53 protein-coding genes and 2 pseudogenes (1 of these 55 cut by a window edge) are annotated in these 56541 nt (G+C 63.7%); 35 read left to right on the top strand and 20 right to left on the bottom strand.

Annotated elements, in window-relative coordinates:
* Window positions 1-296: 296 nt before the first annotated feature.
* The 6 genes from folM to DXK50_RS07905 all read left to right on the top strand — a co-directional run bounded on the left by folM (window position 297) and on the right by DXK50_RS07905 (window position 3417).
* The gene (gene folM, locus DXK50_RS07880; RefSeq protein ID WP_212629914.1) at window positions 297-1007 is read left to right on the top strand and encodes a dihydromonapterin reductase; all 711 of its coding nucleotides are present in this window, start codon (window positions 297-299) and stop codon (window positions 1005-1007) included.
* Between the two features lie 22 nt (window positions 1008-1029).
* On the top strand, window positions 1030-1590 hold the full coding sequence (gene folE, locus DXK50_RS07885) for a GTP cyclohydrolase I FolE (RefSeq protein ID WP_024309110.1): 561 nt from the start codon (window positions 1030-1032) through the stop codon (window positions 1588-1590).
* On the top strand, window positions 1590-1961 hold the full coding sequence (gene folX / locus DXK50_RS07890) for a dihydroneopterin triphosphate 2'-epimerase (protein ID WP_037003250.1): 372 nt from the start codon (window positions 1590-1592) through the stop codon (window positions 1959-1961). The genes folE and folX overlap by 1 nt, the downstream gene beginning before the upstream one ends.
* A 76-nt stretch (window positions 1962-2037) precedes the next feature.
* The gene (locus DXK50_RS07895; RefSeq protein WP_161865158.1) at window positions 2038-2331 is read left to right on the top strand and encodes a DUF1244 domain-containing protein; all 294 of its coding nucleotides are present in this window, start codon (window positions 2038-2040) and stop codon (window positions 2329-2331) included.
* Window positions 2328-2669 carry a HopJ type III effector protein gene (locus DXK50_RS07900; protein ID WP_212629915.1) on the top strand — a complete coding sequence of 114 codons (342 nt, stop codon included), beginning with the start codon at window positions 2328-2330 and terminating at the stop codon, window positions 2667-2669. The genes DXK50_RS07895 and DXK50_RS07900 overlap by 4 nt, the downstream gene beginning before the upstream one ends.
* 160 nt (window positions 2670-2829) lie before the next feature.
* A complete protein-coding gene (locus tag DXK50_RS07905) occupies window positions 2830-3417 on the top strand; it encodes a putative glycolipid-binding domain-containing protein (RefSeq protein WP_212629916.1) in 588 nt (195 codons plus the stop codon).
* Window positions 3418-3425: 8 nt separating this feature from the next.
* Here the strand turns inward: DXK50_RS07905 and DXK50_RS07910 are convergent, their stop codons facing one another.
* Window positions 3426-3755 (bottom strand): AzlD domain-containing protein, encoded by a 330-nt coding sequence (locus DXK50_RS07910; protein ID WP_161865161.1) that lies wholly within the window; start codon window positions 3753-3755, stop codon window positions 3426-3428.
* Window positions 3755-4465 carry an AzlC family ABC transporter permease gene (locus DXK50_RS07915; protein ID WP_212629917.1) on the bottom strand — a complete coding sequence of 237 codons (711 nt, stop codon included), beginning with the start codon at window positions 4463-4465 and terminating at the stop codon, window positions 3755-3757. The genes DXK50_RS07910 and DXK50_RS07915 overlap by 1 nt, the downstream gene beginning before the upstream one ends.
* A 514-nt stretch (window positions 4466-4979) precedes the next feature.
* On the opposite strand from DXK50_RS07915, the gene DXK50_RS07920 reads away from it, so the two are divergent.
* Window positions 4980-6635, top strand: a complete 1656-nt coding sequence (locus DXK50_RS07920) for a methyl-accepting chemotaxis protein (protein ID WP_212629918.1) — start codon at window positions 4980-4982, stop codon at window positions 6633-6635.
* 397 nt (window positions 6636-7032) lie between these two features.
* Here DXK50_RS07920 and DXK50_RS25440 read toward each other — a convergent pair whose 3' ends face one another.
* Both DXK50_RS25440 and DXK50_RS25445 read right to left on the bottom strand, forming a co-directional pair.
* Window positions 7033-7818: a methyl-accepting chemotaxis protein gene (locus DXK50_RS25440; RefSeq protein WP_461818598.1), complete on the bottom strand. Its 786-nt coding sequence runs from the start codon at window positions 7816-7818 to the stop codon at window positions 7033-7035.
* Between the two features lie 69 nt (window positions 7819-7887).
* Window positions 7888-9003 (bottom strand): annotated as a pseudogene (locus tag DXK50_RS25445) (cache domain-containing sensor histidine kinase); the annotation flags it as partial.
* Window positions 9004-9556: 553 nt separating this feature from the next.
* Between DXK50_RS25445 and DXK50_RS25450 the strand changes: the two are divergent.
* Both DXK50_RS25450 and DXK50_RS25455 read left to right on the top strand, forming a co-directional pair.
* Window positions 9557-10540: pseudogene (locus tag DXK50_RS25450) on the top strand (nitrate- and nitrite sensing domain-containing protein); the annotation flags it as partial.
* Window positions 10535-11401, top strand: a complete 867-nt coding sequence (locus tag DXK50_RS25455) for a methyl-accepting chemotaxis protein (RefSeq protein WP_438810711.1) — start codon at window positions 10535-10537, stop codon at window positions 11399-11401. The pseudogene DXK50_RS25450 and the gene DXK50_RS25455, both read left to right, overlap by 6 nt.
* 199 nt (window positions 11402-11600) lie before the next feature.
* Here DXK50_RS25455 and DXK50_RS07935 read toward each other — a convergent pair whose 3' ends face one another.
* Genes DXK50_RS07935 through DXK50_RS07955 form a run of 5 tightly spaced genes read right to left on the bottom strand, consistent with a single transcriptional unit; the run spans window position 11601 to window position 17593 of the window.
* On the bottom strand, window positions 11601-12377 hold the full coding sequence (locus DXK50_RS07935) for an ABC transporter ATP-binding protein (RefSeq protein ID WP_212629921.1): 777 nt from the start codon (window positions 12375-12377) through the stop codon (window positions 11601-11603).
* The gene (locus tag DXK50_RS07940) at window positions 12374-13447 is read right to left on the bottom strand and encodes a FecCD family ABC transporter permease (RefSeq protein WP_212629922.1); all 1074 of its coding nucleotides are present in this window, start codon (window positions 13445-13447) and stop codon (window positions 12374-12376) included. Before DXK50_RS07940 ends, DXK50_RS07935 begins: the two co-directional genes overlap by 4 nt.
* Entirely contained in the window at window positions 13444-14547 is a 1104-nt protein-coding gene (locus DXK50_RS07945) for an ABC transporter substrate-binding protein (RefSeq protein ID WP_212629923.1), read from the bottom strand. The genes DXK50_RS07940 and DXK50_RS07945 overlap by 4 nt, the downstream gene beginning before the upstream one ends.
* Window positions 14548-14567: 20 nt before the next feature.
* The gene (locus DXK50_RS07950; RefSeq protein WP_212629924.1) at window positions 14568-15248 is read right to left on the bottom strand and encodes a Fe2+-dependent dioxygenase; all 681 of its coding nucleotides are present in this window, start codon (window positions 15246-15248) and stop codon (window positions 14568-14570) included.
* Window positions 15248-17593: a TonB-dependent receptor gene (locus tag DXK50_RS07955; protein ID WP_212629925.1), complete on the bottom strand. Its 2346-nt coding sequence runs from the start codon at window positions 17591-17593 to the stop codon at window positions 15248-15250. The genes DXK50_RS07950 and DXK50_RS07955 overlap by 1 nt, the downstream gene beginning before the upstream one ends.
* 178 nt (window positions 17594-17771) lie before the next feature.
* Between DXK50_RS07955 and DXK50_RS07960 the strand changes: the two genes are divergently transcribed.
* The 6 genes from DXK50_RS07960 to DXK50_RS07985 all read left to right on the top strand — a co-directional run bounded on the left by DXK50_RS07960 (window position 17772) and on the right by DXK50_RS07985 (window position 24104).
* Complete coding sequence (locus DXK50_RS07960; RefSeq protein WP_161865171.1) at window positions 17772-18494, top strand: response regulator; 723 nt, start codon at window positions 17772-17774, stop codon at window positions 18492-18494.
* Window positions 18491-19870 (top strand): ATP-binding protein, encoded by a 1380-nt coding sequence (locus tag DXK50_RS07965; protein WP_212629926.1) that lies wholly within the window; start codon window positions 18491-18493, stop codon window positions 19868-19870. Before DXK50_RS07960 ends, DXK50_RS07965 begins: the two co-directional genes overlap by 4 nt.
* A gap of 73 nt (window positions 19871-19943) precedes the next feature.
* Entirely contained in the window at window positions 19944-20363 is a 420-nt protein-coding gene (locus tag DXK50_RS07970) for a hypothetical protein (protein WP_212629927.1), read from the top strand.
* A gap of 146 nt (window positions 20364-20509) precedes the next feature.
* On the top strand, window positions 20510-21922 hold the full coding sequence (locus DXK50_RS07975) for a di-heme oxidoreductase family protein (RefSeq protein WP_161865173.1): 1413 nt from the start codon (window positions 20510-20512) through the stop codon (window positions 21920-21922).
* Between the two features lie 10 nt (window positions 21923-21932).
* Entirely contained in the window at window positions 21933-22997 is a 1065-nt protein-coding gene (locus DXK50_RS07980) for an imelysin family protein (RefSeq protein ID WP_161865174.1), read from the top strand.
* 3 nt (window positions 22998-23000) lie between these two features.
* Complete coding sequence (locus DXK50_RS07985; protein WP_212629928.1) at window positions 23001-24104, top strand: DUF1513 domain-containing protein; 1104 nt, start codon at window positions 23001-23003, stop codon at window positions 24102-24104.
* Window positions 24105-24111: 7 nt separating this feature from the next.
* Here DXK50_RS07985 and DXK50_RS07990 read toward each other — a convergent pair whose 3' ends face one another.
* A complete protein-coding gene (locus tag DXK50_RS07990; protein WP_212629929.1) occupies window positions 24112-25137 on the bottom strand; it encodes a LacI family DNA-binding transcriptional regulator in 1026 nt (341 codons plus the stop codon).
* Window positions 25138-25510: 373 nt separating this feature from the next.
* Between DXK50_RS07990 and DXK50_RS07995 the strand changes: the two genes are divergently transcribed.
* The 6 genes from DXK50_RS07995 to DXK50_RS08020 all read left to right on the top strand — a co-directional run bounded on the left by DXK50_RS07995 (window position 25511) and on the right by DXK50_RS08020 (window position 31184).
* Complete coding sequence (locus DXK50_RS07995) at window positions 25511-26338, top strand: NAD-dependent epimerase/dehydratase family protein (RefSeq protein WP_212629930.1); 828 nt, start codon at window positions 25511-25513, stop codon at window positions 26336-26338.
* Window positions 26339-26389: 51 nt separating this feature from the next.
* Window positions 26390-27265 carry a glucurono-1,5-lactonase gene (locus DXK50_RS08000; protein WP_161865178.1) on the top strand — a complete coding sequence of 292 codons (876 nt, stop codon included), beginning with the start codon at window positions 26390-26392 and terminating at the stop codon, window positions 27263-27265.
* 76 nt (window positions 27266-27341) lie between these two features.
* Window positions 27342-28316 (top strand): TRAP transporter substrate-binding protein, encoded by a 975-nt coding sequence (locus tag DXK50_RS08005; RefSeq protein ID WP_212629931.1) that lies wholly within the window; start codon window positions 27342-27344, stop codon window positions 28314-28316.
* A gap of 59 nt (window positions 28317-28375) precedes the next feature.
* The gene (locus tag DXK50_RS08010; RefSeq protein WP_161865180.1) at window positions 28376-28903 is read left to right on the top strand and encodes a TRAP transporter small permease; all 528 of its coding nucleotides are present in this window, start codon (window positions 28376-28378) and stop codon (window positions 28901-28903) included.
* Complete coding sequence (locus tag DXK50_RS08015; RefSeq protein WP_212629932.1) at window positions 28903-30183, top strand: TRAP transporter large permease; 1281 nt, start codon at window positions 28903-28905, stop codon at window positions 30181-30183. The genes DXK50_RS08010 and DXK50_RS08015 overlap by 1 nt, the downstream gene beginning before the upstream one ends.
* Before the next feature lie 95 nt (window positions 30184-30278).
* Window positions 30279-31184 carry an EamA family transporter gene (locus tag DXK50_RS08020; RefSeq protein WP_212629933.1) on the top strand — a complete coding sequence of 302 codons (906 nt, stop codon included), beginning with the start codon at window positions 30279-30281 and terminating at the stop codon, window positions 31182-31184.
* Between the two features lie 110 nt (window positions 31185-31294).
* On the opposite strand, the gene DXK50_RS08025 is transcribed toward DXK50_RS08020, so the two are convergent.
* Window positions 31295-32050 carry a FadR/GntR family transcriptional regulator gene (locus tag DXK50_RS08025; RefSeq protein ID WP_161865183.1) on the bottom strand — a complete coding sequence of 252 codons (756 nt, stop codon included), beginning with the start codon at window positions 32048-32050 and terminating at the stop codon, window positions 31295-31297.
* A gap of 99 nt (window positions 32051-32149) precedes the next feature.
* Here DXK50_RS08025 and DXK50_RS08030 point away from each other — a divergent pair, with 99 nt between their 5' ends.
* Together DXK50_RS08030 and DXK50_RS08035 are read left to right on the top strand one after the other, a co-directional pair.
* Window positions 32150-33025 (top strand): aldose 1-epimerase, encoded by an 876-nt coding sequence (locus DXK50_RS08030; protein WP_212629934.1) that lies wholly within the window; start codon window positions 32150-32152, stop codon window positions 33023-33025.
* A 240-nt stretch (window positions 33026-33265) separates the two neighbouring features.
* Complete coding sequence (locus DXK50_RS08035) at window positions 33266-33487, top strand: hypothetical protein (protein WP_161865185.1); 222 nt, start codon at window positions 33266-33268, stop codon at window positions 33485-33487.
* Window positions 33488-33577: 90 nt separating this feature from the next.
* Here DXK50_RS08035 and DXK50_RS08040 read toward each other — a convergent pair whose 3' ends face one another.
* The 4 genes from DXK50_RS08040 to purU all read right to left on the bottom strand — a co-directional run bounded on the left by DXK50_RS08040 (window position 33578) and on the right by purU (window position 36794).
* Window positions 33578-35062 (bottom strand): helicase HerA-like domain-containing protein, encoded by a 1485-nt coding sequence (locus tag DXK50_RS08040; RefSeq protein ID WP_212629935.1) that lies wholly within the window; start codon window positions 35060-35062, stop codon window positions 33578-33580.
* 224 nt (window positions 35063-35286) lie between these two features.
* Complete coding sequence (locus DXK50_RS08045; RefSeq protein ID WP_178101796.1) at window positions 35287-35460, bottom strand: hypothetical protein; 174 nt, start codon at window positions 35458-35460, stop codon at window positions 35287-35289.
* An 11-nt stretch (window positions 35461-35471) separates the two neighbouring features.
* Window positions 35472-35897, bottom strand: a complete 426-nt coding sequence (locus tag DXK50_RS08050) for a CBS domain-containing protein (protein ID WP_161865187.1) — start codon at window positions 35895-35897, stop codon at window positions 35472-35474.
* 45 nt (window positions 35898-35942) lie between these two features.
* The gene (gene purU / locus DXK50_RS08055; RefSeq protein ID WP_024309164.1) at window positions 35943-36794 is read right to left on the bottom strand and encodes a formyltetrahydrofolate deformylase; all 852 of its coding nucleotides are present in this window, start codon (window positions 36792-36794) and stop codon (window positions 35943-35945) included.
* A 294-nt stretch (window positions 36795-37088) separates the two neighbouring features.
* On the opposite strand from purU, the gene mvaT reads away from it, so the two are divergent.
* Entirely contained in the window at window positions 37089-37463 is a 375-nt protein-coding gene (mvaT, locus tag DXK50_RS08060; RefSeq protein WP_212629936.1) for a histone-like nucleoid-structuring protein MvaT, read from the top strand.
* Window positions 37464-37704: 241 nt separating this feature from the next.
* Here mvaT and sbcB read toward each other — a convergent pair whose 3' ends face one another.
* On the bottom strand, window positions 37705-39150 hold the full coding sequence (gene sbcB, locus DXK50_RS08065; RefSeq protein ID WP_212629937.1) for an exodeoxyribonuclease I: 1446 nt from the start codon (window positions 39148-39150) through the stop codon (window positions 37705-37707).
* Between the two features lie 181 nt (window positions 39151-39331).
* Here sbcB and DXK50_RS08070 point away from each other — a divergent pair, with 181 nt between their 5' ends.
* From DXK50_RS08070 to DXK50_RS08110, 9 genes are all read left to right on the top strand, one after another.
* On the top strand, window positions 39332-40090 hold the full coding sequence (locus DXK50_RS08070) for a hypothetical protein (protein ID WP_212629938.1): 759 nt from the start codon (window positions 39332-39334) through the stop codon (window positions 40088-40090).
* Window positions 40091-40179: 89 nt separating this feature from the next.
* Window positions 40180-40905, top strand: a complete 726-nt coding sequence (locus DXK50_RS08075) for an RDD family protein (RefSeq protein ID WP_212629939.1) — start codon at window positions 40180-40182, stop codon at window positions 40903-40905.
* Window positions 40902-41882: a stage II sporulation protein M gene (locus DXK50_RS08080; protein ID WP_024309168.1), complete on the top strand. Its 981-nt coding sequence runs from the start codon at window positions 40902-40904 to the stop codon at window positions 41880-41882. Before DXK50_RS08075 ends, DXK50_RS08080 begins: the two co-directional genes overlap by 4 nt.
* Window positions 41869-43455, top strand: coding sequence for a DUF4129 domain-containing protein (locus DXK50_RS08085; RefSeq protein ID WP_212629940.1), 1587 nt, complete (start codon window positions 41869-41871; stop codon window positions 43453-43455). The genes DXK50_RS08080 and DXK50_RS08085 overlap by 14 nt, the downstream gene beginning before the upstream one ends.
* Window positions 43452-44642 carry a DUF4350 domain-containing protein gene (locus tag DXK50_RS08090; RefSeq protein ID WP_212629941.1) on the top strand — a complete coding sequence of 397 codons (1191 nt, stop codon included), beginning with the start codon at window positions 43452-43454 and terminating at the stop codon, window positions 44640-44642. Before DXK50_RS08085 ends, DXK50_RS08090 begins: the two co-directional genes overlap by 4 nt.
* Window positions 44639-45673 (top strand): AAA family ATPase, encoded by a 1035-nt coding sequence (locus DXK50_RS08095; RefSeq protein WP_024309171.1) that lies wholly within the window; start codon window positions 44639-44641, stop codon window positions 45671-45673. Before DXK50_RS08090 ends, DXK50_RS08095 begins: the two co-directional genes overlap by 4 nt.
* On the top strand, window positions 45670-47001 hold the full coding sequence (locus tag DXK50_RS08100) for a DUF58 domain-containing protein (RefSeq protein WP_212629942.1): 1332 nt from the start codon (window positions 45670-45672) through the stop codon (window positions 46999-47001). Before DXK50_RS08095 ends, DXK50_RS08100 begins: the two co-directional genes overlap by 4 nt.
* 257 nt (window positions 47002-47258) lie before the next feature.
* Window positions 47259-47840 (top strand): superoxide dismutase, encoded by a 582-nt coding sequence (locus DXK50_RS08105; protein WP_003462535.1) that lies wholly within the window; start codon window positions 47259-47261, stop codon window positions 47838-47840.
* Window positions 47841-48257: 417 nt separating this feature from the next.
* A complete protein-coding gene (locus DXK50_RS08110) occupies window positions 48258-50312 on the top strand; it encodes a putative bifunctional diguanylate cyclase/phosphodiesterase (RefSeq protein ID WP_212629943.1) in 2055 nt (684 codons plus the stop codon).
* A 60-nt stretch (window positions 50313-50372) separates the two neighbouring features.
* Here DXK50_RS08110 and DXK50_RS08115 read toward each other — a convergent pair whose 3' ends face one another.
* Window positions 50373-51278 carry a GIDE domain-containing protein gene (locus DXK50_RS08115; RefSeq protein WP_212629944.1) on the bottom strand — a complete coding sequence of 302 codons (906 nt, stop codon included), beginning with the start codon at window positions 51276-51278 and terminating at the stop codon, window positions 50373-50375.
* A 9-nt stretch (window positions 51279-51287) separates the two neighbouring features.
* Window positions 51288-51860 carry a LemA family protein gene (locus tag DXK50_RS08120; RefSeq protein WP_212629945.1) on the bottom strand — a complete coding sequence of 191 codons (573 nt, stop codon included), beginning with the start codon at window positions 51858-51860 and terminating at the stop codon, window positions 51288-51290.
* Between the two features lie 187 nt (window positions 51861-52047).
* On the opposite strand from DXK50_RS08120, the gene DXK50_RS08125 reads away from it, so the two are divergent.
* Entirely contained in the window at window positions 52048-53385 is a 1338-nt protein-coding gene (locus DXK50_RS08125) for an imelysin family protein (protein WP_212629946.1), read from the top strand.
* Between the two features lie 75 nt (window positions 53386-53460).
* Here DXK50_RS08125 and DXK50_RS08130 read toward each other — a convergent pair whose 3' ends face one another.
* Together DXK50_RS08130 and DXK50_RS08135 are read right to left on the bottom strand one after the other, a co-directional pair.
* Window positions 53461-54288: a helix-turn-helix transcriptional regulator gene (locus DXK50_RS08130; RefSeq protein WP_212629947.1), complete on the bottom strand. Its 828-nt coding sequence runs from the start codon at window positions 54286-54288 to the stop codon at window positions 53461-53463.
* Between the two features lie 5 nt (window positions 54289-54293).
* Window positions 54294-54863 (bottom strand): GNAT family N-acetyltransferase, encoded by a 570-nt coding sequence (locus DXK50_RS08135; RefSeq protein ID WP_161865201.1) that lies wholly within the window; start codon window positions 54861-54863, stop codon window positions 54294-54296.
* Between the two features lie 202 nt (window positions 54864-55065).
* Here DXK50_RS08135 and DXK50_RS08140 point away from each other — a divergent pair, with 202 nt between their 5' ends.
* Window positions 55066-56541 carry the beginning of a hybrid sensor histidine kinase/response regulator gene (locus DXK50_RS08140; RefSeq protein ID WP_212629948.1) on the top strand. It continues 2013 nt past the right edge of the window, so the window shows 1476 of its 3489 coding nt (coding positions 1-1476); its start codon is at window positions 55066-55068; its stop codon lies beyond the right edge, outside the window.

A 56541-nucleotide genomic window follows, 5' to 3' on the forward strand; every position in this document is an offset into this window, starting at 1 on the left:
CCAGCCTCGTGCTGGCCGTTTTCGTTATACAAGCCAGAAATACCTGTACAAAAACAAATAGACGTACAGGTAAAGTACAAAAAGAATTCGCTGCGCAGCTTCGATAAAAAGCCTTATAAGTCAGTCAAATAGGCAAATAAACTTTATCTGATAGCAAATCCACATGACACGCATGGTTGTACAACCTGCGACTCTGGTATAGCTTTATTCACGGTCTGGTGAGTGCCGCTTGCCACTGGTCAGGTATCCCGAGGCGGTACGAACCAGGCCTTCATTTTCATCTGCACGAGTCGCACATGAGCGCTGCCAGCTATCCCATCCTGATCACCGGCGCCGGCCAGAGAGTCGGCCTGTACTGCGCCGAGCGCCTGCTCGACGAGGGGCAGTCGGTGATCGTCAGCTACCGCCAGCAGCGCGACAGCATCGAGCGACTGCGCGAGCGCGGCGCTATCACGGTGCAGGCCGACTTCAGCGACGAGGCCGGCATCCTCGCCTTCATCGAACAGGTCAAGGCCAAGTGCAGCGGCCTTCGCGCGATCGTGCACAACGCCTCGCAATGGCTGGCCGAAGCACCGGGCGAAGAAGCCACAGCCTTCCGCCAACTGTTCAGCGTGCACATGCTCGCCCCTTACCTGATCAACCTGCACTGCAGTGATCTGCTGCTGCAGTCGGAGCTCGCCGACATCGTTCATGTCAGCGACGACGTGGTGCGCAAGGGCACCGCCAATCGCCCGGCCTACTGCGCCACCAAGGCGGGACTGGAGAGCCTGACGCTGTCTTTTGCCGCGCGCCTGGCGCCGCGCATCAAGGTCAACGCCATCGCGCCGGCGCTCTTGATGTTCAACGAAGGCGATGACGAGGCCTACCGAGCCAAGGCTTTGGCCAAGTCGGCGCTGGGCAAGGAACCCGGCCCGCAAGCCTTCTACCAGAGCCTGCGCTATCTGCTGGACAACCCCTACGTAACCGGAACCACCCTTACCCTCAACGGCGGCCGCCACCTCAAGTGAAGCGCCTGCTCAGGACACTGCCATGAGCCATCCTCTTTCCCAGCAATACCGCGAGATTCTCGTAGGCCTCGGTGAAAACCCCGAGCGCGAGGGCCTGCTCGACACGCCCAAACGCGCGGCCAAGGCCATGCAGTACCTCTGCCATGGCTACCAGCAATCGCTGGAGGAAATTGTCAACGGTGCGCTGTTCGAGTCCGATAACGACGAGATGGTGATCGTCAAGGACATCGAGTTGTACTCGCTGTGCGAACACCACCTGCTGCCCTTCATCGGCAAGGCGCATGTCGCCTACATCCCCACCGGCAAGGTGCTCGGGCTGTCGAAGGTGGCGCGCATCGTCGACATGTATGCGCGCCGCCTGCAGATCCAGGAAAATCTCACCAAGCAGATCGCCGATGCGATACAGCGTGTGACCAACGCCGCTGGCGTGGCCGTGGTGATCGAGGCCAAGCACATGTGCATGATGATGCGCGGCGTGGAGAAGCAGAATTCGGTGATGAGCAGCTCGGTGATGCTTGGCGCGTTCCGCGAGTCCTGCAACACTCGCCACGAATTCCTGCAACTGATCGGACGGAACAACTAATGCCGCGACTGGAACCCGGAATGGCGCGCATCCGCGTCAAGGACCTGCGCCTGCGCACCTACATCGGCATCAAGGAAGAGGAGATCAACAACAAGCAGGACGTGCTGATCAACCTGACCATTCTCTACCCGGCGGTCGATGCCGTGCAGGTCAACGACATCGAACATGCCCTGAACTACCGCACCATCACCAAGGCGATCATCGCCCACGTCGAAGGCAACCGCTTTGCCCTGCTCGAACGCCTGACTCAGGAAATTCTCGATCTGGTCATGACTCACCAGGCTGTGCGTTACGCCGAAGTCGAAGTGGACAAGCCGCACGCCCTGCGTTTCGCCGAGTCGGTATCGATCACCCTCGCTGGTCATCGCTGACGGCTGTCATCGGGCGGCCTTGTCGCTCCCCGGCGACGCTCTTATCATCGCCGCCATCATCCCCGGAGAGCCCACCATGACCGAGCAAGAACGCCTCGAACTGGAAGCTGCAGCCTTTCGCGCCCTGGTCCAGCACCTGCGCACCCGTCCCGACGTGCAGAACATCGACCTGATGAACCTGGCCGGTTTCTGCCGCAACTGCCTGTCGAAATGGTACAAGGCAGCCGCCGACGACCTCGGCGTCGAAGTCAGCGCCGACCAGGCCCGCGAGACCGTTTACGGCATGCCTTATGCCGACTGGAAGGCCAAGTATCAGAAAGAAGCGTCGGCCGAACAGAAAGCCGCCTTTGCAAAAGGAAAGCATGAATGACCGCTCTGAACGAACTGCGTAGCCGCCTGCAGCAGGACGATTACGCCTTCAGCGAAACCCTGGCATTCGTTGCCCAGCACTATGATTATCAGCCCAGCGCCTTCCGCAATGGCGACGTTGAAAACGCTGCGGGGCAGAACGAAGGCTCCTGCAAGACCCTGGGGCTGGCGCTGCTGGAAGGCTTGAGCAAGGACGAAGCGCTGCGCGCCTTTGGCGAACACTACCGCAGCGTACTGGCAACGCCGCAAGGCACTGATCACGGCAACATTCGTGCGCTGATGGCCCATGGCCTGGAAGGCGTGAAATTCGAGTTGCAACCCCTCAAGCGCAAAGCCTGAACCTGTAGCGCAAAAACTTGCGCAATTGTCGGCAATAGCTGACAGACATCACACTGACATCGCTTTATGCTGCGCGCCGACAACTCATTGAACACGAGGGAACGTGTTCTGCGCGCAGCCGCCCTTCCCTCCTGTTTGGCATCCGGCATGGAGTCGAGCGATGCAGCAGACCTTGGTATGGAAACCCAGGCACACCCCCGGCGTGGAAACGCTCCGCCTGAATCAGGATGCCCATGGCATTCACGCCACCAGCCACCTCATGCAGGTCATCAAGGGCGCCAGCATCGCTGCCAACTACCTGATCGACTGCGACGCACGCTGGCGCTTCCGCCGCCTCTGGCTCAAGGTCGACAACCACGGCCAACGCAAGCTTTCCCTGGAGCGAGACCTGCGCGGCAACTGGCTGCTCAATGGCGAGCCTCGCCCCGAGTTACAGCAATGCCAGCACATCATGCTCTCGGCCTCCCCGTTCACCCACACCCCGCTGCTGCAGCGCAGCGCACTGGAAACCGGGCAAAGCGACGAAATGCAGGTCGCCTTCATCGACCTGCTCAACTTAAGGGTTGAGCCGCGCCGGCAACGCTATCAATGCATGCGGCGCCGCCTCGGGGAAAGCCTCTACCGCAGCCAGGGCGAAGGCCAGGCGCTGGAGGAATTGAGCGTCGACGACCAGGCGCTGCTGCTCAAGGCCAACGAACATTATTTGCGCCTGAACCAGCGTGAGCCGAAAGTCAGCACGCTGGTCTGACAAGCGCCCTAGATCGGCAACTGGCCGAACGCCCAGCGCAACAGGAAGAACACCAGCAGCCCTCCGCCAATGGTCGCCAGAAGATGCCGGGTGAACGTCGCGATGGCGATGGCGGCGAGGCCCGCCAGCAGATAGGCGTTGTTCCAGCTCAGCGCCCAGTGTTGCCCGTCCGGCAACAGCATGCCGGGCACCACGATGGCCGTGAGCACGGCCGTTGGTACATAGTGCAGTCCCTGCCTGACCAGAGGAGGAAACCGCAGGTCAGGGAAGGCGAACAGGCTGTAGCGGGTGGCGAAGGTGATCACCAGCATGCCCAGAATCAGCAACCAGATATCCATCAGACCAACTCCTCCTGTAGTGCCGGCTTGCGGCGCTCCAGCCAAACACCCACCACGATGCCGCTGGCTGCAGCGGCCATCAGGCCGAGCTTGTAAGGCAAGGCATGGCAGGCCAGCGCCACGGCGCTGGCGACCAGGGCTGCGGCCACCTGTGGCTGGTTGCGCAACATGGGTACGACGATGCCGATGAAAGTCGCCAGCATGGCGAAGTCCAACCCCCACTCGCCGATGTTCGGCACCGCCTGGCCGAATAGCACCCCCACCAGCGTGCAAAGTTGCCAGTTGCAGTACATGGCCAAAGCCGCGCCGAGAAAATACCAGTGGCGATAGGTGCCCTGGTCACTACGGGCATAGCGCTGCACCACCACCGCGTAGGCCTCGTCGGTCAGAACGAAGGCCAGAGGCATACGCCAGCGCTTGGGCAGGTGCCGCACATGAGGCTGCATGCTGGCGCTGTACAGGGCATGACGCAGATTGACCACGAAGGTGGTCAGCAACACCACAGCGACGCCGGCACCGCCGGCCAGCAGACTGATGGCGATGAACTGTGCGGAACCGGCGAATACCAGGGCGGACATGCCCAGGGTTTGCCAGGGATCGAGCCCGGCAGCGCCAGCCAGGCTGCCGAAGATGATGCCGAATGGAGCGGCGCCGAGCAGCATTGGCAGCATATCGCTGGCGCCCTGTGTGAACTCGTGATGACGGGACATGGAACCTCCTTGGGCTGCCGAGCTTAACCGGGCCACCGAAGCAGGTCTTGAACGTTCTTGCGCAACGGAACGAGGCGGCAGCAAACCGCCGCGAGGCAGAGACAGCTTCGACGAACTCCACCCCACCGAACCTGCAACGACAGACATCATTTTGCCACTACTAAAGTAGCGAAGCGCCGCGCCGATATCTGTCCTAGACTCGCTCATAATGACGGTCGCTCCACTGACAGTGGGCTTCCTGAGTGAAGCGCAGGCCGGGTTGCGCAAAAGCGCCAATACACCGGCCCCTCTCTGCTATGAACAAGGACACATGACCTCACTCGCGACAGGTGAGGCCAGTGTTGAAGGACCATGCCAGCCATTCTCCGGCCGGCGCATGGAGCGTCATGCCAGCTGACATCCCGCCGAGGAACTGCAGCTGGTGCAGGATGCACCTTACAGGCCGCGGCCATTGCTCTTGCGTGCACTCGAGCGATTCCGCTTATGCCGTTTCACGTTCATAGCAGGTGTGCTTATGTCCTCAAATGCTGCTCGTTTTTCCACCCGTAGCCTGCTTTATGCAAGCTACGCCTGCCTACTTGCTCTGATGCTGCTGATTGCCGGCGTCTCTCTCTACAACCTTGCTAGCTCTGATCGCGAATTCTCCACCTATATCAACGGTGTAGAAGCACGCGCCCGCCTGGCCAGTACAGTCAGCGAAGCAGTGAAAGACAGGGCCATCGTCCTGCGCAATCTGGCGCTCAACAGCGCCCCTGCGGAGCGGGCGCAACAACGCGCGTTCATCGCTGCCCACGAAAAAGACGTAGTCGACAGCATCGCAGCGCTGCGTCAGGCAATGAGCACGCATAGCGACGTCTCGGCCACGGGCCGTGAAATGCTGGCGCGTATCGAGCAGGTGGAATCGCGCTACAGCCCGGTCGCTCATACCATCGCCGAACACCTGTTCGCCGGTAACGACGCCGAAGCCATGCGCATGGTCAAGGAGCAGTGCACGCCCCTGCTCGAGGAGCTGACCAAGACCATCGACGAGTATCTGATCCATACCACGGACGTCGCCAACCAGCGGGTACTCGCCAACGAGGCGCACTACCTTAAGCAGCGCAACATGCTGATCACCATCACCGTGTTCAGTTTCGTCATCGCGGCCGTACTGGGAAATATGATCAGCCGCTACCTGTTGGGTGCCCTGGGCGCCGAGCCGAGCGATCTGAACCGCATCGCACAGCGCGTGGCAGAGGGCGATCTGCGCACCATGGAGCAAGCCGTAAACTGCGCGGAAAACAGCGTGCTCGCCGCGCTACAACGCATGCAACAGAACCTGCGCCAAGTCACTCAGGGCATCGACAACTCATCGCGCACCGTGGCCCATTCCAGCCAGGAGCTCAGCGAGTCGAGCCTGCGTAATGCCGAGAGCGTGGCCCAGGCACAGCGAGAAGTGGAGCAGATCGTTACCGCCGTTCACGAGATGGCTGCCACCGTGCAGGACGTGGCGCGCAGCGCCGAGTCCGCCGCACAAGCCGCCAGCGAGGCCGACGAGGCTGCAGCGCAAAGCCAGCAGAAAGCAGGGCATGCGGTCAGCCTGATCGGCGAACTGGCCCAGGTGATCGACAACTCCAGCGAAGCCATGGGCCGGCTGAAAGCCGAAAGCAGCAACATCGGCAGCGTGCTCGACGTGATCAAGTCGGTAGCGGACCAGACCAACCTGCTGGCGCTCAATGCCGCCATCGAGGCCGCCCGCGCCGGCGAGGCCGGGCGTGGCTTCGCCGTGGTCGCCGATGAAGTGCGCAGCCTGGCGCGTCGTACCCAGGAGGCTACCACCGAGATCGAGGGCTTGATCGCCAGCCTGCAGAAGATCGCCGATGAAACCTCACGCTACATGGAGCGCTGCCAGAGCTCCAGCTCACAGTCGGTTTCCGGTGTATCGGAGGCTGGCGAAGCGGTGGCGCGGATCGTCGCCATGATCGAGCGCATCAACGGCATGAACCAGCAGATCGCCACCGCAGCCGAGCAACAGACGGCTGTGGCCGAGGAAATCAGCCGCGGCATCGTCTCGGTACGTGACAGTACGGAGCAATCGGCCTTCGCCTTCCAGCATGCGCAGCAGGAAAGCGAAAGCCTCGCGCGTACCAGCGAGGCGTTGCGCGGGAACATCGCCCGCTTCCAGCTGTAACGATGCAGCCCTGCGGCTTGCAACGAGCCGCAGGGCGCTGACTGATTAGCTCGGCAACAATCCCCGCGCCTGCGCAACGACCTCCGTTTCACCATCACCGGTAATCCCCCTCCCCTGAACATCGCCTGGATCTGCGATCGCATAGCCCACGATTGCAGACCGGCATGTGCACGGACATTCAGATGAGCGCGGCTGTGCCGCCCAGGGCAGTGACTGGATAGAGGCTCGTCAGGAGTTGCCGAGGTGGGAGTATCCTGCCGATGCGCGTCGGAGAACCCTGGTCATGGACCACGCCAGAGCCCGGCAGAACACCAGGCATTGCGATGCGGTAGGCAGGAAGGCCTGAAACACAGGCCTGAGAATGGCGCCGCATGGAGCATGCGGCGCCGGTGGGAGGCTAGGTGCGGAAACGTCCGACCAGCCCATGCAATTGTTCCGACAGTTGGGCCAGCTCCTGCGAATCGCGATGCGCCGACTGCGCGAGATTCTCGACCAGCAAGGCGTCGCTCTGGATCTGCGCGATGTGGCGGTTGATATCCTCGGCGACCTGATGCTGCTCTTCCGCGGCGGTAGCGATCTGGGTGTTCTGATCGCGGATGTGGTCCACGGCGCCACGAATGTGCTCGAAGCTGTTGCTGGCCAGACTGATGCGCTCGACGCTGGCCTGCGACATTTCCAGGCTGTGCTGCATCTGCCGGGCCACCTCCTGCGTGCGGCGCGCCAGGCCCCCCAGCAGGCTGTCGATCTCGCCGGTGGAGTCGGCGGTGCGCTGCGCCAGGGCGCGTACTTCGTCGGCAACGACCGCGAAGCCGCGTCCTTGATCGCCTGCGCGGGCAGCTTCGATAGCGGCATTGAGCGCCAGCAGGTTGGTCTGCTCGGCAATGGAGCGAATGGTACCGAGGATTGCGTTGATGTTCTGGCTGTCCTGTTCCAGCGCCTGTAGCGCCAGCGCCGATTGCTTGAGGTTGTCACTCAGACGCGACACGCTGTCGGTGGCATCCTCGATCTGCGCCTGCCCGGCGTGTACCTGGCGCTGGCCATCATCGGCCGAAGTGGCGGCCTCGCTGCACGAACGCGCGACTTCGTTGGCGGTCGCGACCATCTCGTTGAATGCGGTCGACACCATTTCAACTGCACCGCGTTGGCGCTCGGCCACATCGGTCATGTCCTGGGCGACGCGCATGGAATCCTCGGAGGTCTGGCGCAGAGCTGCGGAGGCCTCGATGATGCGTTGCACGAGCTGGCGGATCGTGCCGAGGAACTGGTTGAACCAGCGCGCCAGCAGGGCCGTTTCGTCCTTGCCCTGGATGTTCAGGCTGCGCGTCAGGTCGCCTTCGCCCTGCGCGATACCTTCCAGGCCGCTCGCCACGCTGCGAATCGGATTGACGATGAGCCTGGCGAACAGGGTCCCCACCATGGCGAACACCAGCGCCAGGACCACCACGATCACGCCAACCTGCCAGGCGAGATCATTGGCCTTGGCCATGACCTCGCCGCGCTCGATCAGGCCGATGAAGCGCCAGCCCAGCGTCGGCGAAGACCAGATGTTGGCCATGTAGCGGGTGCCGTTGAGTTCCACTTCCAGCAAGCCATCGGCACCGGCCATACGGGCGTAGTCGCCGCCCAGATCTGCGAGAGACTTGAAGTTGTTCTCGGCGTTCTGCGGGTCGACCAGGACGTTGCCGCTGCCCTCCACCAGCATCAGGTAGCCGGTCTGGCCGATCTTGATCTGCTTGACCAGATCGGTGAGCTGCTTCAGCGATACGTCCAGACCGACGACACCGACGACCGCCCCCTGTGCGTCGGTGACGGTACGCACGGTCCCGATCAGTACCGCATCATCCGAGGCCCAGTAGTAGGCAGCGGTGCGCTGCGTTTTGCCCGGCTCTGCCATGGCGGTCTTGTACCAGGGACGCACGCGCGGATCGTAGCTGCTGAGGCCAGGATCGCTCGGCCAGATGGCATAACCGCCGTCAACTCGCCCGTAGGACAGGTAGGCAGTGGTTGGATGGGACTTGGCAAAACGGTCGAAAATGCGCTCCAGTTCCTGGTTGGTCTCCGGCAGCGGGGTGCTGGCCGCGTCCGCCGAGGAATAGTTCTTCAGGGTCGGGGCGGCCGTCATTTGCGGCAGACTGGCCAGGTAGTCGACGTTCTCGCTGATGCCCTTGAAGAACATACCCATGGCGTTGTCGATCTGGCGTATCTCGCGGGAGCTGCCATCAAGGAAGTCGGCCTCAGCCTGCGCACGCAGGTTGTAGATGACCACAGCGGCAACCAGGAGGATGGGCAGGCACGCGATAGCGGCAAATGCCCAAGTCAGCTTTTGTTTGATGTTCATGCGATGAATCCCTCGGGATAGTGGATTCATCAGGCGCGAAGACGGCGACGAATCCTCAGAGACATTATCGGCTCGGCGATGAATGACTTGAGATTGCAAAGCGACTTATTGCTGCCGATCAAAGACCTGCGATTCATTTTGTTTAACCTGCCTCCTGAACACCCGGCTCGCAGCGACCTACACGCCTAAAGTCGTACGAAATTCTTTCAAGAAACGCCCCTGACTTACGATACGCTGACTATGCCAACCCTTGCGAAGAGCCGTTCTGGCCGGTGCCCGCCATCGATCAATTGCAGGTCAAAGTCCATGCCTCTTCCAGCAGCCGATGCCACGAAAAACAACATCCCTACAGCTTCAGAGTGGGCATCAATCCCTGTCGCCCTCTGAATCGCCAGCCTGGTACTGAAACTACCGTCATAACTTCGCCTGCCAACTGTTCAAATCGAGACGATGAGGCAACTCACAGATGCTTAAAAATGCCCCGCTGAGCGTGAAGCTACTGCTCATACTGATATTCCCGCTGCTTGGTTTCCTGGCATTCGCCGGCGTCTACGTCACCGGCAAGTACCACACGCTGACCGAAATGGATCACACCGTGACCGCCAGTGGTGCGGCGCAGAAGATCAGCGCCGTGATCACCTCACTGCAACGCGAACGGGGCGCCAGTGGCGTATTCCTTGGCAGCAGCGGCAAAACGATGGGCGACAAACTGGCCGAATACCGCCGCGATACCGACGCTGCGACCGCGCAGATGCGCGCCCTGTCGGACCAGGGCTCCTCCGGCATGGACGAGGCCCTGCGTGCGCTCGACGAACTCGCCGCACTGCGCCCGCAGATCGATGCGTTGTCGCTGAGCAGCACCGACTCGGGCACCCGCTACACCAATCTGATCAAGTCCCTGGTCGGCTACACCCACTCTCTCGAGGCGAGCGTCAACGACCCGCAGATCCTGCGGGCCCTAAGCGCCCTCAATCAGTTCGTGGAAATGAAGGAGCGCGCCGGGCGCGAGCGCATGCTGCTGGGCCTGGTCTTCAACCAGAACCAGTTCAATGCGGACTTGCTGTGGCGCTTCAGCCGCAACCTGGGGGAATTCTCTGCCTATCTGGACGGATTCCAGCGCCGCGCTTCGGCCAGCTTCCGCAGCGAGCTCGACAGCGTGCTTCAGCAACCCGACTCGCAGGAGGTGGCGCGCCTGCAGCGTCTGGCCTTCGAAAAACCGCTTGGCGACCCGCTGGGCATCAAGCCAGAAGACTGGTTCAGGCTTTCCACCAGCCGCATTGACCTGATGGGCAAGGTCGAAGCCGAACTGGGCCAGAGTGTCGGCAACCTGGCGACCCAGGCTCGTGACGATGCGGCCAGCAGTCTGTGGCTGACCATCGCTGCCATGTTCGGCGTGCTGTCCGCCGTGGTGGTGCTGTCGCTGCTGATCATCCGCAACATCAAATCCGCGGTCAGCGATGTCAACGACACCCTGGTCGCCCTGGCCAGGCGCGATCTGACCGCCAACACGAGCTATGAAGGTGGCGACGAGTTCGGCACGATCGCACGCAACCTCAACAACATGGCCCAACAGATCAAGGAAGTGATCCAGGAAATCGGTGGCGCCGCGGCTCAGGTCGCCACCGCCGCCGAGGAATCCTCGGCCGTGGCCCTGCAGACCAGCCAGAACGTCGCACAGCAGCGTCTGGGCACGGATCAGGTGGCCACCGCCATCAACGAAATGAGTGCCACCGTTCGCGATGTGGCACGCAGCACCACCGAAGCGGCCGAGATGTCACGCCAGGTCAATGACAGCACCCTGCAGGGCAAAGCCGAAATCGAGAGCACCGTGCGTCTGGTCCAGGCCCTGTCGACGCAAGCCGAGCAGACAGCCGACATCATCGTCGAGCTCAAGCGTGAGAGTGATGCCATTTCCTCGGTGCTCGACGTCATTCGTGGCGTCGCCGAGCAGACCAACCTGCTGGCCCTCAATGCCGCGATCGAAGCGGCGCGTGCCGGCGAACAGGGGCGTGGCTTCGCCGTGGTCGCCGATGAAGTCCGTCAGTTGGCGCAGAAGACCCAGGACTCGACCGTCAGCATTCAGCAGATGATCAGCAACCTGCAGAGCGGCTCGGACCGTGCCGCCAGCTCCATGCAGGAAACCCTGAACAAGGCCCAGGCTGGCGCCAGTAACGTGGTCAAGGCCGGCGACCTGCTGGTGCAAATTGCCGACGGCATCGCCAGCATCAGCGACCGTAATATCCAGGTGGCCTCGGCGGCCGAGGAACAGAGCCTGGTATCGGAGGAGATCAACCGCAACGTCAACGAGATCAACGACCTGGTCATCCAGGTCAGCGCCGCCGCCGAACAGACCGCCGTGACCAGCCGCGAGCTGGCGCGTCTGGCCGACCACCAGCAGCAACTGGTCAGCCGCTTCAAGGTGGACTGATATCCCCCTCGTCAACTACGACGCCCGGGCCGCCAGGCCCCGGCGCCGTGTCGGTGGCGGCATCTGCTGAACCTGACGGTTGCAGGCTGAATTCGTCAGATGGAGGCGCACCGGAGCCTGTAAAGGCTTCGGTTGTTTCGCATAAGTGGAACGCTCGGCTCGCCCCGGCTAAAGCCCGGTTAACCTCTGCCGTGACCTGTCAACCCCGACGATCGGACATCAGAGCCCGATCCACCAGCACCTGCAGCCGTCCGCGCGAGCAACGTTCGACACGCGCCTCGACGCCGTAGACCTCGGCGAGCAGTGGCGGGGTGAGCACCTCGTCGGGCGTACCGCTGGCGTGAATACGGCCGGCGCGCATCACTACCAGTTGATCGGCGCAGCTGGCCGCCAGGTTGATGTCGTGCAGCACCGCCACCGCCAGCAATTGGTGCTCGCGCACCAGGTCGCGCACGCAATCCATCACGCGCAGTTGGTAGTGCAGATCGAGCGCGCTGGTCGGCTCATCGAGCAACAGCACCTGCGGCCGCCGCGCAATCAGCTGCGCCAGCGAGACCAGTTGCCGCTGCCCACCGGAAAGACTAACGAGCGAATGCTCGGCCAGTTCCTCGATGCCGATACGCGCCAGGGCATCGAAGGCACGCGCCAGCACCTCGCCGTCACCGCCGACGCGCAGCGCCGCCAGCACGCTTTCCAGCACGCCGAGGGCAATGCCCGGCGGCAGTTGCTGCGGCATGTAGGCCAGGGTGCGGGCACGTTCGCCGCCGCCGATGCGGGTCAGATTCTGGCCGCCGAGGGTCAGGCTACCTTGCATGTTCTCCAGACCGGCCAGTGCCCGCAGCAGGGTGGATTTGCCGGCCCCGTTGGGGCCGACCAGCGCCACCAGGCTGCCCGGTTGCAGCTCGGGTAGCGACAGGCCGTGGAGAATCTGCCGGCGCCCATAGGCCACCGAGATGTTTTCCGCCCTGAGGGTCATAGGCGCCTCCCGCGACGGAACACCAGCACGACGAACACCGGCACGCCGACCAGCGCGGTGACGATGCCCACCGGTACGATCACCCCCGGCAGGATCAGCTTGCTGGCGATGGACGACAGCGACAGCAGCAAGGCGCCGACCAGTGCGCTGGCCGGCAGCAGGAAGCGCTGATCCTCGCCCACCAGCAGGCGCGCCATGTGCGGGCCGACCAGACCAACGAAGCCGATGGTGCCGACGAAGGCCACGGCCGTGGCCGCCAGCAGACTGATGCGCAGCAGCGAGCCATAACGCAAACGGCGCACATCGACGCCGAAGCTGCGCGCACGATCCTCGCCCATGCGCAGCAGGGTCATGCCCGGCGCGGCGCGCAAGGAGAACGGCAGCAGCACGACGAGCACCAGGGCGAGGATGCCGAGCTTTTCCCAATTGGCCCGTGCCAGGCTGCCCAGCGTCCAGAACACCAGTTGCTGCAGCACGTCCTCGGTGGCCAGCAGTTGCAGCAGCGACACCAGCGCATTACAGCTGAACACCAGAGCGATACCGAACAGCACCAGGCTCTCCACACCCGCACCACGCAGGCGCGACATGGCCTGCAACAGCAGCACCGACAGGCAGGCGAAGACGAACGCCGCCACCGTCACCTGGCCACTCGGCGCTAGCCAGTCGATGGCCAGCGGATAGGCGATGGCCAGCGAGGCGCCAAGCGCCGCAGCCGAGGACACGCCAAGGGTGAAGGGACTGGCCAGCGGGTTGTCGAGGATCGCCTGCATTTCCGCTCCGGCCAGTGACAGCGCCGCACCGACCAGCACTGCCATCAGCGCATAAGGCAGGCGCACGTTCCAGATGATCACCCGTTCGGTGGCGCTCAGGGCGCCGGGATCGAGAATGCCGGCCAGCAACTGCCCCAGACCCATGCCCGAGGCGCCGCTGGCCAGGTCGGCCAGCACGCTGAGCAGCAGCAGGCCGGCGAGCAACACCACCAGCAGGGTACGGCGCCACAGCAGACGCCGGTAGCTCAGCGCGGCCGCCTCCAGGGCGGGCGCACCGGCACTTTGCAGATAGGCACTCACGGCGTTGCATCGATCCAGTAGCGGCCATCCAGGCCAACGGCAAGGAAGCGGTTGATTTCGGCCTGGGTCGCCGTTGGGTCCAGGTCGGCGAAACGCTCGGGATGGATCCAGCGTGCCATGCTTTCGATGGCCAGGATGTTGAACGGCGAGTTGTAGAAGTCGTGCCACAGGCCATGGGCCTGGCCATCGCGGATCGGCCGCAGCGGCGCGAATTCGGGGCGTGCGGTGATCTTCGCCAGGCTGTCGCGCGCAGTCTTCTCGTCCACGCCGGCACCGAGCAGCACGCCTGGATTACGGTTGCCGGTGGCGATGTAGACGTCCGGATCGGCGGTCAACACATACTCCACACTGACGTCACCGATCGCACCCGGCACCACGCCGGCGGCGATATTGCGTCCGCCGACTGCTTCGACCACGCCGCCAAGGCCGCTCTTGCCGGTGGTGTGGCCCGGCGCCTGCCAGACGCCAGCCAGCAGTTCGAGAAACACCTTGGGCCGCTGCGCATCCGGCAGGTCGGACACGGCATCGGTGATGCGCGCCAGGTGGTGCTCATAGAAGCTCAGGTATTCCTGCGCCTCGCGCTCGCGGCCGAGCAGTTTGCCCAGCGCTTCGAGGCTGACGCGGGTGTTCTTGATCGGGTGCACGCGAAAATCGATGAACAGCACGGGAATGCCCGCTGCGTCCAGCAGATCGGCGACCGGGCTGTGCTGGGTCGGGCCTTCACCGGCAATGCTGAACACTGCCAGATCCGGCTTGAGGGCGAGGATCTGTTCGGCGCTGACGCTCTGCTCCGAGGCCTGGCCGATCAGCGGAATCTGGGCGATGGCCGGGTACTGCTCGGCGTACACCTCGTAGGTGTGCGGGTCGAGCAGGCGCATGTCGTTCTGCCAACCGACCACGCGCTGGAACGGCGCCTCTCGGTCGAGCAGCGCCAGGGCGAAGAACAAGCGCCCTTCGCCCAGCACCACGCGCTTCGGCTCGGCCGGTACTTCGACCTTGCGCCCGAGCACATCGGTGACCTCCACGGCATGGGCGGAGCCGGCCAGGGCCAGCAACAACAGGGGCAGCGCGAGCACGCGCCGCAGCGGGGAGATATTCACGGCAATGACCTCGAATGGATTCAGGTGTCGCTCCAGCGACGGAGCAGGTTGTGATAGACGCCGGTGAGTTCCAGCAGTGATTGGTCGTCGGCGCCCTGGGCAGTCAGGCGCTGGATAGCCACGTCCATGTCCAGCAGCATTTGCCGCTGACTGTCCTCACGCACCAGGCTCTCGATCCAGAAGAACGAGGCCAGGCGCTCGCCACGGGTGACCGCCTCGACGCGATGCAGGCTGCTGCCGGGATAGAGCACCAGGTGCCCGGCCGGCAGCTTGACGCGCTGCTCGCCGAAGGTGTCGCGGATCACCAGTTCGCCGCCGTCGTAGCTGGCCGGATCGGCCAGGAATAGAGTCGCCGACAGGTCGGTGCGCACGCGCTCACGCACGCCCTTGATGCCGCGGATGGCGTTGTCGACATGGAAGCCAAACGCCTCGCCAGCGCCATAACGATTGAACAGCGGCGGGTAGATGCGCTTGGGCAGGGCGGCGGACATGAACAGCGCGTTGTCCGACAGGCGCCGCAGGATCAGCTCGCCCAGCTGGCGGGCCAGCGGGTTTTCCTCGTCCAGCTGGCGATTGGCCTTGACCTGCGCAGACTGCACGCCGGCGGTGACCTTGCCGTCGACCCAGGGTTGCGCCAGCAGTTGCTTGCGCACCTCGTCCAGCTCCGTGGCGCTGAGCAGCGCTTCGATCTCGACCAGCATCAGAAGCTGTAATCCACGCTGGCGGTGACGGTACGCCCCGCGCCCGGCACGCCGTACAGCTGGAAGCCATCGAGCGAGGCGCCGATGCGGCTGTAGTAGAACTTGTTGAACAGATTTTCGACGTTAAGGTTGAGCGTGGTGTTGGAGTCGAGCTGGTAGCGCGCCGCGACGCTGTGCAGCCAGTAGCCCTGTGCCTTTTCGCGATCACGGGTGTAGATGGCGGCCACCCCGGACGGGCCATCGGCATAGCTGCTGTTGTTGTTCAGACCGCCCACGTATTTGTTGTCGCTGTAGCGACGACGGCCGACATAGTTGGCGCCGTAGCTCAGACTCAGGTCGTCGGTGAGGTCGTAGGTGGTCCATAGGTTGGCGGTCAGGTCGGGCACGTTCTTGGCCTCCTCGCCCTTGTTGGCACCCTTGGTCTGGCGGCTCTTCATCGCCGCGAAGCCAGCGTAGGCGCTCCACTTCGAGCTCAGCTCGCCCTGCAGGCCCAGCTCGATGCCATCGACGCGTTTGGCCGGCAGCGCACGCACTGGCGAGGCCTCGCCTTCGCTGTATTCCCAGCTGTTGTCCAGTTCGGTGCGGAAGATCGCGGCGGTCAGGCCCAGGCGCTCGTCGAGCAGTTCCCACTTGGTGCCCAGCTCGTAGGTGCTGGCCTTGGCCGGCTCGTAGTTTGCCGTGCTGGCTGCGCCGTAGACCTGGTTGTTGGTGGTGGCGCCAATGGCCGAAGGCTGCGCCGACTGGCTGTAGGACAGGTAGATGCTGCCGTTGTGCGCCGGCTTGAACACCAGCCCGGCGCGACCGCCGAAGGTGTCGTCGCGGCGGCTGCTTTCGTTGCCGCCGTTCTCGGTGCTGACCTTCCAGCGGTCGTAGCGCAGCGACAGCAGCAACTGCCATTGGGGGCTGAAGGTCAGGGTGTCGGAGACGTACAGGCCGGCGTTCTTCACCTCGGTGGCCGGGTCGCCGTAGCCCTTGCGCTCGTAGGTGGAGGCGAAGTGATGGGCCGGATCGGTCATGTCGAAGAACATCTCGCCGTCAGGCACCTTCATGCTCTTGTGCAGGCCAGCGTAGGTTTCCTTGTACAGCTCGATGCCGGTGACCGCCTGGTGGCCGATGCCGCCAGTGGCGAAGTCGAAGCTCAGGTCGGTCTGGTTATCGATGATCGAGTAGCGCTTGGACAGGCCGAAATCGCTGCCGCGCAGGTAGCCGTAGCGAGTATCGCTGCTGTTGGCGTAGTCGGTGTAGGCATTGACGCCATTGACCGAGCTGACCGGGCCGACGCCTACATAGCCGAGGCTGGCGCAACGCGTGCCGGTGCAAGTGCGACTGCCGTCGGCGTTGGCGGCGACGAAGCGCGCCGGCGACAGTACCGCCCAGTTGTCGGTCTGCTGCCAGCGCAGCTGATTGCGCAGCGTGGTGCTGTCGTCGAAATCGTGCTCGAACAGGCTGGTCAGCGAACGTGTCTCGGTCTGCTGGGTGTACAGGCTGGAGTCGCCGTACCAGGCATCGCGTGACACGCCGGGCATGCGCTTGCCGTGGGTACCGCGCTGGATGGGTACACCCCCATCCGGGGTGTTCTTGTCCTTCTGGTAGAAGGCATCGAGCCACAGGCGAGTTTCAGTGCCCAGGCCAAAGCCGAAGGACGTGGCCAGGCCCCAGCGGTCGTAGTCCACCTCGTCGCGCTCGGCCACCGCGTTGCCGTGCTTCATCAGGTTGATGCGCACCGCGCTGGTGTCGTTGATCTCGCGATTGATGTCGGCAGTCAGACGTTTGTAGTTGTCGCTGCCGATGCCGGCCGACAGCTTGACGTCATCGCCCAGGTGGGCGCGCTTGCTGACCAGGTTGACGCTGCCGCCGATGGCCGAGACGCCGGACTCCACCGAGCCGGTGCCCTTGTAGACCTCGGCCTGCTCCAGGTTGAAGGTGTCGGTGCGGCTGGACATGCCGGAATCACGCACGCCGTCGACCGTCAGGCTCTGCTCCGAGGAGAAACCGCGGATGGAGAACAGGTCGCCCCAGCCCAGGTTGCCCTCGCCGGACATGAAGGTGATGCCCGGCACGTTGCGCAGCACGTCCTGCAGGGTCTGCGCGTTCTGCTCGTCGAGCACCTCGCGCGGCACCAGATTGACGCTTTGTGGGGCGTCGAGCAGCGGTACGGCGATCTTCGCCGACGAGGCCTTGTCTGCCTTGAAGGGCACATCCTTGCCAGTCACCTGAGTGGCCGGCAGGTCGATCGCGTTGCCATCGGCCAGTGCCGGCAGCGTGCAGGCACCGAGCATCAGCCCGAATGCCGGTGCCAGGGTTTTCGACAGGCTCGTGGGGACTGCGGGAAGCACTTGGGACATCGAAATTCCTTAAATACAATCAGTCGCATTTGTATTCGAAGAATTCTATCGATTGAGCCCCTCGCCCCTGGCTGTCGAGATGTATCGGAGCCCGCATGAAAGTGCGCGCCAAAACATTCCATTACATTTGCCCGACTGCACCGGTGTAAGGTGCTCGTCCCGCTCACAGGTGATACCCATGTCCCGACCGGATCACATACTCATCGTCGACGACGACCCCGAGATTCGTCAGTTGCTTTCCACCTACCTCAGCGATGCCGGCTACCAGACTTGCGTGGCCAGCCAGGGTGTGGAGATGCGCAAGCGCCTGGAGGAGCAGCTGATCGACCTGGTGGTGCTCGACCTGATGTTGCCGGGCGAGGACGGCCTGACCCTGTGCCGTGAGCTGCGCGTGCGCAGCAACATTCCGGTGATCATGCTCACCGCGCGCGGCACCCTGGTCGATCGCATCGTCGGCCTGGAGATGGGCGCCGACGACTACCTGCCCAAGCCTTTCGACCCACGCGAACTGCTGGCACGGATCAAGGTGGTGCTGCGCCGCACGCAGAGTTTCCCGGACCGTGCCCGCCTCGACGAAGCCACCACCCTGCGCTTCGCCGGCTGGCGCCTGGACACCGCCACGCGGCAGTTGCGCTCGCCCGCCGGCCTGGTAATCAGCCTGGGTAACTCCGACTACCGCGTGCTGCGCCTGCTGCTGCAACACCCCAACCGTCCGCTGAGCCGCGACTTCCTGCTCGGGCATGTCTTCGACAAGGAACGTGCGCCCTTCGACCGCAGCATCGACGTGTGCATCAGCCGCCTGCGCCAGCATCTGGAAGATGATCCGCGAGCCCCCAGGCTGATTCGCACCGTGCGCAACGAGGGCTATGCCCTGACCGTCGAACAGGTGGAGCAAGGGTGAAGCGCTTCTGGCCCGATTCGCTGTCCGGTCGCCTGGTGCTGATTCTGGTGACCGGCCTGCTCGCTGCGCAGGTGCTGACCAGCAGCATCTGGTACGAAGTGCGTCATGGCCAGGTGCTGGAGATTCCCACGCGTCTGCTGGCGACGCGTCTGGCCGATCTGATCCTGCTCGACCGGCACGATCCGCAGCAGGCCATGGCGCTGATTCGAGCTCTGCAGGCCGATGACTTTCGCCTGCTCGAGCGCCCGCCCGGTACGCCGGCACTGGACAAGGCCGACCGCAATCGCGAAACCCTGCTGCGCGAAGTGGTCGAACAACGTACCGGCGCCGCTCCCCAACTGCGCCTGCTGAGCCTCGAGGTGCTCGATCAGCATGGCCACCCGGCCAGCCTGCCGGTACTGTTCGGCACGGGCCCGGCCAGCGGCCGCTTTGTGGTGGAGCTGCAACTGCCCAGCGGCCCGCAGCTTTACCTGCAAGTCACCGAAGAACAGGGCTGGACGAACACCCCGCCGCTGTCGCTGCTGCTCGACTACCTGACCCGTATCTACCTGCTGCGCATCATCGTGGTGGTGCTGATTGCCCTGCTCGCCGTACGCCTGGTGATGCGCCCGCTGCAACGCATGACCGGCGCAGCCGAAGCCCTCGGCCGGGACATCCATCGCCCTGCGCTGCCGGTCGAGGGCCCGCGCGAGGTGCGCCAGGCCGCGCAGGCTTTCAATGCCATGCAGCGCCGCCTGATCGACAGCATCGCCGAGCGCACGCGCTTCTTCGCTGCCGTCTCCCACGACCTGCGCACGCCGATCACCCGCCTGCGCCTGCGCGCCGAGCTGCTCGCCGACGAAGCTACCCGCCAGCGTTTTCGCGACGACCTGCAGCGCATGGAAGAGATGGTCTCGGCCAGCCTGGACTTTCTGCGCAGCGGCGAGCTGGAAGACGCCCGCGAGCAGGTGGATATCGATGCCCTGCTGCAGGGCCTGCAGGCAGACTTTCATGATCTGGGTGCCGAGGTGGCGATCCATGGCAGCGCCCGCCCGCTGGTAGCCCACGCCAGCGGCCTGCACCGCTGCCTGCAGAACCTGCTGGAAAATGCCGTGCGGCATGCCGGCGGACTCATCGAAATCCAGCTCGAGGACAGTGCCGAGCGCCTGCGCATCGGCATTGCCGACAGAGGGCCGGGCATCGACGAGGCGCTGCTGGAACGCGTCATGGAACCCTTCTACCGCGAGGACGAAGCGCGCGGCCAGGGTACTGCCGGCTACGGCCTCGGCCTGAGCATCGCCCGGCAGATCGCCAGCGCCCATGGCGGCAGCCTTACCCTGCGACCCCGCGCAGGCGGCGGGCTGCTGGCGCTGCTCGACCTGCCGCGCCGGAGCTGAGTGCTGGTGCTTCCCATGGTTGGTACAGGCCGGTACCTTCGACACTCATCCCACCTACAAGGAATAGTGCATCGTGCTACCCGTCATCCAGGAAGAAGAAAGCGGCTGCGGTATCGCTGCGGCCGCCAACATCCTTGGCAAGCGCTACGCCGAGATGAAGGCCATCGCCAACGCCATGGGCGTTCATGCCGAAGACGAGTCGTTGTGGTCCGATACTCAGTACGTGCGCCGCCTGCTCGCCAGCGGCGGTGCGAGGGCGGCAACCGGCGAAACGCCTTTCGTTTCCTGGGAGGCCTTGCCGGACCTGGCTTTGCTGGCCATCAAGCACCATCGTGTAAACGATCGCGACTTCTGGCATTGGGTGGTATTCGAACGCTCGGCCGGCCGGATGCACGTACTGGACTCAGCCAGCTACCTGCCCGCCAACGTGCGCACCGACTTCGCGGCAATGCAGCCGAAGTGGTTTATCGCGGTAGACAGGCCCAGCGCCTGACATAACTGGCAACTGCGTCACGCAGGCAGATGCGCAGCGACCCGCGACCTCTGGCCACGCCCGGATAACGCTAATTGATCTTATTTAAATTCCGTTAGCCTGATAATCTTGCCGCCCCGTTTCCTGCCTGCCCGGATAGTCCGTCGATGTCGCCGCTCCAGCGCTGCCTGCTCCCCTTTCTGGCACTGACCCTGATCGCCTGCGAGCAGCAACCGAACTTCACGGCGGCAGAACCCGGCGAAGCGCTTTCTGCCGGCGCCGCCACGGTACGCAAGTTCGATCACAACGCCTTCTCCCAGCCCGCCGCCAACCTGGCGCCGAGCCGGCGTCTGGACTTCTCGGTCGGCAACAGCTTCTTCCGCAACCCCTGGGTGCCTGCGCCTGCCTCCACCACCGCGCGCGACGGCCTGGGCCCGCTGTTCAATACCAACGCCTGCCAGAACTGTCACCTCAAGGATGGCCGCGGCCATCCCCCCGAGCCGGGTGCCCTCAGCGCAGCCTCCATGCTGGTGCGCCTGTCCATCCCGGCCTCAGCCGAGCAGGCCGAGTTGCTGCAACGCCAGGGCGTGGTCGCCGAGCCCACCTATGGCACCCAGCTGCAGGACATGGCCAATCCCGGCGTGGCCCCGGAAGGCAAGGTACGGGTGAACTACAGCAGCGTGCCGGTGCATTTTGCTGACGGCACGCGGGTGGAGCTGCGCAAACCGCAGCTGGAAATCACCCAGCTCGGTTATGGCGACATGCACCCGAACACCCTGTTCTCCACCCGTATCGCCCCGCCGATGATCGGCCTCGGCCTGCTCGAAGCCATTGCCGAACAAGACATCCTCGCCGCTGCCGATCCGGATGACGCCGATGGTGACGGCATTTCCGGGCGCCCCAACATCGTCTGGGATCGCCAGCAGCAACGCAGCGTACTCGGCCGTTTCGGCTGGAAGGCCGGCCAGCCCAACCTCAACCAGCAGAATGCCGACGCCTTCGCCAACGACATGGGCCTGACCACCAGTTTGATCCCGCACGACAACTGCACCGCTGCGCAGGCCGACTGCCTGGCTGCGCCCCATGGCGGCGAACCGGAGGTCAGCGACAACATCCTCGCCAGCGTGCTGTTCTACAGCCGCAACCTCGGCGTGCCGGCGCGGCGCAACGTCGACGCCCCGCAAGTACTCAAGGGCAAGAGCCTGTTCCACCAGGCCGGCTGCCAGAAGTGCCACACGCCCAGCTTCACCACCTCGGCCGATGCCGCCGAGCCGGAGCTGGCCAATCAGTTGATCCGCCCCTACACCGACCTGCTCCTGCACGACATGGGCGAAGGCCTGGCCGATGGCCGTGAGGAGTTCCTCGCCAGCGGCCGTGAGTGGCGCACGCCACCGCTGTGGGGCATCGGCCTGACCCAGGCGGTCAACGGCCACACCCAGTTCCTGCACGACGGTCGCGCCCGCAACTTGCTGGAAGCCATACTCTGGCACGGCGGCGAGGCCGAAACGGCCAAGCAGCAGGTGCTGAAATTCGATGCCGATGAGCGAGCCGCGCTGCTCGCTTTCCTCAATTCCCTTTAAGGAGCCCGAGATGTTGCACAAGAGCCTGATCGCCTCCCTGCTCGGCCTGGCCCTGGTCGGCTGCGGCCAGCAGGATCAGACCGCCAAGGTCACCGGCGCCCTCACCGACGGCGTCTTGCTGCCGGCCTATACCAGCTGGCAGGAAGCCGATCGCCAACTGGCCGAACGTGCCGCGGCCTTCTGCGCCGGCAGTGCCGACCTGCCCGCCGCGCGCCAGGCCTTTCTCGGTGCCATGAGCGCCTGGTCGGCGCTGCAACCGCTGATGCTCGGCCCGCTGGCCGAGGGCAACCGCGCCTGGCAGGTACAGTTCTGGCCGGACAAGAAGAACCTGGTGCAGCGTCAGGTCGAGGCGCTGCTCAAGAGCAAGCCACAGCTGACCCAGGCCGACCTGGCCAGCGCCAGTGTCGTGGTGCAGGGCCTGACCGCCTCCGAGTACGTGCTGTTCGACGCCGATATCGACCTGACCCAGGAAGAGCAGAAAGCCCGTTACTGCCCCTTGCTGCAGGCCATCGGTCAGCATCAGCAGGCCCTGGCCGCCGATATCGTGGCGCAATGGCAGGCTGACAAGAGCGGCATGGCCGCGCAGCTCAAGCAGTTCCCCAACGAGCGCTACGCAGACTCCAAGGAAGCGGTGGCGGAACTGCTGCGCGTTCAGGTCAGCGGCATCGACGGCCTGAAGAAGAAGCTCGGCGCGCCGCTCGGCCGCCAGACCAAGGGCATCGCCCAGCCCTACCAGGCCGAATCCTGGCGCAGCAGCGCCAGCCTGGCCAACCTCGGCTCGGCATTGGCCAGCGCCGAACTGCTCTGGCACGGCAACAACAAGGATGGCCTGCAATCGCTGCTGGGCAGCGACCAGGCCGAGCTGGCGCAGCGCATCGACGCCGCCTACCTCGACACCCGTCAGCGCCTGGCCGCCTTCGATCTGCCGCTGACCGAACTGCTGGCCAGCGAAGACGGCCGCAAGCAGCTGAACGAGCTGTACGACAGCCTCAACCGTCTGCATCGCCTGCAGGAAAGCGAGCTGGCCAAGGCGCTCGGCGTACAGATCGGCTTCAACGCCCACGACGGGGACTGACGCATGCATCGCAGAACCTTCCTCGGCCTCGGTGCAGCAGCTGCCAGCCTGGCGGCTGCGGGTGCCTTCGGCGGCTGGACGCTGTTCGGCCCCTCGGGGCAACCGCTGCTGCTGTCGGCCCGTGACGATGCCGATGGCAAGCACTACGCGGTCGGTTATCGCCTGGACGGCCAGCGTGCCTTCGCCACCGCGGTGAACGAACGCTGCCACGATGTGGTGCCGCACCCGGCCCTGCCGCTGGCCCTGTTCGTCGGCCGTCGCCCGAGCACCGAAAGCTACCTGATCGACACCCGCGACGGTCGCCTGCTACAAACGCTCGCCTCGCCAGCCGGGCGCCACTTCAACGGCCATGCGGTGTTCCACAAGGGCGGCGAGTGGCTGTACGCCACCGAGAACGACGCCACCGAACCGGGTCGCGGCGTGCTCGGCGTCTATCGCCTGGAAGGTGAACGACTGCAACGCGACGGCGAACACGGCACGCACGGCGTCGGCCCGCATCAACTGCTGTGGATGCCCGATGGCGAAACCCTGGTGGTAGCCAACGGCGGCATCCGTACCGAAGCGGAAAGCCGCGTCGACATGAACCTCGATGCCATGCAGGCCAGCCTGGTGCTGATGCGCCGCGACGGCAGCCTGGTCAGCCAGGAGTATCTGGCCGACCAGCGCAACAGCATCCGCCACCTGGCCGTGGCCCGCGACGGCACCGTGGTCAGCGGCCAGCAGTACATGGGCGATATGCACGATGCCGTACCGCTGCTGGCGATCAAACGCCCCGGTCAGCCGTACCAGCCCTTCGCCCTCGGCGAGACGCAGCGCGCGGCGATGAACCAGTACACTGCCAGCGTGGCCATCCACGACGAGCTGCGCCTGTTGGCGATGACCGCACCGCGCGGCAACCGCTTCTTCATCTGGGATCTGGACAGCGCCGAAGTGCGCCTCGACGTTCCGCTGCCTGACTGCGCAGGCGTCGGCGCGGTGGCCGATGGCTTCGTCGTCACTTCCGGCCAGGGCCGTTGCCGCCTGTACGATTGCCGCGGCGCGCGCATCGTCACCAACGCCCTGCAGCTACCGGCCGGCCTGTGGGACAACCACCTGCGCCTGGCCTGAGCCGGGCTCAGGCGCTGTCGCGCTCGATCAGCGCGAAGCCTACATCCATTCGCAGCGGCTGACGCGCAGCCGCTGGCTCGGCAATACGCGCCAGCAGCGCTTCGGCAATGGCGCAGCCGATACGCGGCCCGTCGACCCGCACGGTAGACAGCGGCGGATGGGTATGCGCCGCGCTGGAAAGATCGCCGAAGCCCATCACCGCCAGATCCTCGGGGACGCGCAGGCCACGGCTCAGCGCTTCGGCCATCACCCCTTGCGCCACCGTATCGGAACTGCACACCACCACCTCCCCGGCAGCGCCCTCCTGCAGCAGGCGCGCCAGCCCCTCGCGGCCGACCGCGAGCGTCGCCGGCGCCGGCAGAATCTGCGCTGCCACCGGCGCAACAACCTGCCCCTGCAGCGCCGCGACCAGGCTGCGATAACGGCGCAGGCCACGTGGATCATCGATACCCACCGCCGACACCCGACGGTAGCCCTTGCCGAGCAGATAGCGCGCCACCGCCTGGCCAACGGCCTCGTGCGAGAAGCCGACCAGCATGTCCAGCGGGTGCTCGCACAGGTCCCAGGCTTCGACCAGCGGGATGCCGACCCGCGCCAGGCGCTCGCGACTGGCCTGGGTGTGCTCGGTACCGGTCAGCACGATGCCGTCCGGGCGCCGGCCCAGCACCGCTTCGAGCAGGGCCTCCTCCTGCTCGGGGCGGTAGCCGGTCAGGCCCAGCAGGGTCTGATAGCCCACGGCCGCCAGGCGGTCGGTCAGCGCCTGCACGGTGTCGGCGAAAATCGAGTTGGCGATGGTCGGCAGGAAGACCGCCACCAACCGACTGCGGCTGGATGCCAGAGAGCCGGCGGCGAGGTTGGGTACATAGCCAGTCGCCCGCACGGCTTCCAGCACGCGTTTGCGGGTCGCATCGGTGACCACCTCGGGCCGGCCAAGGGCTCGCGATACGGTAATCGGCGATACCCCCGCCACCCTGGCGACATCGATCAGCGTCGGTGCCGTGCTGCTGCGGATGCCAGCAGGTTTCCTGCCCATGTCACATCTCCAATCACTCGATCTCGTTGTAGCGCGGGGCGCTTCACTCAAGCGAGATAGGTTGTCATACAACTTTAGTCCAATATTCCGACTCGAGTAGCACGGCGACATCTGCCCGAGCGCATCAGCGCATTTGGCACCCGCCCCGGTGGCAAAGCCAGAGATTACGGTAGCAGCGCCTTTAAATCGGAGATTCCGCCGGTCGTTGAGAAGCCGGTGACGCTTGCAGAGAGGCGCGCAGAAGGCACATCAGCTAACCCCGTAGCACCCCGCAGCACGTTGACAGCGCTCAGACTGGTGCTGATAATCGATCAATGTCATACGACAACGTATGACAATCAATAACAACAAACAAAAAGAGTCCAGGCCCGCCATGACCACGATTTCCAGCGAACTGCGCCCCTTCAATCGCCTGCTGCTGACCGGCGCCGCCGGCGGACTGGGTAAGGTATTGCGCGAACGCCTGCGCCCCTATGCCAACATTCTGCGACTTTCGGACATCGGCGAGATGGCTCCTGCCGCAGGCCCCCATGAAGAGGTGGTGTACTGCGACCTGGCGGACAAGGTCGCGGTGCATCAACTGGTCGAAGGCGTCGACGCCATCCTGCACTTCGGTGGTGTCTCGGTAGAGCGCCCGTTCGAAGAGATACTCGGGGCCAACATCTGTGGCGTGTTCCATATCTACGAAGCGGCCCGCCGCCATGGCGTGAAACGCGTGGTGTTCGCCAGTTCCAACCACGTCATCGGCTTCTACAAGCAGGACGAAAAGCTCGACGCCAACAGCCTGCGTCGCCCGGACGGCTACTACGGCCTGTCCAAGTCCTATGGCGAAGACATGGCCAGCTTCTACTTCGATCGCTACGGCATCGAAACCGTCAGCATCCGCATCGGCTCGTCGTTTCCCGAGCCTGCCAACCGCCGCATGATGAGCACCTGGCTGAGCTACAACGACCTCACCCACCTGCTCGAGCGCTGCCTGTATACCCCGGAGGTCGGCCATACCGTGGTCTATGGCATGTCGGATAACCGCGAGGTGTGGTGGGACAACAGCAAGGCCGCGCATCTGGGCTTCACCCCCAAGGACAGCTCGGAGGTGTTCCGCAGCAAAGTCGAGGCACAGCCCATGCCCGCGGCTGACGACCCGGCACGTATCTACCAGGGCGGCGCCTTCGTGGCGGCCGGCCCGTTCGGCGACGACTGAACAGCGCCGCGACGTCCAAGCCATAACAACAACAACTAGAGCGCCCCTGCCATGACAGCCGAACTGATTGTCGATGCGCGCAACGCCACGGGCGAAAGCCCGGTTTGGAACACAGCAGAACAAGCTCTGTACTGGGCCGATATTCCCGCCGCGCGCCTGTTTCGCTGGTCCGCCGCCACCGGCCAGACGCAGAGCTGGCAGGCCGAGGAAATGCTCGCCTGCATCGCCATGCATCCGGCTGGCGGCTGGCTCGCCGGTATGCAGAGCGGCATCTTTCATCTGCAGCCCCAGGACGATGGCAGCGTACAGGCCACGCGACTGGCGCAGGTCGAGCACGCCCGACCGCAAATGCGCTTCAACGATGGTCGCTGCGACCGCCAGGGCCGCTTCTGGGCGGGCACCATGTTGCTGGACATGGCCCAGGGCGCGCGCGTCGGAGCGCTGTATCGCTACGATGGCCAGCTGCAACAGGTGCTCGACGACCTGATCGTGCCCAACGGCCTGGCCTTCAGCCCCGACGGCCGCACCCTGTACCTCTCCGATTCGCACCCGAGCGTACAGAGCGTCTGGGCCTTCGATTACGACACCGATAGCGGCACGCCGCACAACCGTCGTCTGTTCATCGACATGACGCAGCATCCGGGGCGCCCCGACGGCGCAGCGATGGATGTCGACGGCTGCTACTGGATCTGCGGCAACGACGCTGGTTTGGTGCACCGCTTCACCCCCGACGGCCGCCTAGACCGTTCGCTCGCCGTACCGGTGAAGAAGCCCGCCATGTGCGCCTTCGGCGGTGCGAATCTGGACACCTTGTTCGTCACCTCGATCCGCCCCGGCGGCGACCTCTCCGACCAGCCACTGGCCGGCGGCGTATTCGCCCTGCAGGCTGGCGTATGCGGTATCGAGGAGCCTGCCTTCAAACCCTGATCCGATTCACCCCGGGCCGTCCGCGGCACCGGATTGCACTGCTGTTCACCAACAACAACAAGACGGAGTTTTCCGCATGAACCTCAAACGCAAGTTGCTTCTCGCCACACTTCCTTTAGCGCTCGGTCTGTCGTCCTTGGTACAGGCCGAGACGACCCTGAAAATTGCCGAAATCCACCCGGCCGGCTATCCGACCGTAGTGGCCATGGAAAACCTCGGCAAGAAACTGGAAGCCGCCACCAATGGCGAAATCAAGTCGCGCATGTTCGCCGGCGGCGTCCTGGGTTCGGAGAAGGAAGTGATCGAACAGACCCAGATCGGTGCCGTTCAGCTGACCCGCGTCAGCCTTGGTTCGGTCGGCCCGGTGGTGCCAGCCACCAACGTGTTCAACATGCCGTTCGTGTTCCGCGATGTCGACCACATGCGCAAGGTGGTCGATGGTGAGATCGGCCAGGAAATTCTCGATGCCATCACCGACTCCGACTTCAACATGGTCGGCCTGGCGTGGATGGAAGCCGGCAGCCGCAGCCTCTACACCAAGAAGCCGGTGCGCAAGATCGAAGACCTCAAGGGCATGAAGATCCGCGTGATCGGCAACCCGCTGTTCATCGATACCCTCAATGCCATGGGTGCCAACGGCATCGCCATGGACACCGGTGAAATCTTCAGCGCCCTGCAAAGCGGCGTGATCGACGGCGCCGAGAACAACTCGCCGACGCTGCTCGAGCACAACCACTTCCGTGCGGCCAAGTACTACACCCAGACCCATCACCTGATCCTTCCCGAGCCGCTGCTGATGTCCAAGACCACCTGGAACAAGCTGACGCCGGAGCAACAGGCGCTGGTCAAGAAGCTGGCCAAAGAGGCCCAGCTGGAGGAGCGCGACCTGTGGGTTGCCAAGGAAAAGGCCAGCGACGAGAAGCTCAAGGCTGAAGGCGTCGAGTTCATCGAAGTCGACACCAAGCCCTTCTACGACGCTACCGCCCCGGTCCGTGAGAAGTACGGCGCGCAGTTCGCCGATCTGATCAAGCGCATCGAAGCCGTTCAGTAATCCACGCGCAAGCGCGCGGCGCCGGCCCCCTGCCAGCGCCGCGCAACCGGTGAAGTCTCATGAAAAACCTGGTTCTGGGCGTCAATGACGTCATTTACCGCGCCTGCATCGCGACCGCCGGCCTGGCGATCGTGGTCATGGCCCTGATCATCCCCTGGGGCGTGTTCAGCCGCTACGCACTTGGCCAGGGCCTGGGCTGGCCCGAACCCATCGCCATCCTGCTGATGGTGCTGTTCACCTTCGTCGGCGCCGCTGCCAGCTATCGCGCCGGTGCACACATGGCCGTGCAGGTGCTGAGCGATCGCCTGCCGGATATGGCTCAACCCTTTCTCACCCTGTTCGTACGCCTGGCCATGGGCGCCATCAGCCTGTTCATGCTGATCTGGGGCTACAAGCTGTGCGTCGCCACCTGGAACCAGTACCTCAGCACCCTGACCTGGATGCGCGTCGGTATCAGCTACGCGCCGATTCCGCTAGGCGGCCTGATCACCCTGCTGTTCGTCATCGAACAACTGCTCTACGGCGACCAGCACAAGCGTCGCGTCGTCGATTACGAGAACTGCGAAGATTCCAAGGAGTCCGTGTAATGGATGCCGCCATTCTGCTGGGCAGCTTCATTGCCCTGATCCTGCTGCGCGTCCCGGTCGCCTACGCCCTCGGCCTGGCGACTCTTATCGGCGCCTGGTACATCGACATTCCACTGCACGCGGTGATGATCCAGATCGCCGGCGGCGTGAACAAATTCTCCCTGCTGGCCATTCCGTTCTTCGTCCTGGCCGGCGCGATCATGGCCGAAGGCGGCATGGCGCGGCGCCTGGTAGCATTCGCCGGCGTGCTGGTGGGCTTCGTCCGCGGTGGCCTGTCGCTGGTCAACATCACCGCCTCGACCTTCTTCGGCGCCATCTCCGGCTCCTCCCTGGCCGATACCGCCTCGGTGGGTTCGGTACTGATTCCGGAGATGGAAAAGAAGGGCTACCCGCGCGAGTTTTCCACTGCGGTTACCGTCTCCGGCTCGGTGCAGGCGCTGCTCACCCCGCCGAGCCACAACTCGGTAATCTACTCGCTGGCAGCTGGCGGTACGGTGTCCATCGCCGCGCTGTTCGTCGCCGGTATCGGTCCGGGCCTGCTGCTCAGTGCCACCATGGCCACGCTCTGTCTGTTGTTCGCCAAGAAGCGCAACTACCCCAAGGGCGAAGTGATCCCGCTGCGCCAGGCGCTGAAGATCTGCGTCGAGGCGCTGTGGGGCCTGATGACCATGGTGATCATCCTCGGCGGCATCCTCAGCGGCGTGTTCACGGCCACCGAGTCGGCGGCCGTGGCCGTGGTCTGGGCCTTCTTCGTGACCATGTTCATCTACCGCGACTACAAGTGGAGTGAACTGCCGAAGATGCTGCACCGCACGGTGCGCACCCTGTCGATCGTGATGATCCTGATCGCCTTCGCCGCCAGCTTCGGCTACATCATGACCCTGATGCAGATTCCGTCGAAGATCACCACGGCCTTCCTGACCCTGTCGGACAACCGCTACGTGATCCTCATGTGCGTCAATTTCATGCTGCTGGTGCTGGGCACGCTGATGGACATGGCGCCGCTGATCCTGATCCTCACCCCTATCCTGCTGCCGGTGGTGACCTCCTTCGGCGTCGACCCGGTGCATTTCGGCATGATCATGCTGGTCAATCTCGGTATCGGTCTGATCACGCCACCGGTCGGTGCGGTACTCTTCGTCGGCGCGGCGATCGGTAAGGTCAGCATCGAGAACACGGTCAAGGCCCTGCTGCCCTTCTATGTCGCGCTGTTCGCCGTGCTGATGGCGGTCACCTACATTCCCGCCATCTCGCTGTGGCTGCCGAGCGTGGTGCTCTGAAAGCCAATCCGGGCATTGCACGAAACGCCGCCCAACCGGGCGGCGTTTTGCTTTAGGGCCTGATTGCAGGCCATGACAAGACAGGATTTTCCGTCATGCAAGGTTCCACCCCGTTTCCCCGTCACATCGCCGTACTGATCCTCGCGTCGCTGGCCTGCTCCTTTGCCGGCAACCATATCGCCGCGCGGATCGCCTTCGACTACGACACCGGACTGCTCCTGGCGATGCTCGCGCGCGCTGGCGTGACCCTCCTCGTGCTGGCCGCACTGGTGCTGTGGCGACGCGAGTCGTTGAAACTGGGGCGCGCCACCTGGGGCTGGCAGATTCTTCTGGGTCTGCTGATCGCCATTCAGAGCTTCTGTATCTACTCGGCCGTAGCGCGGATTCCAGTGGCGCTGGCGTTGCTGGTGGTGAACCTTTCACCCATTCTCCTGGCACTGCTCACCTGGGCGCTTGGTGGCCCGGCCCCGACGCGCCAGGCACTGGGGATCATGGGCATTATCCTGTTCGGCTTGGTACTGGTGCTCGACGTTCCGGGACGTCTGAGTAGCAGCGCTGCACCGGATGGCCAATGGATCACTGGAATTCTGTTCAGCCTGACCGCCGCAGCCGTATTCGCCGTCGCCCTGTGGATCACCGAGCATCGCCTCTCCAGCCTGGCCGGCTCGGTACGCAGCATGCTGACCCTGGCGGTGGTCTTCAGTGCTTCCACCCTGCTCGGCGCCAGCGGCCTGATTCCGGGTGGCCTGAGCCTGCCCAGTGCCAATATCGGCTGGATCGCGCTCGCCTGCCTGGTACTGCTGTATGGCGCCGCCTTTTCCACGCTGTTCATCTGCATGCCACGCTTGAACATCGCGCGTAACGCACCGGTGATGAATATGGAGCCTGTGGCCGGAATGGTCCTGGGCTGGCTGATTCTGGGCCAGGTATTGGCGGTTCTGCAGGTGGTGGGCGGCTTGATCGTGGTGGGAGGCATCGTCGCCCTCGCCTATCGCCGCTAGCAGCGCTTGGAGGCCACGAAAAGGCTACTGAGACGCTCATGCTCGGCCACTTTTTCTTACTCCCAAAACGCACTCGGCGGCCCAAGGCCGCCGAGTGTGCTCATCCGGCATCAGCCGTGCAACGCTTCGGCCTCGGCCGCTTCATGCGCCTGACGCAGGCGCTCGCGACTGTTGGTCAGGTGCAAGCGCATGGCCGCCCTCGCCGCCTCGGCGTCCTGACGGGCGATGGCTTCGAAAATCTGCTCGTGCTCACGGCCGAGGCGCGCCATGTAGTGCGCCTGGTCATCATGGGCCAGACGCGCAGAGTTGACCCGGGTGCGCGGAATGATGCTGGTCCCCAGATGACTGAGAATGTCGGTGAAATAGCGATTACCGGTAGCCTCGGCGATGCTCAGGTGGAAATGAAAGTCCGAGGACACCGCATCGCTGGCATGCGCCGCGCCTTCGTTGATGGCATCCAGTGCCTCGCGAATGGTCTTGAGCTGCGCGTCACTGCGGCGTGCAGCCGCCATCCCGGCAGACTCCACCTCGAGGCTGATGCGCAGCTCGAGAATGGCCAGCACGTCGCGCAAGGTGACGATGGTCGCAGGGTCGATGCGAAAACCGCTGGCACTGGGCGTGTCGAGCACGAAGGTGCCGATGCCGTGACGGGTTTCCACCAGGCCGGCCGCCTGCAATCGCGACAGGGCCTCGCGCACCACGGTACGGCTGACACCCTGCTCCTCCATGATCGCCGACTCCGTCGGCAGCTTCTCACCGCGCTTGATATGCCCATCGCGGATACGTTGCGACAGCTCGGCCACCAGCTCCTGAGCCAGGCTGCGGTGCTTGCGACGAGCACGAGGTTGAGCGTTTTGCATTTCCATGGTGGACGAATTCTCGACGTGAGGCTTTGCCGTAATGATAGCCCAGCAGTTGTACGATGACACTATGAATTCCCGACATTTACCGCCCCAGGAGCGCCAATGCCTACGACTCTGCTGACCCTGCGAGACAGCCTGACACAATTGACCCTCGCTCCGGAACTGGGCGCGAGTCTGGTCAACTGGGTTCGCCTAAGCGACGGGCGGGCGCTGCTGAGACATACCGACGAAACGGCGCTAGCCACCGCCAATCCCAGATGGCTGGCCTGCTACCCACTGCTGCCATGGTCCAATCGCATCGGTGGTGGCGGCTTCGATACACCTGCCGGATGGCAGCCACTGAGCGTCAATACCGATCACGACCCCTTGCCTATTCACGGCAGCGCCTGGCAACAGGCCTGGCGGGTAGTCGATGTGACATCCGACAGCGCAGGCCTGCTGCTCGATAGCCAATGGCCGTTTCCCTACCGCGCCACTCTGCACATTCAACTAACGGACGGCTGCCTGCGCCTGGCATTACAAGCCACCCATTTCGGCGAGCAACCCACCTGGTATGGTCTAGGTCTGCATCCTTATCTGCCACGCAATGCACATACGCAAATACAGGCAAAAGCCGGAGGCGTCTGGTTATGTGGCGAAGACAAACTTTCCAGTCAGTGGGTCGAATTGCCCCAGGCCTGGAACTTCAACGAGGCAAACTCTTTGCCGCAGCAACCGGTCGACAATGCCTTTACCCAATGGCCGGGCTACGCACGCATCATTCAGCAGGACGCCGGCTATCAACTCGTCTGCACAGCGCACGGCAGTGATACCTTTCTATTGTTCTGCCCGCAGGGGCAAAACTTTTTTTGTTTCGAGCCCGTGACCCATCCGGTCAATGCGCATCATCTACCGGAGCGTCCTGGGCTGCAGTTACTGGCTCCCGGGCAAAGTTGCCAGCTGAGTTTCAGCTTGCATTATCAGGTGCTGCCGGGTTGATCACTGGACATTCAGCGGGCGTTGGCGATAATACCGGCGAGTTGCACCGTGCAACTTTTTTCGCAAAAAAGTTACAAATAGATAAGTAGCGAAGAAATAGGAGGCAATGCAAAGCGCAAACTTTGCATCACTGTCTCCCTGCCTAGCAAAGCGAAGCCCCTTGATCGATCCCTGATCGTAGCAGTGAGACCAGGCGTTTCACGTGTCCTGTGGGTCGATCACAACATACAGGTAAAACACGTGACGAAAGACGAACTGCGCGCCGAACTCGAGCGCCAGGCGCAGCGTTACAAGGATGTATACGGCGGAGAAGTCATCACCTACGCCGCTCAACCGGACCCGGACCGCAAACCCTGGCGCAAGAAGCCCAGCCTGCTCGATCAGGCCTTCGATAAAGAAATCGAGAAGATCGAAAAAGAACGCCAGGAAAAACAGAACGCTGCCGACGAAGCCGCCAGCTAGCCAGCCCGCATACTCGAACACGCATGCGTAGGGCTGGGAAACCTGCCAGAACCCCTGGTCGGCTCCCCCAGCCCCATGGCTATGTCATCCCTAACGCTTCTTGCTGCCCATCAACGAACCCAGCAACCCTCGCACCAGTTGCCGGCCAAGCTGGTTAGCCGCCTGACGCAAGGCGCTTTTCATCGCCCCGCCAAGCAACTCGCCAGCCATCTGCCCCAACCCCTGCTCCGGCGCGCCAGCCTTGGCCCTGGTGCTCGATTGTGCAGGCGCCTCGGCGGTCGCCTTGGCGGCCCGCGCAGTGAGCAGCTCGTAGGCCGACTCGCGGTCGATGGGCTTGTCGTAACGCCCCGCCAGCGATGACTGGCGCACCAAAGACGCACGCTCGGAGTCACTGAGCGGACCGATACGCGACTGCGGCGGTGCGATGGCCACACGCTGGACCATGGCCGGCGTGCCCTTCTCCTCCAGGGTTGCGACCAGCGCTTCACCAATCCCCAACTCCGTGAGCACGCTCAGCGTGTTGAACGCCGGGTTCGGGCGAAAACCATCGGCCACGGCGCGCAGGGCCTTCTGCTCCTTGGCGGTGAAGGCGCGCAGGCCATGCTGGATGCGCAACCCCAACTGGGCCAGGACATCGTCCGGCAGATCGCCCGGCGACTGGGTGACGAAATACACCCCGACGCCCTTTGAGCGAATCAACCGCACCACTTGCTCCAGGCGCTCCTGCAAGGCCTTCGGCGTGCCCTGAAAAAGCAGGTGAGCCTCATCGAAGAACAGCGCCAGCACCGGCTTTTCGGCATCGCCACGCTCCGGCAACTGCTCGAACAGCTCGGCCAGCAGCCACAACAGAAAGGTCGCGTACACCTTGGGCGCTTCATGAACCAGGCGCGTGGCATCGAGCAGGTGCACTCGTCCTCGGCCATCGCGGTCAGGGTGCAACAGGTCTTCGAGTTGCAACGCCGGCTCGCCGAACAGCGCCTCGGCGCCCTGCTGCTCCAAACCAGCCAGACGGCGCAGCAACGCTTGTGCAGAGGTGCTGGTAAACAGCGCAGCGTCGTCCTCGAGTACCTGCGGGTTGTCCTTGAGGTAGCCGAGCAGCGCCTTCAGGTCCTTCAGATCGAGCAGGAGCAGACCTTCCCGATCCGCCACCTTGAACGCCGCATAAAGCGCCGCCTGCTGACTGTCGCTCAACTCGAGCAATGCGCCGAGCAACAACGGCCCCATCTCGCTGAGGGTGGTGCGCAAAGGGTGCCCGCTGCGTCCATGCACGTCCCACAGCGTCACCGGATAGGCCTGCGGTTGGTGATTCAGCCAGGGCATGCTGGCGATACGTTCGGCAATCTTGCCCTGCGGCGCACCGGCAGCACCGAGGCCACACAGATCGCCTTTGACATCGGCAGCGAACACCGCCACCCCGGCATCACTGAAGGTCTCGATCAAGCGCTGCAGGGTCACCGTCTTGCCAGTGCCGGTGGCGCCGGCAACAAGGCCGTGACGATTGCCCAGACGTAGCGGCTGCCCTACCGCGTGGCCGTCACCGCCGGCACCCAATACGAACTGCGAACTCAAAGGCATCTTGCCATCCCCTGAAAGCTTGACTGCAGGTTTGCCGTGACCGGCCGCGAAAGGACCTCAAGCGCAGCCGTGGAATACAAGACTGGATGCAGAGGCACGCGGACGCAAGATCACCGGTGCAGAAATCTGCCGCCTCAATGATCGCGCTAGCGCGAGCGCTTCATGCGGCGTAGAGCAGTCCCCTCTATACATGACGAAGGGCGCCACAGCGCCCTTTTCGTTCGTCACTCCTCGGTCTTGGTCTCCTGCCGTTCCTGCAACTGTCGCCACAACTCAGCCGCCTCGGCGAACTCGGTACCGTCCTCGTCGCTCAGAGCGTCCGGGTCGAAACGTCGCACGCAACCTTCGCCCAACGTCGGTGGTGCCTTTGAGGTCGCCTTGTCCAGTGGATCGCTCATCGATGGGGTCCTCAGCCGATACTTAGCTCGCCCTGCTCGTGCTGGGCGAATTCCTTGACCGCGCGCAGCACGTCATGGCGGCTGATCTGCCCGACCAGACGACCATTCTCGATCACTGGCATGCGCCGGCGACGGCCCCGCAGAAAACGTTCCGACAGCTCGATGATGTCCGCTTCCGGGCTGACCGTCTCCACCGCGGTGGTCATATAGGTACTGACGGTGCCGCCGACCGCCTCGTAGTAGGCGCCGGAGAGAATGCCACGCAAGCAGTCGCCCTCCGACAGCAGGCCGATCAGGTGGCCTTGGGAGTCGACCACCGGAGCACCGGAAATCCGGTGTTCCAGCAGCCGATTGATGGCAGTGAACAGATCGGTATCCGATCGGAACGTCACCAGATGGCGAGTCATGTAATCGCGCACCTTGATGGACTTGAGCATGGGCATTCTCCTCTGACGTACATCGGGCCGGCCCACGCAGCAAGATCAGTCGAACACCACCGTCTTGTTGTCGTGTACCAGCACTCGGTCTTCCAAGTGATAGCGTAGCCCACGCGCCAGAACCATCTTCTCCACGTCCTTGCCCAGGCGCACCATTTCCTCGATATCGTCGCGATGCGTAACGCGGACTACATCCTGTTCGATGATCGGACCAGCATCCAGTTCTTCGGTTACGTAATGAGATGTTGCACCGATCAGTTTCACGCCCCGCAGCGAGGCCTGGTGGTAGGGCTTGGCGCCGACGAAGGACGGCAGGAAGCTGTGATGAATGTTGATCACACGCTGGGCAAACTCGGCGCACAGCGCCGGCGGCAGGATCTGCATGTAGCGCGCCAGAACGATGACATCGGCCCGATGCTCCTTGACCAGACGCTCCACCTCGGCGAAGGCCGGAGCCTTGTCCGCAGGGTCGACGGGCACATGGAAGTAGGGAATGCCATGCCATTCGACCATGCTGCGCAGATCGTCATGGTTGGCGATCACGCAGGGGATCTCGCAATCCAGTTCATTGCTGTGCCAGCGGTGCAGCAGATCGGCGAGACAGTGCGATTCACGACTGGCCATCAGCACCACGCGTTTCTTCTGCGCCGAATCGGTAATGCGCCACTCCATCGAGAATTCGCGCGCGATGGGAGAGAACGCCTGCTTGAAACCATCGAGATCGAACGGCAGGGAGTCCGCACGAATTTCGTGACGCATGAAGAACCAGCCGGTCTGCGTATCGGAGTGATGACTGGCTTCGGTAATCCAACCGTTATAGGTGGCGAGAAAATTACTGACTTTGGCAACGATGCCGACGCGGTCGGGGCAGGAAATCACCAATCTGAACGTGCGCATAACTAAGGTCCCAATGGCAACGCATAAAGCCGACCATTCTAGCGGCATACGCGTAAAACTGCAGTAGGCGAAGCCGTTCGGGCGCGCGTTGAGCCGCATAGATAACGCACTATTGTAGAGCAGTGAAAACTTCCCGGGCGTTTGCAACAACCGATTTAATTCACTGCCGATGGACACAAAGGGTTGCATTGCACTGCAGCAATTTTATGGGCCGCTGTTTACTTGTTATTAGTGCCTGACTATTATTAGGCCACTGTTGACTACCACAGACTTATTCACGCCAAGGTAATGCCCATGTCGCTGATCAATGAATACCGCGCTACAGAAGAAGCCATCAAAGAACTGCAAGAGCGCCTGAAGAACCTGTCGCAAGACGACAAGCTGAAGAAAGAGCTGGAATTCGAAGGCAAGCTGCGCACCCTGATGGGCGAATATCAGAAGTCGCTGCGCGACATCATTGCTCTGCTCGACCCTGAAGCCAAAACCGGCAAGGGCGCTCGCGCAGCCAAGCCTGCCGCTACCAAACGTGCGCGCAAGATCAAGCAGTACAAGAACCCGCACAGCGGCGAAGTGATCGAAACCAAAGGCGGCAACCACAAGACCCTGAAAGAGTGGAAAGCCAAGTGGGGCTCCGACGTAGTCGAAGGTTGGGCCACACTGCTGGGCTAACGCCATAGCGACGTCACAAGACGCCAGCCATGCTGGCGTTTTTTATTGCCCATAGTTTTTTGTGCCTTGAGCAGAAAACAGCTTCGGCGCAATTCCCTACACTGAGTATTGCTACTCAATGGGCGACGCCGATCATGTACTGAGCGCGGCAATAAGGTGGGCCAGCAAAAAGTTCCCGATGCCTACACTTTTCTTACCGATAACTGACGAACGTGATGACGTTCCCCACCCTGGCAAGGCATCAGCTACCGGTTGAAGTCACAGCCAAACGCGTTTGCAGCTCATCGGCATAGGTTTGCCACTGCTGCAGAAGTAGCAACTGCTGCGCATTGCAATCCGCACACAGCTGCTGGAGCGCAGCACGAAATTGCGCCAGCGTATTGGGAGCGCCGAACTCCGGATCGCTCAGGCGCTGCCGGCAGAATTCCATCCAGCGCTGACGTTCGACAGATGACAAACTGTCAGGAAAGTTGCGCGCGCGATAACGAAACAACAACTCCGGTAACCGCTCATCATCGAATGGCCATTTGTCGCTGGCCAATGCCTGAGGCAGTGCGCTTCGCACCTGCTCGCACAAACGCCGGTCACGATCGCCAATAAAGCCATCGTAGAGCTGTTGCTCCGGGTCACTGCTGCCGGCGAAGGATTCTTCGCGGTAAATGGCGGTCAGCTTGTCCTGCCATAGCGACTGAGCGCCCTTCAGAACCTCGGCATTGCGCTCGCAAATCGACCATTCCAGTTGCAGACGCTGCCGATCCGTATCACGCAGCACGGACAAAGGGGCCACGACCGGACAGCGGTTGATATGCAGCAATTTCAATGGCACCGGCGCCTCGCCCTCGGCGAGGTCTTCACGGCGCGTGTAGAGACGGCTGCGAAGTACCTCGGCATCCAGGTCCAGCAAGGGCGAGGGATCGGCCTGCAGGTCGCAGACGATCAGTGCGTTGCGATTGCGCGGATGCCATGCCAACGGCAGCACGGGCGCCAGGTAGTGGCGCGCCGCGGAAAAGCGTCCGGAAACGTGCAGCACAGGCTGCAACAGACGAATCTGATCCATGACCCGCTGCTTGCTGCGCAGTTGATAGAGGAAATCGTAGAGCCGTGGCTGCCGATCACGCAGCAGGCGCGCCAGGCAGATGGTCGCGCGCACATCGGACAATGCATCGTGGGCCTGGCCGTGAGCGATGCCGTTGGCCTGGGTCAGCCGCTCCAGCTTGAGCGATACGCGCCCGTCCTCCTCGGGCCACTCGATACCCTCGGGGCGCAGCGCGTAGGCGGTACGCACCAGATCGATCAGGTCCCAGCGACTGTTGCCGCCCTGCCATTCGCGCGCGTAAGGGTCGAAGAAGTTGCGATAGAGGCTGTAGCGCGTCACTTCGTCATCGAAACGCAGGCTGTTATAGCCGGCGCCGCAGGTACCGGGTGCCGACAGCTCGGCATGCACGCGGGTCATGAACTCGCCCTCGTCCAACCCCAGCTGCTGCAAACGCTGCGGATCGATACCGGTTACCAGGCAGGCGGCCGGGTGCGGCAGGATATCCTCGCTGGGCCGGCAATAGATGTTCAGCGGCTCGCCGATCTCGTTCAGCGCCTCGTCGGTACGGATGCCCGCCACCTGCAACGGACGATCACAACGCGGGTTGATCCCGGTGGTCTCGTAGTCGTACCAGAAGATGCTGGAAGTCATTGGCGGCTCCGTACCCAAGGCAAAATTGCCGGCAGTCTATCATCCGCTTTCCGACTCGCCGTCACGGGCAAAAGCATGAACCAGCGCACAGGCTCCGCATGACCGGACGCGCTGCACTGTCAGAAAAATGCTGTAACCATTAGCATTGGTGCCCCTCTCCACTCTCTACAAGGATGCAGCCATGAGTGACGCGATCACCCCCAATCCCTACGCCGCCCCTACCAGCAATCTTCAGCATTCGCCTCAAGGTAGTGCACCGAGCATCGAAGAAGCTCTGGCACGCGGTTATGACTTCAGCATCGGTGAACTGCTGAGCGAGTCGTGGAGCAAGGTCAAGGGCACCAAAGGCATCATCATCGGCGGTTTCCTGGTGTTCTACGTGGTGCTGCTGGCTGCCACCTTCATCCTCGGCGGCGTGGTGGGCATCTTCGGCGCGATGAGCGACAGCATCGCCCTGATGTTCATCGGTGAAATCCTGATTTCGCTGCTGGCCTCGGCCCTGGCCTACCCCTTCATGGCCGGCATCAACATGGTCGGCATTCGCCGTGCCGCCGATCAGCCGCTGAGCTTCAACGAGATTTTCAGCCACTTCGGCCGCACCGTGCCGCTGATCATCACCGCCGTGGTGATGATGCTGCTGATCTACCTAGGCATGATCCTGCTGCTGATCCCCGGCATCTACCTGGGCGTCGCCTATCTGCTGGCCGTGCCGCTGGTGGTCGAGCGCGGCCTGTCGCCCTGGCAGGCCCTGGAAGCCTCGCGCAAGGCCATCACCCAGCATTGGTTCAAGGTCTTCGGCCTGTTCATCGTGCTCGGTCTGATCGTCATGGTCAGCGCCATCCCGCTGGGCATCGGTCTGGTGTGGAGCATTCCGCTGATGGTCGTGGCCATGGGCGTGCTCTATCGCACCATCTTCGGCGTGCTGCCGGCCGCTCAATAAACCGACGTCACTCGGGCCAGCTCGCTGGCCCGGTTGCGTTCGTGGCCCGCTGCTCGCTAGCATCGGGCTTTCCTTGATGCAGTCCGCCGATGCCTTCACGCTCAAGCGCCAGCCTTCCGTCCACCCAGCCGCCCCTGGATACCCGCTATCAGGTCGAAACGCCGGAAGGCATCGATCTGCATCTGCGACCGGCCGGGCTGGTACCTCGCGCCCTGGCGTTCGCCATCGACCTGGCCATTCGCGGCCTGATTCTCGCCCTGATGTTCATCGTCCTCGGCCTGCTCGGCCAGTTCGGCATGGGTCTGGGCACCATCCTGCTGTTTCTCGTGACCTGGTGGTACATGGTGCTGTTCGAAGTGCTCAACCAGGGGCGCTCCCCCGGCAAGCAGATGCTCGGCCTGCGCGTGGTGCACGATGACGGCACGCCCATCGGTTGGGCTGCCTCGCTGACGCGCAATCTGCTGCGCTTCGTCGATATCCTGCCGTTCGGCTATACCCTGGGCATCATCAGTTGCCTGAACCATCCGGCGTTCAAGCGTCTCGGCGATATCGCCGCCGGCACGCTGGTGGTGTATCGCGACGCGCCGCTGAGCAAACCGCAGCTGGCCGAGGCCGAACCGCTACCCGCGCCCTTCCCGCTCAGCCTCGGCGAGCAACGCGCCATCCTCGGTTTCGCCGAACGTGGCAGCCAGTTGTCCGCAGCCCGCAGAGCGGAGCTGGCGGCGCTGCTGGCCGAACCGCTGCAGGTGCCTGCCGAGCAGGCCGAACCACGCCTCAATGGCATCGCCCGTGGCCTGCTGGGGAATGCCCCGTGAAGCAGAGTCTGTTCGAAAGTCGTCATCAGCCGGACTGGGATGCCTTCAATAGCCAACTCGATGCACTCGAGCGCGGCAAGGCCGATGCGCAGACCTGCCAAAGCTTCGCCGCTCGCTACCGCCAGCTCTGTCAGCATCTGGCCCTGGCCCAGGCCCGCGGTTACAGCAGCCACCTGATCGACCAGCTGCAGCAGCTGGCGATGCGTGGCCACCAGCAGTTCTACCGTCATCGCAGCCATCTCGGCGCGCAGATGATCCGCTTTCTGTTCGGCGGTTTTCCGCGCCTGGTACGTAGCGAATGGCGCAGCGTCTGCGTCGCCAGCCTGCTGTTCTTCGGCAGCCTGGCCCTGATGGGGCTGCTGACCTACCTCTATCCCGAACTGATATTCAGCCTGGTCAGCCCCGATCAGGTCAGCGAAATGGAGCGTATGTACGATCCCGACGCGCGCCGCCTCGGCCGCTTCAGCGAACGAGGCTCCGGTGATGACTGGGTGATGTTCGGCTTCTACATCATGAACAACATCGGCATCGCCTTTCAGACCTTCGCCAGCGGCCTGCTGCTGGGCCTTGGCAGCCTGTTCTTCCTGTTGTTCAACGGCCTGATGATCGGCGCTGTGGCGGGCCACCTGACGCGCATCGGCTACGGCGAGCCGTTCTGGTCATTCGTCATCGGCCATGGCGCCTTCGAGCTGACCGCCATCGCCCTGGCCGGCGCGGCAGGCTTCAAGCTCGGCTGGGCGCTGCTCGCCCCCGGCCGCCTGCCCCGCGGCGAGGCCCTGCGCCTGGCAGCCGGCAAAGCGATCCAACTGGTCTGCGGGGTGATCCTGTTCCTGCTGCTGGCCGCCTTCATCGAAGCGTTCTGGTCATCCACCACCTTCGCCAGCCCGAACATCAAGTACATCGTCGGTGCCGGCCTCTGGGTGCTGGTACTGAGCTATCTGCTGCTGGCCGGGCGGAGGCAGCATGCGCCTGACTGAAGCCAGCGTGGCCATTCGCCCGCGCAGCGCCTGGGAGGCCATCGACCTCGGCGTGCTGCTCGCCCGTCGTCACGCCGGCCTGCTGATGGCCAGCTGGGCGCTGATCACCCTGCCGCTGTTCGCCCTGCTCTGCGCCCTGCTCTGGCAGTATCCGGGCTGGGCCATCTTCCTGTTCTGGTGGCTCAAACCCGCCTATGAGCGGCTGCCGCTGTACATTCTTTCGCAGGCGCTGTTCGGCAACACGCCTTCGCTGAAGCAATCTTTGCGCGCACTGCCGAAACTGCTGTGGCCACAGTTGCTGGCCAGCCTGACCTGGCGCCGTCTGAGCCCGACACGCAGCTTCGATCTGCCCGTGCTGCAGCTCGAAGGCCTGTCCGGCCAGGCGCGCAGCCAGCGTCTGGTAGTGCTCGGCCAGCGCGACAGCGCCGCCGCTACCTGGCTGACGCTGGTCGGTGTGCACCTGGAAATCGCGTTGTGGATGGGCCTGATCGCCCTGTTCTACCTGATGCTGCCGCAGCAGGTGGAGCTGGACTGGACCTGGGAAAGCCTGATCGCCGCCAGCAGCGGCCAGTGGCTGTGGCTGGAGCACCTGTCCAACCTGCTTTACGTGCTGCTGCTTATCCTCTGGGAACCGGTCTACGTCGCCTGCGGTTTCACCCTCTATCTCAATCGCCGTACCGCACTGGAAGCCTGGGATATCGAGCTGACCTTCCGCCGTCTGCGCCAGCGCCTGACCGGCAGCGCCTACGCCCTGCTACTTGGATGCTCCCTGTTGCTGACGCAACTGCCAGGCGATGTCTGGGCCGACATGCCGCCGATCGTCAGCGAAGAGGTTGAGCAGACCGACGCGCAAGGTCCCGACGCCCCGCGCATGCTCAAGCAGCCGCTGACCAGCCAGGCCGCGCGTGAAAGCATCGAAGCGCTGCTCGACGAGCCGCCCTTCCAGCATCGCGAAACCGTCACACGCTGGCGTCTGGGCGAAGAGAAGCCCGCAGAAGACCCCAAACCGGAAGACGTCGAAGCCTTCCTCGACATGCTCAAGAACCTGCTCAAGCTGGGCGAATGGTGGAAGAGCCTGGATGTCGTTGCGCAAATCTTCGAAGTGTTGCTGTGGGCGGCGCTGGCTGCGTTGCTGGCCTTCATCCTGTGGCGCTATCGTGAGTGGCTGCAGGCCTTTGGCGACCGCATCGGCCTACCGACGCGGCGCCGGCCGGTAGCACCGCAACAGCTCTTTGGCCTTGAGCTGGCCCCGGAGAGCCTGCCCGACGATGTCGCCAGCGAAGCCGAGCGGCTCTGGGCCGAACAACCGCGCGCTGCGCTCGGCCTGCTCTACCGCGCCCTGCTCAGCCGCCTGCTGCATGAACACCGCCTGCCGCTGAAGCAGTCGCACACCGAAGGGGAAGTGCTGCACCTGGTCGCAGGCCTTGGGCAGCAGAACCTGGAAGATTACAGTCGCCTGCTCACCCAGCACTGGCAGGCGCTGGCCTATGGTCACCGCCTACCCGCCGAATCGCTGCGTCAGGGCCTGTGTCAGGGTTGGCGTAGCCTGTTCGGCCAGGAGCGTGCGACATGAGTCGGCGCGCCGGATTCATCCTCGCCATGGCCCTGCTGTTGGCGGTTGGACTGATCGCCAGTTACGTGCTGGGCAAGCTCGAACCTTACGAAGACGTGATCGAGCACGGCCCTGCCCCCGAGGTTGCCAGCAGCCCCTACCTGGCCGCTGAACATTTCCTGCGCAAGCAGAGCATCGCCGCGCGCCGCGCCGAAGGTCTGGACGTGCTCGACGGCCTGCCCAGCGAGGGCCAGACCCTGATGCTGCTGGCCGACCGTGGCAACATGACGCCGCGCCAGGTCGAGCGCGTGCTGCAATGGACGGCCAATGGCGGTCACCTGCTGTTCATCGCCGAACGCCTGTGGGACGAAGAGGAAGGCAAGAGCGGCGACCTGCTGCTCGACTTGCTCGGCATCCAGCAGTACATGAGCGACGAGCTGGACGACGAAGAGACCAGCGAGACCCAGGCGGAAAACGGGCAGAACGAAGAGCAGCAGGCCTACCCGCAGCTCACCAAGCTCTACCTGGAGAATGAGCAGGCGCCGGCCTATATCGCCTTCGACACCGACTTCCACCTGTACGACGCGCAGAACCGCGCCCACGCCTGGGCCAATAGCGAAGCTGCCACGCATTTGCTGCAGCTGTACCACGGCGACGGCCTGATCACCGTGCTGAGCGACCCGTGGATCTGGCAGAACCGCAACATCAACGAATACGACCATGCCTGGCTGCTCTGGTACCTTAGCCAGGACAGCGCCGTGACCCTGCTCTACCACGCCGACAGCGATGGTCTGGCGCGCCTGCTGCTGCGCCATTTCCCGCTGGCCTTGCTGGTTCTGGCCCTGCTGATCATCGCCACCCTGTGGCACGTCGGCATGCGCCACGGCCCGCTGCAGGCACCGGCCAGCCGAGCACGGCGTCAGCTCGAGGAACACCTGCGCGGCAGCGCCGACTTCCTCCTCCGTCGCAGTGGCCAGCACAGTCTGCTCAAGGGCCTGCAACAGGACATCAACCGCCGTGCCCGCCGCCGCTACCCCGGCTTCGAGAAGCTCGCGGTCGCCGATCAGTGGCAGGTGCTCGGTCGCCTGACCCGCCTGCCCGCCAAGGACATCAGCCAGGCCATGCGCCCATTGCCGCCGCAACGCCTGTCCGCCAGTGACTTCACCCGCCAGGTCGCCCACCTGCAAACCCTCAGGAATGCCTTATGAGCGAGATCCCCGAGAACGATAACCTGCCGGTGCAGGAAACCCCGAGCGCCGCGCCGAGCAACCCGCAAGCGCAGCAACGCCAGCGCGCCAGCCAACTGGCCCAGGCCCTGCGCGCCGAGCTGCGCAAGGCCGTGATCGGCCAGAGCGCGGTGATCGATGACGTGCTCACCGCCTTGCTCGCCGGCGGCCACGTGCTGGTCGAGGGGGTACCGGGCCTGGGCAAGACCCTGCTGGTACGCGCCCTGGCGCGCTGCTTCGGCGGCGAGTTCGCGCGCATTCAGTTCACCCCGGACCTGATGCCCAGCGATGTCACCGGCCATGCCGTGTACGACATGCAGAGCGAGCAGTTCAAGCTGCGTAAGGGCCCGGTGTTCACCAACCTGCTGCTGGCCGACGAGATCAACCGTGCGCCGGCCAAGACCCAGGCCGCGCTGCTGGAAGTGATGCAGGAACGCCAGGTGACCCTGGAAGGTCGCGCCCTGCCGGTGCAGTTGCCGTTCATGGTGCTGGCGACCATGAACCCGATCGAGCAGGAAGGCACCTACCCGCTGCCGGAAGCCGAGCTGGACCGCTTCATGCTCAAGCTGCGCATGGATTATCCGCAGCAGGACGAAGAATTGAACATGGTGCGCCAGGTGACCCGTTCGGCCAAGGCCGACATGCTCGAAGTCAGCCCGCTGCGTACCCTGTTGCAGGCCAAGGACGTGCTGGCACTGCAGAAGATCGCCAGCGACCTGCCTCTGGACGACCAGGTGCTCGATTACGCCGTACGCCTGGCCCGTGCTACCCGCAGCTGGCCGGGCCTGGCCATGGGCGCCGGGCCGCGCGCCTCCATCGCCCTGGTGCGCGGCGCCCGTGCCCGCGCGCTGCTGCGTGGTGGCGACTTCGTCCTGCCGGATGACATCAAGAGCTGCGCTCTGGCCGTGCTGCGCCATCGCGTACGTCTGGCGCCGGAGCTGGACATCGAAGGCCTGTCGGTGGATCAGGTTCTGCAACAGTTGCTCGATCAGGTGCCGGCGCCACGCCTATGAAACCTTCGCGCCTGCTCCTCGGGCTGCTCGGCGGCCTGTTCGCCGCTGCCGTGCTGCTTGGCGCCCTGCCCCTGCTCGGCATTCGTCTGGCAGACAGCCTGTTGCCGCTGGCCTGGGGCCTGTTGCTGGCCTTGCTGCTGATCGCCGCCGTCGATGCCTTGTGGCTGCGCCGCCAGCGCTCGCCGCGTCTGGAGCGCGTACTGCCCGGCAATCTGCCGCTGGGGCGCTGGAGCGAGGTGCAACTGATCGCCCATCACGACTTCGCTCAGACACAGGAAATCGAGGTCTTCGATCATGTACCTGAAGGCATGGCCTTCGACTTCCTGCCGCAACGCATCACCCTGCACCCCGGCCAGCAGACGCGCGTCAACTATCGCCTCAAGCCGCTGATCCGCGGACACTTCCATTTCGCCCAGTGCGAGCTGCAACTGCCCAGCCCGCTGCGCCTGTGGCAGGCCAGGCGCCTGCTACCGCTGGCTGACGAGAGCCGCGTCTACCCGGACTTCGCTCGCCTCTATGGCGCGCAGCTCAAGGCCGTGGACGACTGGCTGAGCCAACTGGGCGTGCGCCAGCGCCCGCGCCGCGGCCTGGGCCTGGAGTTTCACCAGCTGCGCGAATTTCGTGATGGCGACACCCTGCGCCAGATCGACTGGAAGGCCACCGCGCGCAAGCGCACGCCCATCGCTCGCGAATACCAGGACGAGCGCGATCAGCAGATCGTCTTTTTGCTCGATTGCGGCCGGCGCATGCGCAGCCAGGACGACGAGCTGTCGCACTTCGACCATGCTCTCAATGCCTGCCTGCTGCTCAGTTACGTGGCACTGCGCCAGGGCGATGCCGTCGGCCTGGCGACCTTCGCCGGCAACCAGTCGCGTTACCTGGCGCCGGTCAAGGGCCCTGCACAGTTGAACGTGCTGCTCAATGCCGTCTATGACCTCGACACCAGCCAGCAACCGGCCGACTTCAGCGCTGCTGCCGACTTGCTGCTGGCGCGTCAGCGCCGCCGCTCGCTGGTGGTATTGGTGACCAACCTGCGCGACGAGGACGATCAGGACCTGCTCGCCGCCGTGCGTCGCCTGTCGCGCCAGCACCGCGTGCTGATCGCCAGCCTGCGCGAGGAAGCGCTGGACCGCCTGCGCCAGACGCCCGTGGAGCAATTCGACCAGGCCCTGGCCTACTGCGGCACGCTCGACTACCTCAACGCCCGCGCCGATCTGCATGATCGCCTCGCTGCGCATGAGGTGCCGGTGCTCGACGCACGTCCGGGCGAGCTGGGGCCTGAGCTGGTGAGCAGTTATCTGGCCTGGAAAAAAGCCGGCGCGCTGTAAAGGCAACTGCTGGCGCGCACGATGGTCGAAGCCATTGTCGCAGAGGCCCTGGCTCCGGCTTTTCCACACAGATGCTGCGTGGTTATGGCCGTGGCCCGGTGCTATGATCCCGAGTCTGCGGCGCAAAGAGTAAAAACTCGACGCCGCTTAGAGTGGTGTTTGCAGGACGGCTCTCGCAGCCAATTGTAAACGCCCTCCACGGGCCGCCCGTGATCGGCCTGGCGCATATCGCACACGACCTGAGTAGGAGATAGACCATGGCTTTTGAATTGCCGCCGCTGCCTTACGAAAAGAATGCTCTCGAGCCGCACATTTCCGCCGAGACCCTCGAATTCCACCACGACAAGCACCACAACACCTATGTCGTGAACCTGAACAACCTGGTGCCGGGCACCGAGTTCGAAGGCAAGAGCCTGGAAGAGATCGTCAAGACTTCCTCGGGCGGCATCTTCAACAACGCCGCTCAGGTGTGGAACCACACCTTCTACTGGAACTGCCTGTCGCCGAACGGCGGTGGCCAGCCCACCGGCGCCCTGGCTGACGCCATCAACGCTGCCTTCGGTTCCTTCGACAAGTTCAAGGAAGAGTTCAGCAAGGTCTCCATCGGCACCTTCGGTTCCGGCTGGGGCTGGCTGGTGAAGAAAGCTGACGGTTCCCTGGCCCTGGCCAGCACCATCGGCGCCGGCTGCCCGCTGACCAGCGGCGACACTCCGCTGCTGACCTGCGACGTCTGGGAACACGCCTACTACATCGACTACCGCAACCTGCGTCCGAAGTACGTCGAGGCGTTCTGGAACCTGGTCAACTGGGACTTCGTGGCCCAGAACTACGCGGCCTGAGTCCAAGCCTCGTAATACGAAACCCGGCCCATGTGGCCGGGTTTTTTCGTTCCCGCGCCTGAACTGGCGCCTCCAGCAGCGATGCGGCGAACATCGCCATCTCCGTGCCGTCGACACGCCAGTGATGTTAGTTTTAGCCGTGAGCCGGCCCTAACGAGACCAGCTCGCGGTAGCCGGAAAAACGGTCTCAAAGCCTGACAAACACAGCGCACGGTCAATCCGACCAAGGGCATTCAAGTCTCGCGCAAGCGCACCGACATAGTGCAATGCATCAACCTGAATGCGCCGACTTTCATCAGGAACATTCCTTATCGGATAAAAAGTGCCACCAGACATGATGGCCCTTTGACGGCTAGGGCTAGATTGCCAATACTCTCGTCTGAATGACGCTGCACGCATCGACATAAGGAATTGCCTTTGAAGCTGGAACTGAAGAACAGCTTGTCACTCAAGTTGCTCCGCGTGGTGCTGCTTTCGGCACTGGTGGTTGGAGTGGTGTTGAGCTGCGCGCAGATCGTCTTCGATGCCTACAAGACGCGCCAGGCGGTCGCGAACGATGCGCACCGCATTCTCGGCATGTTCCGCGATCCGTCGACGCAGGCCGTGTACAGCCTTGACCGCGAAATGGGCATGCAGGTGATCGAGGGCCTGTTTCAGCACGAATCGGTGCGCTATGCCTCCATTGGTCACCCCAACGAGCCGATGCTCGCCGAGCGCTCGCGCGATCTGGCACAGATGCCCACGCGTTGGCTGACCGACCCGATCCTCGGCCAGGAGCAGCTGTTCTCGACCAAGCTGGTCGGCCGCGGTCCTTACAGCGAGTACTACGGCGATCTCAACATCACCCTCGACACGGCGCCCTACGGCGAGAGTTTCGTCACCAACTCGGTGATCATCTTCATCTCCGGCGTGCTGCGTGCCCTGGCCATGGGCCTGGTGCTCTATCTGGTCTACCACTGGCTGCTCACCAAACCGTTATCCAAGATCATCGAACACCTCACCAGCATCAACCCCGACCGTCCCAGCGAACATAAGTTGCCGATGCTCAAGGGCAACGAGAAGAACGAGCTGGGCCTGTGGATCAACACCGCCAATCAGTTGCTGGCTTCGATCGAACGCAACACCCACCTGCGTCGTGAAGCCGAGAACAGCCTGCTGCGCATGGCCCAGTACGACTTCCTCACCGGCCTGCCCAACCGCCAGCAACTGCAGCAGCAGCTCGACCAGATTCTCGAAGACGCCGGCCGCCTGCAGCGCCGCGTCGCCGTGCTCTGCGTTGGCCTCGACGACTTCAAGGGCATCAACGAACAGTTCAGTTACCAGAGCGGCGACCAGCTGCTGCTCGCCCTCTCCGATCGTCTGCGCAGCCACAGCGGCCGTCTCGGGGCGCTGGCACGCCTCGGCGGCGACCAGTTCGCCCTGGTGCAGGCCGATATTGAGCAGCCTTACGAAGCCGCCGAGCTGGCGCAGAGCGTGCTTGACGATCTGGAGCTGCCCTTTTTGCTTGATCAGCATGAAGTCCGCCTGCGCGCCACCATCGGCATCACCTTGTTCCCGGAAGACGGCGACAGCACCGAAAAGCTGCTGCAGAAAGCCGAGCAGACCATGACCCTGGCCAAGAGCCGCTCGCGCAACCGCTACCAGTTCTACATCGCCAGCGTCGATAGCGAGATGCGCCGCCGCCGTGAGCTGGAGAAGGACCTGCGTGACGCCCTGGCGCAGAACCAGCTGCACCTGGTCTACCAGCCCCAGGTGGATTACCGCGATCACCGCGTGGTCGGCGTCGAAGCGCTGCTGCGCTGGCAACATCCGCAGCATGGTTTCGTCGCGCCGGACCTGTTCATCCCGCTGGCCGAGCAGAACGGCACCATCATCCCCATCGGTGAATGGATCCTCGACCAGACCTGCCGGCAATTACGCGAATGGCACGATCAGGGCTTCAGCGATCTGCGCATGGCCATCAACCTGTCCACCGTGCAGTTGCACCACGCCGAGCTGCCGCGCGTGGTCAACAACCTGATGCAGGTCTACCGTCTGCCGCCCAAGAGCCTTGAACTGGAAGTCACCGAAACCGGCCTGATGGAAGACATCAGCACTGCGGCCCAGCATCTGCTCAGCCTGCGTCGCTCCGGTGCGCTGATCGCCATCGACGACTTCGGTACCGGCTATTCCTCGCTGAGCTATCTGAAGAGTCTGCCGCTGGACAAGATCAAGATCGACAAGAGCTTCGTGCAGGACCTGCTCGAAGACGAAGACGATGCGACCATCGTTCGTGCCATCATCCAGTTGGGCAAGAGCCTGGGCATGCAGGTCATCGCCGAGGGCGTGGAGACCGCAGAACAGGAGGCCTACATCATCGCCCAGGGCTGCCATGAAGGTCAGGGCTATCTGTACAGCAAGCCGCTACCGGCGCGTGAACTGACCCTGTTCCTCAAGCAGGCAAGGCGTCTGAGCTCAGCGGCGACACTCTGAGCGCCTCAAACAGAACGCCGCGATCCGTCGCGGCGTTTTAATTTCAGCCGGGCTCCAGACCTACCAATTCTGCACACCGAACAACCAGGCCGTGGCCAGCGCACCTGCCAGAAACAGCACGGCGCCGCCGCCAGCTTGCCAGTAGAAGTGGCGGGCCAGTTCATCCTCCCCACTGTTGGAAAGAATGAACGGCTGGCGCTCAGCAGGCTTGGCCATCTGATGCCGCGCCGGTTCGGAGGCCTTCTGCAGGTGCCGGTCCTCGGCCTCCAGCTGCGCGGCCAGGCGCACGCGATTCCATTCCTGCTCATCGAGCTCACCGTTGCCGTCGCTGTCGAAGCGCCGCAGCAGCCCCGCGTAGTCGCCCTTCCATTCGCGAATCACCTCACCCTGAGCGGCATGCCTGTCGAACCCCTGCTGCGCGGCGCCGAGGGTGCGAAAATCTCCGATGGCATAGAGCGGCTGGCCAACATGGAAGCGCTCCTCGCTGTAGCGATAGCGCTGGCCACTGCTGAGAAAGCCGAACAGCCCGGTCTTGGCCGGGCCCAGCGGGTGGCGCAGATTGCCCTCCCACACCTCGCGCACCGCCGCATTGATCTCGGCACCCCGCGGGTCGATCAGGCATTCGCCGGTGCCGTCGACCAGGCGCAACCAGGCGTCACTGGCGCCACTGTCGATCACTCGCCAGCTACGCTTCTTGCCGCTGGAACGGTATTCCTCGATACGAAAGCGCCACCACAGGCACGGCTTGCCGGTCAGCGGCCCGCGAAGGTGCATGTCCGGTAGCGCTTCGAGCACACCGTAAAGCTCCACATAACCCTGAGCTGCCGAGCGGATCTTCGAGGTGGGCGTATCGAGTAGATGACGCGCCTGCGACCAGCGCCGCAGACACCACCAGGCGCCGCCCAGGCAAGCGCCGAGGGTAAGCGCCAGGGTGAAGAAGAAACCCAGCGGGTCAGCCTGCATCATCGACGGGGCTCAGCTGAACAGCGACTTCATATCGACATCGGCCTTTTCCGCCTCGCTGAACACCAGCAGTTCGGCAGCCGGGAAGTTGAACAGGCGTGCGATGATCACGTCGGGAAACTGCTCAATGCGCACGTTGTTGAGGTTGACGGCCTCGTTGTACAGCTCACGGCGGTCTGCGATGCCATTCTCCAGTCCGCTGATGCGCTGCTGCAGATGCTGGAAGCTGTCGTTGGCCTTCAGCTCTGGATAGTTCTCGGCCAACGCAAACAGCTGGCCGAGACCGGCACGCAGGCCACTCTCGGCCTTACCCAGAGCACCGACATCATGTTGCTCGCGAGCACTGGCCACGGCGCTGCGCGCAGCGATCACCCGCTCCAGGGTCGAGCCTTCGTACTGCATGTACTGCTTGCAGGTTTCCACCAGCTTGGGCAATTCGTCATGACGCTGTTTGAGCAGGACGTCGATGTTCGACCAGGCCTTGCCCACCCCATGCTTGAGGCGCACCAGGCCGTTGTACACAGACACCGCGTAGGCGCCGAGCAGGATGAGGACGACGATGACGATCACGGTGGTCAGGCTCATGCAGTTTTCTCCATGCAGAACTGCGTATCAGGTGCTGGCATTCTAACGGCAGCAGCGACCTCCGGCAGCGATATCACGCACAACGACGAATAATGGCCTTTACACATAATGCGAAACATTTGCATTATGTTGCGGTTTTTCAGGTACACCTGCGTACCGCCCATTCGCACATGCAAAGGACCCCGCCATGATTCGTATGCCCCTGGCCTCCGCCAGCCTGCTGGCCATCGCCATTTCACTCGCTGGCTGCGGCGAAGACAAAGCCCCTGCCACCCAGGCCGCAGCGCCTGCTGCCGCCACCGAGAGCTCGGCTCCGGCCGCTGCGGCGAAGGTCGACGAGGCAGCGGCAAAGGCTGTGGTCAATCATTACGCCGATCTGGCCCTGGCCGTATTCAGCGACGCTGCCAGCACCGGGAAGCAACTGCAGGCGGCAGTGGACGCCCTGCTCGCCAATCCCAGCGAAGACACACTGAAAGCAGCGCGTGAAGCCTGGCTGGCTGCTCGCGTGCCTTACATGCAGACCGAGGTTTTCCGTTTCGGCAACCCGGTGGTCGACGAGTGGGAAGGCCAGCTCAATGCCTGGCCGCTGGACGAAGGCCTTATCGACTACGTTGCCGAGGACTACCAGCACGCGCTGGGCAACCCGGGTGCCCAGGCCAACATCATCGCCAATACCGAGATCCAGATCGGCGAAGACAAGATCGACGTCAGCGAGATCAACGGAGAACTGCTGGCCAGTCTGAACGAGCTGGGCGGCTCCGAAGCCAACGTCGCCACTGGCTACCACGCCATCGAATTCCTGCTCTGGGGCCAGGACCTGAACGGTACCGAGCCCGGTGCTGGCGAGCGTCCCTACACCGACTACCTGGTTGGCGAAGGCGCCACTGGCGGTCACAACGAGCGCCGCCGCACCTACCTGAAAGCCGCCACCGACCTGCTGGTCAGCGATCTGGATGAAATGGTCGAGCAGTGGAAGGACGGCGTGGAAGGCAACTACCGCAGCGAGCTGGTCGCCGACTCCGCCGAGAACGGCCTGCGCAAGATGCTGTTCGGCATGGGCAGTCTGTCGCTCGGCGAGCTGGCTGGTGAGCGCATGAAGGTGGCGCTGGAGGCCAACTCCACCGAAGACGAGCATGATTGCTTCAGCGATAACACCCACAACTCGCACTTCTACAACGGCAAGGGCATTCGCAACGTCTACCTGGGCGAATACAAGAAGGTCGACGGCAGCACCCTGACCGGCCCGAGCCTGTCCGAGCTGGTCGCCAAGGCCGACGCCCAGGCCGATGCCGCCCTCAAGGCCGACCTGCAGGAAACCGAAGCCAAGCTGCAGGCACTGGTCGACAGCGCCGAGAAGAACAACGTGCACTTCGACCAGTTGATCGCAGCCGACAACGCCGAAGGCCAGCAACTGGTGCGTGACGCCATCGCCGCCCTGGTCAAGCAGACCGGCGCAATCGAGCAGGCCGCGGGCAAGCTGGGCATCAGCGACCTGAACCCGGACACCGCCGACCACGAGTTCTGATCGACGCAGCGGGCTGAAGAAGCCGGCGCCCCGATAAGGAGCGCCGGTTTTTTTATGCCTGGTATTGGCCTGCTGTCAGCTCCGGGCCACCGCGCTGCGGTATTCGCCAGGGCTCACCCCATAAGCCTGCTTGAACTGCCGTGACAGGTGGCTCTGGTCGGCAAAGCCCAGCTGCATGGCCACATTGACCGCCGTGCAGCCCGTCTTGAGCAGCGCCCGCGCCTGCTCCAGGCGCCGCTGCTTGAGCCAGGCGTGCGGCGGCAGCCCGGTCGCACGGCGAAATACCCGGGCGAAATGAAACGGCGAAAGGTTGACCGCGGCCGCCAGTTCTTCCAGTGACGGCGGCTCGCTCAGGCGCTCGGCGAGCATCTGCTTGGCACAGGCCACGGCCCAAGGCTCACGCCCGGGCGCAGCTGGCTCGGCAAGCCGTGCGTGACGCCGGAACAGCAGCAGAATGGCCTCACGCCAGGCCAGTTGCTGCTGCAATGCTTCGGCACCGTCCTCAAGCAGGCAGTGCAGTTGCAGGAAGGCGCTGTGCAACTGCGGATCATGCAGCACGCTGGAGGAAAACGACGGCATACCCGCCTTGGCCAGCCCCAGTTCCTGCAGCGCCCCCAGCACCTGGTCATTACCCGGGTAGAAGCCGCGATAGCGCCAGCCGTCCTCATGCGCCTTGGAGCCGGTGTGCACTTCGTCCGGATTGATCAGCACCATGCTGCCCTGCGGAGCCAGATGGTCGCTGCCACGATGGCGAAAGCGCTGCGCGCCATGCTCGATCACGGTGAACACGAAGCCTTCATGCACGTGAGGCGCGAAACGCTGTTCGAGGTAGCGTGCCTGCAGCAGCTCGACCCCGCTCAATGCGGAGGCCTGCCAGAAGCGGGTCTGCTCGCGGGTCTGCATGCTGTTCAGGCGCCGAAGCCCGCCTCCATCGCCTCGCGCAGCGCCGGCCATTGCTGGTCGGTGATGCTGTAAAGCACCGTGTCGTCGAGGCGGCCATCGGCGAGCCGCCGATGGTTGCGCAGCAGCCCTTCGCGGAGGGCGCCCAGTTTCTCGATGGCACGTTGCGAGCGCAGGTTGCTGGCGGCAGTTTTCAGCTGTACCCGGACCATGCCCCAGTTGTCGAACGCATGCCGGAGCATCAGGTACTTGATGGTGGTATTCAGACCGCTGCCGTGCTGGTTGCGATCGAGCCAGGTCCAGCCGATTTCGCAGGCTGGCAGGCTGTTCATGAAGTCGCCGAAGCGGGTGGTCCCCACCAGCGCGTCGCCCAGGCGAATGACGAAAGGAAGTGCCCGCTGCTCGCGCAAATCGGCCAAAGCGCTGCGGTACCAGTCCAGGCGCTGGGTACCGCTCATGTACAGCAGCTCCTCGCGATTGGCCTCGGCCAGCGCCACCAGCGCAGGGATATCCGCGTCGCAAAGCGGTTCCAGGCGCAAAGCGCCACGTTGCAAAGTCACCAGTTGCGGCTTGAACATAGGGTGCTTCCTCAGGACCTTCCCTGGCTTACTTGCAAACCGGCCACGCTATCAGGCCCTGGGCTGCGACACAATCGAGCCTTGTCGCAAAGCACAGCGTCGCCCCTGCGACCTTGGTCGCAGCCGACAGCACCCGGCTTTGTGCAACACTGATCCCCATCGTTTCGTCCTGTTTCGTTCCACTGCGTGTTTCGGAGTCTGCATGTCGCTGTCCCCCGGGCTGATCGCCGCGGTCGCCCTGATCTACATGGCCATTCTTTTCGCCATCGCCTTCTATGGCGACCGCCGCAGCGCGCCGATGCCGCCGAAAGTCCGTGCATGGGTGTATTCGCTGTCGCTGGCGGTGTATTGCACCAGCTGGACCTTCTTCGGCGCCGTCGGCCAGGCAGCCGAGCAACTGTGGTCGTTCCTGCCGATCTACCTCGGCCCGATCATCCTGCTGCTGACCATGCCCTGGGTGCTGCAGAAGATGGTGATGATCAGCAAGCAGGAGAACATCACCTCGATCGCCGACTTCATCGCCGCGCGCTACGGCAAGTCGCAGTCGCTGGCCATCGTCGTCGCGCTGATTTGTCTGGTGGGCGTGCTGCCCTACATCGCCCTGCAGCTCAAGGGCATCGTGCTCGGGGTCAATCTGCTGATCGGCGTGCACGCCCAGGACACCGGCACCAGCGCACAGGACACCGCACTGATCGTTTCGCTGGCGCTGGCGCTGTTCACCATTCTGTTCGGCACGCGCAATCTCGACGTCACCGAACACCACCGCGGCATGGTGCTGGCAATCGCCTTCGAATCGCTGGTCAAGCTGCTGGCCTTCCTCGCCGTCGGCGCCTTCGTCACCTTCGGTCTGTACAACGGCTTCAACGACCTGCTGCTGCAGGCGCACAACACTGCAGAACTGGACGATTTCTGGAACGAAGCGGTGAACTGGCCGGCGATGCTGGTGCAGACCGGCATGGCCATGATCGCCATCGTCTGCCTGCCGCGGCAGTTCCACGTCACCGTGGTGGAAAACATCGAACCCAAGGACCTGCGCCTGGCTCGCTGGGTTTTTCCGGCCTATCTGGTGCTGGCGGCACTGTTCGTCGTGCCCATCGCCCTGGCCGGGCAGATGCTGCTGCCGGCCGGCGTGACGCCGGACTCCTTCGTCATCAGCCTGCCGCTGGCCGAAGCTCATCCGGGGCTGGCGGTACTGGCATTCATCGGCGGCGCCTCGGCGGCTACCGGCATGGTGATCGTCGCTTCGGTGGCGCTGTCGACCATGATTTCCAACGACATGCTGCTGCCCTGGCTGCTGCGTCGGCAGAGCACGGAGCGGCCTTTCGAGGCCTTCCGTCACTGGATGCTCACCGCCCGCCGGGTCAGCATCGTGCTGATCCTGCTGCTGGCCTACGTCTGCTATCGCCTGCTCGGCGAAGGCACCAGCCTGGCGACCATCGGCCAGGTCTCGTTCGCCGCCATCGGCCAGCTGGCGCCGGCAATGTTCGGCGCCCTGGTGTGGAAGCAGGCCAACCGCCGCGGCGTGTTCGCCGGCCTGATCTTCGGCGCCATGCTCTGGTTCTACACTCTGGTGCTGCCACTGGCGGCACGTGGCATGGGTTGGTCGCTGGACAGCTTCCCGGGGCTCACCGCCCTGCTCTACGCCCCCATCGGCCTGCAGGTCGACCCGCTGACGCGC

This window comes from Pseudomonas sp. KB-10 (assembly GCF_018221585.1).
GTDB lineage: Bacteria > Pseudomonadota > Gammaproteobacteria > Pseudomonadales > Pseudomonadaceae > Aquipseudomonas > Aquipseudomonas yangonensis.

Excerpts from the sequence above, each read along its gene's own strand:
- folM (WP_212629914.1), top strand. The coding sequence starts at position 297 with ATGAGCGCTGCCAGCTATCCCATCCTGATCACCGGCGCCGGCCAGAGA.
- folE (WP_024309110.1), top strand. The coding sequence starts at position 1,030 with ATGAGCCATCCTCTTTCCCAGCAATACCGCGAGATTCTCGTAGGCCTC.
- folX (WP_037003250.1), top strand. The coding sequence starts at position 1,590 with ATGCCGCGACTGGAACCCGGAATGGCGCGCATCCGCGTCAAGGACCTG.
- DXK50_RS07895 (WP_161865158.1), top strand. The coding sequence starts at position 2,038 with ATGACCGAGCAAGAACGCCTCGAACTGGAAGCTGCAGCCTTTCGCGCC.
- DXK50_RS07900 (WP_212629915.1), top strand. The coding sequence starts at position 2,328 with ATGACCGCTCTGAACGAACTGCGTAGCCGCCTGCAGCAGGACGATTAC.
- DXK50_RS07905 (WP_212629916.1), top strand. The coding sequence starts at position 2,830 with ATGCAGCAGACCTTGGTATGGAAACCCAGGCACACCCCCGGCGTGGAA.
- DXK50_RS07910 (WP_161865161.1), bottom strand. The coding sequence starts at position 3,755 with ATGGATATCTGGTTGCTGATTCTGGGCATGCTGGTGATCACCTTCGCC.
- DXK50_RS07915 (WP_212629917.1), bottom strand. The coding sequence starts at position 4,465 with ATGTCCCGTCATCACGAGTTCACACAGGGCGCCAGCGATATGCTGCCA.
- DXK50_RS07920 (WP_212629918.1), top strand. The coding sequence starts at position 4,980 with ATGTCCTCAAATGCTGCTCGTTTTTCCACCCGTAGCCTGCTTTATGCA.
- DXK50_RS25440 (WP_461818598.1), bottom strand. The coding sequence starts at position 7,818 with ATGCGCGTCGCCCAGGACATGACCGATGTGGCCGAGCGCCAACGCGGT.
- DXK50_RS25455 (WP_438810711.1), top strand. The coding sequence starts at position 10,535 with ATGGCCCAACAGATCAAGGAAGTGATCCAGGAAATCGGTGGCGCCGCG.
- DXK50_RS07935 (WP_212629921.1), bottom strand. The coding sequence starts at position 12,377 with ATGACCCTCAGGGCGGAAAACATCTCGGTGGCCTATGGGCGCCGGCAG.
- DXK50_RS07950 (WP_212629924.1), bottom strand. The coding sequence starts at position 15,248 with ATGCTGGTCGAGATCGAAGCGCTGCTCAGCGCCACGGAGCTGGACGAG.
- DXK50_RS07955 (WP_212629925.1), bottom strand. The coding sequence starts at position 17,593 with ATGTCCCAAGTGCTTCCCGCAGTCCCCACGAGCCTGTCGAAAACCCTG.
- DXK50_RS07960 (WP_161865171.1), top strand. The coding sequence starts at position 17,772 with ATGTCCCGACCGGATCACATACTCATCGTCGACGACGACCCCGAGATT.
- DXK50_RS07975 (WP_161865173.1), top strand. The coding sequence starts at position 20,510 with ATGTCGCCGCTCCAGCGCTGCCTGCTCCCCTTTCTGGCACTGACCCTG.
- DXK50_RS07980 (WP_161865174.1), top strand. The coding sequence starts at position 21,933 with ATGTTGCACAAGAGCCTGATCGCCTCCCTGCTCGGCCTGGCCCTGGTC.
- DXK50_RS07985 (WP_212629928.1), top strand. The coding sequence starts at position 23,001 with ATGCATCGCAGAACCTTCCTCGGCCTCGGTGCAGCAGCTGCCAGCCTG.
- DXK50_RS07990 (WP_212629929.1), bottom strand. The coding sequence starts at position 25,137 with ATGGGCAGGAAACCTGCTGGCATCCGCAGCAGCACGGCACCGACGCTG.
- DXK50_RS07995 (WP_212629930.1), top strand. The coding sequence starts at position 25,511 with ATGACCACGATTTCCAGCGAACTGCGCCCCTTCAATCGCCTGCTGCTG.
- DXK50_RS08000 (WP_161865178.1), top strand. The coding sequence starts at position 26,390 with ATGACAGCCGAACTGATTGTCGATGCGCGCAACGCCACGGGCGAAAGC.
- DXK50_RS08005 (WP_212629931.1), top strand. The coding sequence starts at position 27,342 with ATGAACCTCAAACGCAAGTTGCTTCTCGCCACACTTCCTTTAGCGCTC.
- DXK50_RS08010 (WP_161865180.1), top strand. The coding sequence starts at position 28,376 with ATGAAAAACCTGGTTCTGGGCGTCAATGACGTCATTTACCGCGCCTGC.
- DXK50_RS08015 (WP_212629932.1), top strand. The coding sequence starts at position 28,903 with ATGGATGCCGCCATTCTGCTGGGCAGCTTCATTGCCCTGATCCTGCTG.
- DXK50_RS08020 (WP_212629933.1), top strand. The coding sequence starts at position 30,279 with ATGCAAGGTTCCACCCCGTTTCCCCGTCACATCGCCGTACTGATCCTC.
- DXK50_RS08025 (WP_161865183.1), bottom strand. The coding sequence starts at position 32,050 with ATGGAAATGCAAAACGCTCAACCTCGTGCTCGTCGCAAGCACCGCAGC.
- DXK50_RS08030 (WP_212629934.1), top strand. The coding sequence starts at position 32,150 with ATGCCTACGACTCTGCTGACCCTGCGAGACAGCCTGACACAATTGACC.
- DXK50_RS08040 (WP_212629935.1), bottom strand. The coding sequence starts at position 35,062 with ATGCCTTTGAGTTCGCAGTTCGTATTGGGTGCCGGCGGTGACGGCCAC.
- DXK50_RS08045 (WP_178101796.1), bottom strand. The coding sequence starts at position 35,460 with ATGAGCGATCCACTGGACAAGGCGACCTCAAAGGCACCACCGACGTTG.
- DXK50_RS08050 (WP_161865187.1), bottom strand. The coding sequence starts at position 35,897 with ATGCTCAAGTCCATCAAGGTGCGCGATTACATGACTCGCCATCTGGTG.
- purU (WP_024309164.1), bottom strand. The coding sequence starts at position 36,794 with ATGCGCACGTTCAGATTGGTGATTTCCTGCCCCGACCGCGTCGGCATC.
- mvaT (WP_212629936.1), top strand. The coding sequence starts at position 37,089 with ATGTCGCTGATCAATGAATACCGCGCTACAGAAGAAGCCATCAAAGAA.
- sbcB (WP_212629937.1), bottom strand. The coding sequence starts at position 39,150 with ATGACTTCCAGCATCTTCTGGTACGACTACGAGACCACCGGGATCAAC.
- DXK50_RS08070 (WP_212629938.1), top strand. The coding sequence starts at position 39,332 with ATGAGTGACGCGATCACCCCCAATCCCTACGCCGCCCCTACCAGCAAT.
- DXK50_RS08075 (WP_212629939.1), top strand. The coding sequence starts at position 40,180 with ATGCCTTCACGCTCAAGCGCCAGCCTTCCGTCCACCCAGCCGCCCCTG.
- DXK50_RS08085 (WP_212629940.1), top strand. The coding sequence starts at position 41,869 with ATGCGCCTGACTGAAGCCAGCGTGGCCATTCGCCCGCGCAGCGCCTGG.
- DXK50_RS08090 (WP_212629941.1), top strand. The coding sequence starts at position 43,452 with ATGAGTCGGCGCGCCGGATTCATCCTCGCCATGGCCCTGCTGTTGGCG.
- DXK50_RS08095 (WP_024309171.1), top strand. The coding sequence starts at position 44,639 with ATGAGCGAGATCCCCGAGAACGATAACCTGCCGGTGCAGGAAACCCCG.
- DXK50_RS08100 (WP_212629942.1), top strand. The coding sequence starts at position 45,670 with ATGAAACCTTCGCGCCTGCTCCTCGGGCTGCTCGGCGGCCTGTTCGCC.
- DXK50_RS08105 (WP_003462535.1), top strand. The coding sequence starts at position 47,259 with ATGGCTTTTGAATTGCCGCCGCTGCCTTACGAAAAGAATGCTCTCGAG.
- DXK50_RS08115 (WP_212629944.1), bottom strand. The coding sequence starts at position 51,278 with ATGATGCAGGCTGACCCGCTGGGTTTCTTCTTCACCCTGGCGCTTACC.
- DXK50_RS08120 (WP_212629945.1), bottom strand. The coding sequence starts at position 51,860 with ATGAGCCTGACCACCGTGATCGTCATCGTCGTCCTCATCCTGCTCGGC.
- DXK50_RS08125 (WP_212629946.1), top strand. The coding sequence starts at position 52,048 with ATGATTCGTATGCCCCTGGCCTCCGCCAGCCTGCTGGCCATCGCCATT.
- DXK50_RS08130 (WP_212629947.1), bottom strand. The coding sequence starts at position 54,288 with ATGCAGACCCGCGAGCAGACCCGCTTCTGGCAGGCCTCCGCATTGAGC.
- DXK50_RS08135 (WP_161865201.1), bottom strand. The coding sequence starts at position 54,863 with ATGTTCAAGCCGCAACTGGTGACTTTGCAACGTGGCGCTTTGCGCCTG.